A 57,671-nucleotide genomic window follows, 5' to 3' on the forward strand; every position below is an offset into this window, starting at 1 on the left:
CCCCGGTGAGCGGCTCGGATGGTGGGTCGTGTAGGATTCGAACCTACGACCAATTGGTTAAAAGCCAACTGCTCTACCAACTGAGCTAACGACCCGTCCGAACGGGTGCAGATAGTACTGATCCACCCCCTTGAAGGCAAGCGCTTTTTTACCCTCGTGCCGCACTCGCCCTGTCAACGAGTGCGCGTGTCCCGCGACTTGCGCATTACCTGAACCGGCTTGCGCTTGTGCTTGTCGCGACTCCAGCGGTTCTTCTCGTCAGGGGTCAGGTCCGGCACCTTGCGCTTGGGCAGGCCCGCGGTTTCGGCAAGGTCGTCGACCTCGGCCTGGGTAAGCTCCACCCACTCACCGGCCTTGGCCCGCTTGTCGAGGAAAATATTGCCGTAGCGCACCCGCTTGAGGCGGCTGACGGTGAGCCCCTGGGATTCCCAGAGCCGTCGCACTTCACGGTTGCGCCCTTCCGTGATCACGACATGGAACCAAGTATTGATGCCCTCGCCACCGAACTCCTGAACGTCGGTGAAGCGCGCCGGTCCATCTTCAAGCATCACGCCCTCGACCATGGCGACGATCTGCGCCTTGCTTACCGCGCCCATGACGCGCACCGCGTACTCGCGCTCGACCTGGGTGGACGGATGCATCAGCTTGTTGGCCAGCTCGCCATCGGTGGTGAAGAGCAGCAGGCCGCTGGTATTGATGTCCAGGCGGCCGATGGCGACCCAACGCTCGCCCTTGAGGCGCGGCAGGCGGTCGAAGACCGTGCGTCGTCCTTCCGGGTCCTTGCGGGTGCACAGCTCGCCCTCGGGCTTGTTGTACATGATCACCCGTCTCGGCACGTCATCGGCGCCACGCAGGGTCACCGGGCGATCGTCGAAGGCCACCCTGTCGCGCATCTCGATGCGATCACCCAGTGTCGCCACCTGGCCGTTGACCTTGACGCGGCCATTGGCGATGGCAGTTTCCATCTCGCGGCGCGAGCCCAGCCCGGCACGGGCGAGGACTTTCTGCAGTTTTTCCGTGGTAGTACTCATCAGTCATCGGTCTCACTGGAGGAGGTTGTCGCATCCGTGGCAGCGTCATCGTCGACGCGGCCATGCGCACGTTCGGACAGGCGAGCCTCGAGATCGGCGAAGCTCAACCGGGTCCGTCCTGACGCCATCCCGGCGTGGTTGCCGTCGGCCATCCCGGCCGTCGGTTCGACGGCCTCGAAGACGCTACTGGCCGTCTCGAGGTCGTCTTGGGTCTCGTCACCGCCGTTCTCCTGCCCGGCCGCTTGATCGAGGGGCGCATCGGCCTGCGCCAGCAGCTCGGTCTGAGGTGGCGGCGCCTGTTCATCGCTCGACACCTCGAAGGGATCCTCGAAGGTCTTGAGCTCATGCATCGGCGGCAACTCGTCGAGGGTCTGGAGGCCGAAGTCGTCCAGAAAGCTGCGCGTGGTGGCATAGACCGCCGGACGCCCCGGCACATCGCGATGGCCCACCACGCGGACCCAGCCACGATCGAGCAGGGTGCGCATGATCGAACCGCTCACCGTGACCCCGCGCACTCCTTCGATGTCGCCCCGCGTCACCGGCTGGCGATAGGCGACCAGCGCCAGCGTCTCGAGCAGCGCCCGGGAATAGCGCTGGGGCCGCTCATCCCAGAGCCGTGACACCCAGGTGGAGAGCCGCGGGCGAATACGCAGCTGAAAGCCCGATGCGGTTTCGAGCAGCTCCATGGCGCCGCGTTCGTGACGCGTACCCACCCGCTCCAGGGCCTCCTTGAGGGCGCGCCGGGGCGGGCGCTCGTGATCATCGAAGAGTGCCTCGAGACGCTCGAGCCCCAGGGGTTCCCCGGCGGCCAGCAGCGCCGCCTCGAGAATCTCGTCCAGCGCCTCGGGAAAGGCCATGGCGGTCATGGGCGACTCTCCTCGTCCGCATCGGCGAAGGGGCTTTCGCCTTCGTCCTGCGCGTCCAGCGCCTCGTTATCGGCCTCATCATCCCTGGCCATTCGCACCCGCACGTGAATCGGCGAGAGCGGGGCATTCTGCACGATCTCGATCATCGCCTCCTTGGCGAGCTCGAGGATCGCCATGAAGGTGACGACCACCCCCGCCCGGCCCTCTTCCAGGGTGAACAGCGCCTCGAAGGGCGTGAAGTGATCGTGCGTCAGTCGCTCCATGATCTTCAGCATGCGCTCCCGGGTCGATAACGCCTCGCGGCTGATCTGGTGCACCTGATTCAGCTCGGCGCGCTTGAGTATCCCCGCCATGGCCCCCAGCAGCTCATCCAGCCCCACGTTCGGATGGATCACCCGCGACTCCAGCGGCGGCAGCGAGGCACGCGCCGGAAACCAATCGCGCCCCAGCCGCGGCAGCTCGGCGAGGGCTTCGGCGGCGTTCTTGAGCTGTTCGTATTCCTGCAGGCGGCGTATCAGCTCAGCGCGCGGGTCTTCCTCCTCATCGTCACCGCCCTCCTTCGGCGGGCGCGGCAACAGGGTACGCGACTTGATCTCGGCGAGCATCGCCGCCATCAACAGGTACTCGCCGGCCAGTTCGATCTCCAGCGCCTTCATCAACTCCACGTATTCGATGTACTGGTGCGTGATGGCCGCCACATCGATGGTCAGGATGTCCAGGTTCTGGCGCCGGATCAGGTAGAGCAGCAGGTCCAGCGGCCCCTCGAAGGCCTCGAGAAACACCCGCAGCGCCTCCGGGGGAATATACAGGTCCTCCGGCAGTTCGGTGATCGGCTGGTCGAACAGTCGCCCGAGCGCCACCAAGGTGTGCGTCGCGTCGTTCTCAGGCGCTTGTGTCTGGGGGGTGGCACTCACGCGGGGTCTGGCCTCCCGGTATCTCAACGGCTGGACAATCGGGCAGTTTATCAATTCCGGCGCATCGGGGTAACTCAGCTTGCCGCGGCGGCGAGGCGGTAGCGCCCGGTATAGTCGAAGAGCTTCTCGCGCACCTGCCAGTGCCGCCCTACCTTTCTACCCACCACGAAGTCAGGGTGGCGCAGGCGACGCTGCTCAGCGATCACCTCGTCCGGCGTGCGCGGCGACCAGCGGCTGCCGGGGGCACGCAGGTGATCACGCAGGAACACCGCGGCGAAGGCGCCCCGCTGGGCCGGGGTTTCCAGGGCGAACCACTCGCTGAGACTCGCCCCGTCCTCGTCGTGATAGCTGACCTTGAGCCGCGGCAAGCCACGGCCGTTGAGCGTCGCCTCGAGCTGCATGCCGCTGACTCGCAGCACCCGGGCATCCTTGAGCCGCAAGGCCTCCTTGAGCTTGTCGTCGGCGTCCACCAACAGGGTCTGGCAGCCATGACAGCGACGCGCGGCGATATCGTTCTCGGCCCCGCATTGGTCGCAGACCTTGAAGCGAAAGCGGAACGAACATTGCTCCGTTGCCGGCTTTGATTCTGTGTTGTTCGCGCGGGGCCGGGCGCGATGGCCGGAGCTTGAATTTACGCTTTTCGCGCAGGGTCGGGCGCGATGAGAAGGAACAAGCCCTTGGCAGCGTCGACCGAAATGCTCGATGACGATATCGCCATCGCGCTTGCCCCAGAACAGGTTGGCATGGCCGCAGGCCGGGCACTCGACCTGCACCGGCTCGGCGTCGGAAACGGGCCGGGGGGTGCCGACCTCGGGCGCGTAGAGATCCCAGGGGTTGCCGGCGTAATCGAGGATCAGGCAGTCGGTCTTGCCGGGCGAGAGCCTCAGGCCACGGCCGACGACCTGCTGGTAGAGGCTCACCGACTCGGTGGGCCGCAGGATCGCGATCAGATCGACATGCGGCGCGTCGAAGCCGGTGGTGAGCACCGCCACGTTGACCAGGTACTTGAGCTTTCGCGCCTTGAAGGCAGCGATCAGCGCCTCACGCTCGCGGCCAGGCGTCGCCCCGGTGATCAGCGCCGCCTGCCCCGCCGGCAGATAGCCAAGGATCTCCTCGGCGTGGGCGACACTTGCCGCGAAGAGCATCACGCCCAGGCGGTCGTGGGCGCGTGCCACCACCTCGGCGATGATGCCCGGCGTGGCGCGGTTGCCCGCCACCACCCGATTGAGCTCGTGCTCCTGGAACAGGCCGCTGGCGGCCGGGCCTGACGTGGAGACCGGGCCTGAGGTGGAGAATAGTGCCGAGAAGTCATAGCGTTCGACCGCGGCGTCGATCCGCCGCGGCGGCGCCAGATAGCCCTGCTTGACCATCAGGCGCAGCGGCTGCTCGAAGACACAGTCGCGAAAGAAGCAATTCTCATCGCCACGCACCATGCCGTGATGATGGCGATGGTAGATGAAGCCCTCGCCCAGGCGATGGGGTGTGGCCGTCAGGCCCAGCACCTTGAGGCGCGGGTTGCGCTGGCGCAGCACGTCGATGACCTGCCGATAGCTCGATTTCTCGTCCATCGAGACGCGATGACACTCGTCGATCACCAGCAGCGTGAAGGAGCCATCCGCAAAGTCGTGAAGGCTGCGCACCACCGACTGCACCGAACCGAACACCACCTGACGCCCCGACTCCTTGCGGCCCAGCCCGGCGCTGTAGATATCCGCCTCAAGGTCATAGGCCAGGTACTTGGCATGGTTCTGTTCGACCAGTTCGCGCACGTGCGCCAGCAACAGCACCCGACCGCGGGCGAGCCGCGCCAGCTCGGCGATCACCAGCGACTTGCCGCTGCCGGTGGGCAGTACCACCACCGCCGGCTCACTGCTGCCGCGAAAGTATTCGACCACCCGCGTTACCGCCTCCCGCTGGTAGGGGCGCAAGGTGGGGCGGGGCGCAGTCGACGCATGGGCAGGCAAGGAAGGCGACCCTGAGGTCGCCTTCCGATCATACTGCGGCTCTGGCACAGGTACAGTTATAGGTAGCGCCGGTCCCGACATCGGCTCAGCCCAGCCAGACGCGCGCGTTGCGAAACAGCCGCGCCCAGGCGCCGTCGCGCGTCCATTCGGCGGGCCGCCAGGAGTTGGTGACCGCCCGCACTACCCGTTCCGGGTGCGGCATCATGACCGTGACGCGCCCATCCGGCGTGGTCAGGCCGGTGATGCCGGAGGGCGAGCCGTTGGGGTTGGCCGGGTAGCGGGTGGTCACCTGGCCGTAATGGTCGACGAAGCGCAACGCGATCTGACCGCTGCCCTGCATCCGGCGCAGGTGAGCGCTGTCACTGAACTCGGCGCGCCCTTCGCCGTGTGCCACAGCGATCGGCAGGCGCGAGCCCTCCATGCCGGCGAGCAGGACCGACGGGGTCTTTTCCACCTGCACCATCGCGACGCGTGCCTCGAACTGCTCGGATTCGTTGCGCACAAAGCGCGGCCAGGCCTCGGCGCCGGGAATCAGCTCGCGCAGCTGGGCGAGCATCTGGCAGCCGTTGCACACGCCGAGCGAAAAGCTGTCGTCGCGCTGGAAGAAGTCGGCGAACTGCTCGCGGGCGCGGGCATTGAACAGCACCGACTTGGCCCAGCCGCCCCCGGCACCCAGTACATCGCCGTAGGAGAAACCACCACAGGCGACCAGCCCCTTGAACCGTGCGAGATCCACGCGTCCGGCGAGGATATCGCTCATGTGCACGTCGACGGCCTCGAAGCCGGCATGATCGAAAGCCCAGGCCATTTCCAGATGGCCGTTGACGCCCTGCTCGCGCAACACCGCCACCGCCGGGCGGGTCGAATTGACGAACGGCGCGCTGATGTCGTCGTCGACCTCGAAGCTCGGGCTCGCCGAGAGGCCCGGGTCGCGATCGTCGAGCAGCGCGTCGAATTCGCTCTTGGCGCAGTCAGGATTGTCGCGCAGCGCCTGCAAGCGATAGCTGGTCTCGGACCAGGTGCGTTGGGTGAGCAGTCGCGTGGTCTCGAGCAGCGGCTCCTCGAAGAGCGTCACCCGCACCTGGTCATCAAAGCGCGGACGCGCGATGACCCCGCAGGTCTCGATGCCCGCAGCAGCGAACTGCGCGAATACCGCCTCGGTGTGCTTGCGATTGACTTGGATCACCGCGCCGAGTTCTTCGGCGAACAGCGCATCCACCGCCTCGACCGGCTCGTCGACCAGCCAGTCGAGCTTGATCTCGAGACCCGAGTGGGCGGCGAAGGCCATCTCCAGCAGGGTGACCAGCAGGCCACCGTCGCTGCGATCGTGATAGGCCAGCAACTTGCCCTCGGCATTGAGGCCCTGGATGACCGCGAAGAAGGCCTTGAGATCCTCGGGATCGTCGAGGTCCGGGCAGTCGTCGCCGATCTGGCCGTAGACCTGTGCCAGCGCCGAGCCGCCCAGCCGGTTACGGCCGCCGCCGAGGTCGATCAGGATCAGGTCGGATTCGTCCTGTTCCAGGTTGATCTGCGGGGTCAGAGTGCGCATGGCGTCGACCACCGGCGCGAAGCCCGTGACCGTCAACGACAGCGGCGAGGTCACGCTCTTTTCCTCGCTCGTCTCGCCATCGCCGTCTTGCCAGGCGGTACGCATCGACATCGAGTCCTTGCCGACCGGAATGGCGATACCGAGCGCCGGGCAGAGCTCCATGCCCACCGCATGGACGGCGTCGTACAAGGCCTGGTTCTCGCCGGGGTGGTTGGCTGCACTCATCCAGTTGGCGGAGAGCTTGATGTCTTCGATCTTTTCGATGGGGGCGGCGGCGAGATTGGTGATCGCCTCCGCCACCGCCAGGCGGGCACTGGCCGCGGGGTCGATCAGCGCCACCGGTGGCCGCTCGCCCAGGGCCATGGCTTCGCCGGCGTGGGTATCGAAGCTGGCCGTGGTCACGGCGACATCCGCCACCGGCACCTGCCAGGGGCCGACCATCTGGTCGCGGGCCACCTGTCCGGTGATGGAACGATCGCCGATGGTGATCAGGAAACTCTTGGACGCCACGGCGGGCAGGCGCAACACGCGGTCCATGGCCTCGCGCAGGTCGAGATTATCGAGCATCACCCCCGGCATGTCGTGGGGCTGGCGCTCAAACTCGCGCTGCATTTTTGGCGGCTTGCCGAACAGCACGCTCATCGGCAGATCCACCGGCGGGGTGGCGTCCTGGGCGGCGAAGTGACCGTCGCGGACTTCCAGGTGGTGCGCCTGGGTCGCCTCGCCGACCACCGCGTAAGGGCAGCGCTCGCGCTGGCAGAGCGCCTCGAAGGTCTCGAGATCCGCTGGGGCCACCGCCAGCACGTAGCGCTCCTGCGCCTCATTGCACCAGATTTCCAGCGGGCTCATGCCCGGCTCAGCGTTGGGCACGGCGCGCAGCTCGAAAAGCCCGCCGCAGCCGCCATCCTTGACCAGTTCCGGCAGAGCGTTGGAGAGCCCGCCGGCGCCGACGTCGTGAATGAAGCGGATCGGATTGGCCTCGCCCATCGCCCAGCAGCGGTCGATCACTTCCTGGGCGCGCCGCTCCATCTCGGGGTTGTCGCGCTGCACCGAGGCGAAATCCAGATCTGCGCTCGACACGCCGGAGGCCATCGACGACGCCGCGCCACCGCCCAGGCCGATCAGCATCGCCGGCCCACCCATCACGATCAGCTTGCCGCCGACCGGGATCTCGCCCTTCTGCACGTGGCCGTCGCGAATATTGCCGTAGCCGCCGGCGAGCATGATCGGCTTGTGGTAGCCGCGCCGCTCGATGCCCTCGGCGCCCAGCGAATCCTGTTCATAGGTGCGAAACACGCCGGCGAGATTGGGGCGCCCGAACTCATTGTTGAACGCGGCACCGCCGATGGGGCCTTCGAGCATGATGTCCAGGGCGCTGGTGATGCGCTCGGGCTTGCCGTAATCGAAGGCTTCCCAGGGCTGCACGAACTCGGGAATACGCAGGTTGGAGACGGTGAAGCCGGTCAGGCCGGCCTTGGGCTTGCCGCCGATCCCGGTGGCCCCTTCGTCGCGGATCTCGCCGCCGGCGCCGGTGGCCGCCCCTGGGTGGGGCGCGATGGCCGTGGGGTGATTGTGGGTTTCCACCTTCATCAGGATATGAATGGGCTCCTGATGGGTGCCGTAGACGGCCTCTTCGCCCGCCTGACCGGTGAGCGGCGCGGCGAAGAAGCGGCCAGCCTCGCTTCCGCGAATCACCGCCGCGTTGTCGCTATAGGCGGAGAGGATATTCTCCGGCGAGACCTCATGGGTATTCTTGATCATCCCGAACAGCGAGTGGCTCTGGGGCTCGCCGTCGATGACCCAGTCGGCATTGAAGATCTTATGGCGGCAGTGCTCGGAGTTCGCCTGGGCGAACATCATCAGTTCGACATCGGTCGGATTGCGATTAAGCCCGCGGAAGGCCTCGAGCAGGTAGTCGATCTCGTCGTCGGCCAGCGCCAGCCCCAGGTTGAGATTGGCGGCTTCCAGCGCCGCGCGGCCGCCCTCGAGGATGTCGACCCGACCCAACGGCGCCGGCTCGTGATGGGCAAACAGCGTCGCGGCATCCGAGGCATCGGTCAGTACGGTCTCGGTCATGCGGTCGTGAAGGCTGGCGACGATGGCCTCGAAGGCGGCCTCTGAGAGCATGCCCTTGAGCCTGACGCGATAGGCGATGCCCCGCTCGATGCGCCGCACGCCTTCCAGGCCGCAATTATGGGCGATATCGGTGGCCTTGGAGGACCAGGGCGACTGGGTGCCGATACGCGGCACGACAAGAAACAGCTGCCCCTCGGCGCGGCCACCGGCGTCACGGTCCTCGTGCTTGCCGCCCCCTCTCGTTACCTCTCCCGTCACGCCATCGCCCAGCAACTGCTGAAGCACGCTCAGCGCCTCGTCCGATGGCTCGCCAGCGTAGTCGACGAAGTGCACGTAATCGGCGTGAAGGGACTCGACGTCGGCAACGGTATCTTGCAGGGCGGCCAGCAGCTTGGCATGACGGAAAGCAGATAGGGCGGGCGCGCCTCGCAGTTCGAGCATATCCAGGAGCCTCTGAAGCAATAGAAGTCGGTGGCCGCGGGCTGCGGCATTGAGCGCCTATGATACGGGAAAGGTCGGAGTGCGAGAAATTTCAGCGATGACAACCTTTGTTTCGCTGGTTAAGGTGGAAGCCCTCATCGTTGACCAGCCACCGCATGACCGTACCCCTGTTCGATCACCTCCCCGGTTCCTGGCGCGGGGCAGCGCTGCTGGGAAGCGCCATACTGCTCACCCTGTGGCCGGGGGACTCGGGCGCGCCTCGCGATTCGCACCTGCAGGCCGTGCTGGCGCGCGACTTTATCAGCGTGCATACCCGCAATACCCCCACCACATATTACGAGGGCCGCCGTGGCCCGACCGGTTTCGAATACGAGCTGATGAAGCGCTTCGCCGATTCGCTGGGTGTCAGCCTGACGCTGGAGGCCGATCACAACATCGAAAGCGTCCTGCACGCCGTACGGGAAGAAGGCGATCTGGGGGCAGCCGCCCTGCCGTTGGACCCGACGATGGAAGGCCTGCTGTTCAGTCGGCCGATTCTCGAATTGACCCCTCTGCTGGTCTATCGCCGCGACCTGCCACCGCCAACCACCCTCGAGGATCTGGAGGGGCTGGAGATCGGCACCCTGAGCGGGTCCGGCACCGATCGCGTGCTGCGCGAACTCCAGTCCGAACATCCCTTCTTGAGCTGGAAGGAGTCGGATGACATCGAAGTCGCCGACCTGCTCGCCCGAATCGAGCGAGGTCATCTGGACGCGGCAGTGGTCTTCGAACACCAGTTTCGCCTCAACCGGCTGTTTTTCCCCGAGGTCGAGGACGGTTTCACCCTGGGCAAGCCCCTGTCGATGGCCTGGGCCTTTCCTGCAGGTCGGGGTCTTGGTCTGCTTGAGGCCGCCAACCGCTTTCTCGACGGGCTACACCGGGACGGCCGACTCGACGAACTGGTGGCCAGCTATTTCGGACACGACGATTATCTCGAGTACGTGGGCGCGCGCACCTTCATTGCGCAAGCTCTGGAGCGCCTGCCGACCTATACCGAGCTTTTCCGCGCCGCCGCCCGCGACACTGGCTTCGACTGGAAGCTGCTGGCCGCAGTGGGCTATCAGGAGTCGCATTGGCAGCCCGAGGCGACATCGCCCACCGGGGTGCGGGGCCTGATGATGCTGACACTGCCGACCGCCGGCGAAATGGAGGTCGATAACCGCCTCGACCCGGCGCAGAGCATCGACGGTGGCGCCCGCTACCTGCGCGAGATGGAACAGCGCCTTCCCGAATCGATCACCGGGAACGACCGGCTATTCATGGCCATGGCCGCCTACAACGTCGGGCTTGGCCATCTCTACGATGCCCGCCGGATCGCCGAGATGCAGGGCGGCGACCCAGACCGCTGGGAAGATGTCCGGGAAGCGCTGCCACTGCTGCAGGAGCAGGAGTGGCATAGCCAGACCCGCCACGGGTATGCGCGTGGCGGCGAGCCGGTGATCTATGTACGCAACATTCGCCGCTACTACGAGATCCTCGATTACCTGGACCGCAGTCAACAGCGTTACCCCCTGCTTAACGCTCAACTATTCGACGAGGAAGACGGCGATGTCTTCCGGCTCGTTCCCCCGCTTCCGTAAGGTTTCAAGCATGCCTCGCCAGCCATCACCGCCGGGCCGTCAGGCTGTTCCCGGCGGGCCGCGCCGAGCGGCGAAGAAGTCGCGCATCAACCGAGCTGCCCGGGTGGCCAGCACGCCGCCCAGCACCTCGACTCGGTGGTGATGCCAGGGCTGGGCGAAGAGATTGGCCTTCGATTCCACCATGCCGCTGCGAGGCTCGGCGGCGCCATAGACCATACGTGACAGGCGGGCCTGGATGATCGCTCCGGTGCACATCAGGCAGGGTTCCAGGGTCACGTACAGGGTGCAACCATCCAGTCGATAGTTGCCCAGGCGCTCACCAGCATCGCGCAGTGCCCGAATCTCGGCATGGGCGCTGGGATCATGCCGTGCCACCGGGGCATTGAAGCCTCGCCCCACGATCTCTCCCGCCGCATCCACCACCACCGCGCCCACCGGCACTTCGCCGGCGTCAAACCCTTGGTGGGCCTGATCCAGCGCCCGATGCATGTAGAATTCGTCACTGCGCATCGCCGAGGACTCCGGTAGACTGCGGTAAAACGATCGTATGACATTGCCGGCAAGCCGCCTTGTCGGCCTACGGAGGAAAGCGAGAATGTCTGACGCCCTGAACGACCTGGTGGCTCTGCTGGGCCTGGAGGCGCTGGAGGAAAACCTCTTTCGCGGACACAGCCAGGACCTCGGCCTTCCCCAACTGTTCGGTGGCCAGGTACTGGGCCAGGCCTTGTCAGCGGCTTGCCAGACCGTCGACCCCGCTCGCGCTGTGCATTCGATGCATGGCTATTTCCTGCGTCCGGGTGACCCTCATCGCCCGGTAGTCTATCAGGTCGATGCCGTACGTGACGGCGGCAGCTTCAGCACTCGGCGTGTCACCGCCATCCAGAAGGGCCGGCCCATCTTCTTCTGCAGTGCGTCCTTCCATGGCCACGAAGCGAGTTTCGACCATCAGCCCACCATGCCGGACGTACCGATGCCGGAAACCTTGAATGCCCCCGAGGCACGCATGGAACGCTTCCCCGGCCACCCCATCGAGTTCCTGCACTTGGGCGATACAAGCGAAACCGGCCAGCCGGCGCGCAAGCGGCTGTGGTTTCGCCTGGCCGGCGAACTGTCCGACGATCCGGTGTTGAACCGCTGCTTGCTGGCCTACAGCTCGGACTTCAATCTGCTGACCAGTGCGCTGGTACCTCACGGCATCACCTACGGCGATCCGAGACTGCAGATCGCCAGCCTCGACCACGCGCTATGGTTTCACCGCGACGTCAAGGTCAACGACTGGCTGCTCTATGACATGGACAGCCCCTGGGCCGGTGGGAGCCGCGGTTTCGCGCGCGGCAGCATCTTCGACCGCCATGGCCGGCTGGTCGCCTCCGCGGCGCAGGAAGGCCTCACCCGGCTGCGCACCTGACGCTTGGCATCGCGCCACCACCGGCGATATCATGCGATCGCTGCCGCAATAGCTCAGTTGGTAGAGCAACGCATTCGTAATGCGTAGGTCGGAGGTTCGACTCCTCTTTGCGGCACCATAAACGCCAAGGAAAACGGCTACTTAGCGAATTTTCGCGGTGGCCGTTTTACGTTTCTTGGCTTCTAGGTAGCAAATAGGTAGCAGCCAGCAGAATTAGGCCGAGCCAGGTAGCAGGCTGCAATCAGTCGGCAGTCGGACATGTCCTGCTCGCGTCGCCCTCTTTTCTGCCGGGCTTCAGCGGCTCATCTTTATTCGCGGACCACTACAAGCTGCGCTGCCTAGGTGCAGAGTGCGGCTGTGCATGATAGTGCTGGCGCCTTCACGCACCATCGTCACGCGGTCAAGTGCGTACCTATCGTGCGAACCAGTGCGAACCTCGAAAGGCGCCCAGCGTGGGGCGCCCTTTGATTGCCGTTGACTGTTTTTCAAGCGTCCCTCATTTAAGTGCTCTCAGATACCTCTCGCGCTACACACCCCGTAATGGCTGGATCAGTCCCTCCGAAAGACACCTGACACGCCAGCCACGGGCAAGGCGATGAGGATCGAGACTGTCACCGCCCCGCTATGTCGGCCAACGCACAGAAGTCGTCTACCTGGCGACATATCATCAAATCAATGCCTGACGCACAGCGATCAGCCAGATATCACCTCGCACAGGACAAAAGGATAGTGTATGAACAATATTGTGTGGATCATCGGCGCGATCGTGATTGTCATCGTGGTGCTGTCCGTTCTCGGGCTGCGTTAATTAAAACCCATTGGATGCCGTGGCGAACAATAAGTCTCGATCCACTATACGGAGCGATTGGAGGATACCGGCATTGAGCCCCCTGTCGGAAGCGTGGGCGATTCGTACGACAAAGCGTTGGCCGAGACGGTAATTGGGTTGTCCACGGCCGACGTGATCCGCCGACGCGGGCCATGGCCAAGCCTAGAAGCCGTTGAGTTCGTCGCCCTGGAAAGGGTCAACTGGGTCACAACTAACAGCGAATCCTAAAGTCAATCGGCAACATGCTACTCGCAGAGCGAGAAGCGCTTTATAGCGCTGTATTATGAGCAACGGGTCAGTCTAAAAAGTTAGCCTGTCAAACCAAAGGAACACCGAGAATACCAGCACGGCTCAAGCATCATGTTTGGCCAGATAGTGGGCGCCCGTTCTAGGGCGCTTGCCACACTGGCATGTCATTATTTGTCAATATGCCGAGACTCTGTCGGGTTCCTACATGGCGTGATGGGAAGCGGACAATGTATGCGCGCGTAATTGGTCGGAAAATCATCGGCTTTACAGACAAGCGAAGGCGCCCAGCATGGACGCCATTGCATTGATCCCGTCGATGACCTAGCGCACCCGCTGGGGCGGCGGTAGGCTCGGGGCACGGGCCGAAGAGCGAGATACTCTCGAAAAAACGGCCTACGAAGAGGAAGTGGCGCTACGTTCCCTGTAGCGCAGAGCGCAACGTCCTTGTTTAGGCATATCCTTTGCCACGCTCGAGCCGAGGATGAACCTTGCGGCGCGCACTCACTGTGCGCTGGCGTACACAGCGTTGCAAAATCGCCAGAAATGCAGGCTGCGGCAGGGCGCTCAAGACCCTTCGGCTTGTGCATGTAAAGATTGATTGTTTTTCAAAAGCCCCTTTTTAAGGGTCAAGAAATCATCAGACTGGCAGCGGGCCAGCTCTTTCTATAGCCTGACGTAGGAACTCGGCACGGTTGCGGTGGCCATGACGTTGGCTCCTCTCCGGTATCGTGGGACAAGTCCACCTCAAGCGGCCCAGGTTTAGAGACGGGGATTTATCCAGCGTTTCCCTAATGTACATAGACATTGCGTGTTCCCGCGCTAAAGTAAATAAAGTGTGCTTCGTTTATTGGGCTGTTTAGGCGCTCCTACCTCGGGCGAGGAGCTTGCCCGCTATTAAGGAGCGTTGTCAGTCATGGACCCACAATCTGATCCTCGTCAGAATGACATGCTGGCAGCCCTGCCGCTGGATGAATACCAGCGCCTGGCCCCCCTTCTCGAGCCGGTCGAGTTGAAGCTTGGGGATTCGCTAGCTGAGTCGGGAGAGTTGATGCGCTATGTCTATTTTCCGACGGATTCCATCGTATCGCTGCTGTGCGTCATGGACGATGGTGATTCGACGGAAATCGCCGTCGTCGGTGCCGAGGGTGTCGTCGGCATCTCGCTGTTCATGGGCGGCGAAACCACACCGAGCCGTGCCATTGTGCAAAGTGCCGGCAGCGCCTATCGCCTCAAGGGGCCGCTTCTGAAGTCCGAGTTCTATCGTGCGGGCCCCCTGCAGGACCTGCTGCTGCGTTACACTCAGGCACTGATCACCCAGATGGCGCAGACCGCGGTTTGCAACCGGCATCACAGCCTGGATCAACAGCTTTGTCGCTGGCTGTTGCTGAGCCTGGATCGCTTGCCGACCAACGAGCTACTCATGACCCAGGAGCTGATCGCCAACATGCTTGGCGTGCGTCGAGAGGGCGTCACCTCGTCGGCCGGCAAGCTGCAGAGCGCCGGCCTGATTTCCTACCATCGCGGGCGAATCACTGTTCTGGACAGACCCGGCCTGGAAGAGCGGGTCTGTGAGTGTTACGAGGTCGTCAAGAAGGAGTACGACCGCTTGATGACCTATCGTCGCCCCCCCCGGGACAGAGGGATCGGATAGCTCTGCCCTCAGGTCATCATCGAAGCAGGCGCACCCTGACATCGGCTGGCGCGCCCTGGATATGGGCTACAGCTTCTGAGGAAGGCGTTCGGATAACGAGGCCCCGCGCGCCCAGTGAGAGTAGGTTGGTTCAATTGCGCGCGTACTTGGGCGAGTTACTCAGCGCTTCCCTAGCTGGGGCGGGCTGCCCAGGTCGATGGCCGGCAGTGCCTTCAGATCGCAGGCGCCCTTTTCTAGTCGGGAAAAACATCATCGCCGGTAAGTCTCCTGGGCGGCCTTGCTGGGATGGGCCTTGTTATGTCGCCTTATGGTGTCGCACCTCTCAGCATCGCGTTGTCGCCTGGCTGCCTGCATTGCGACGGGAACCAGCGTCAGCTGCTCATGCCACGAGGAAGGATTCAACCACTGCATAACTGTGTTGATCCAGATACCTGGTACAAGATCTTCCTTCAGATACTTGAACACCTGCCAGCCGAAGCTGGCCACGCCCGGCGTTGTTGCGATAATCAGCGCCCCTATCTCTACACCAGTCACTTGCTTGCCCTTTATTGCAGTGGCTTTACCACCATCAGGCGACGCCTAATAAAGGTAAAACTGTCTCGCGAAAGGTCTTTCTGGCAGAAGGGCTGATAGCCTCAAAAGTATCATGTTCGCTGACGCACAGAGGTGTCCCCATCGGTCGAGTAACATGACGTTCAAAGTGTGGTGTAGGAACAGCCTATTAATGGGAGTCGCACCATACGTCAGGAGAGTTGATGATAAATCTTATGGATCCCAATACGTATATGGGCGAAAGCGACAGCCAGAATAACAGTCTGGCAGGCCTTAAAGAATTTGGGTCAAAACTAGGCGCCTTGTATACGGGTAGGAGCAACAGTCAGAATGACCGATTGGCAGACTTGAACGAATTCGGATCAAACCCTGGCGCCTTGAATGCCAAGATCTATATACCGGAGGATTTGCCCGCCGATGCTCCGCTCGTCGTCGTACTGCATGGTAGCGATCAAACAGCAGCTGAGTATGACGTGGGTGCCGGCTGGTCTGATATTGCCGACTTATACCGCGTTGCCTTGCTTTTCCCCGAGCAGCAGCGCGTGAACAATTTGACGCTCGGTTTCAATTGGTTCGAGCCCGACGACGGCTATCGCGGCGCTGGCGAGCCACTCTCCATTCTGAATATGGTTGAACAAGTGGTCAGCGATCATGGCATCGACCGCCAGCGTGTCTTCATCACAGGGTTGTCAGCTGGCGGTGCCATGACGTCGGTCATGCTTGCTACCTACCCGGAAATCTTTGCTGGCGGCGCCATCATCGCCGGTTTGCCGTACGGCAGTGCCGATACACTTCCGTCGGCCCTACTCCGAATGAAGGGTCTCGGTTCCCCGACAGCGCAACAGCTTGAAACACGGCTGCGGAATGCCTCGGCGCATGAGGGGCCTTGGCCAATACTGTCGGTCTGGCATGGAAGCGGTGACCGTACGGTTGATGCCTCGAACGCCAATGCGATCCTCGAACAGTGGCGAGCGCTTCATGATCTTGAGGAAAGTCCATCTAGCACGCACACCGTTAATGGCTATCCTCGACGAGTCTGGAGTGATGCCGAGGGTCGAGAACTCATTGAAGAATACAGCATTACCGGGATGGACCACGGCACACCGCTGAAGACGCATGGTAAAGACAGTTACGGCTCGAGCGGCGACTACATGCTTGAAGTGAATATCTCTTCTACGCACCACATTGCTGACTTCTGGGGGTTAACTGCGACATGAGTCCAGCGTTGGGCTGGGTAAGTGCGGAAGCAATGTCCACCTCAACCGGAGGTTTTAGAGCCTTTTCATTCTGACTGGCCATAGCCGCAGTGCAGGATACAGCGCTCGCATTCGCTGGCGGTAAACCGATCGAGTTGGCAGCCAACCGCCAACCACAGCGTGTCAACGGTATGGGCGGCGGTCTTGCGCAGCAATGTTTTCAGCTTCGCAAAGACCTGCTCGATCGGGTTGTCATCGGGACTGTAGGGCGGCAGGTAGCGCAGCTCGGCACCCCGCGCGTCGATCGCTTCGCGCACGCCAGCGACATTATGCGCGCTCAGGTTATCCATCACGACGATGTCGCCGACGCCCAGCGTAGGGGCGAGCGCCTGTTCTACCCAGGCACGAAAGGCGCGTCCATTGATGGGCCCATCGAGCACCAGCGGCTCATCGTTATTCGCGGGTCGCTACTGGAGGCAGGGTGAGGCTTTGCGGGCTAGTCCTGGCAGTGTCATGCTCCCTCGTCACGCGGGAAAGCGCATACCTAAAATGGAAAAACCGCTCTCCACGTGCCAATCAATAAGTCAGTTAGCCTCATGCTGAGGCTCTTGCCATCCCTAACCCTGGTGCTGGGCACCGATGCCCTGGAAAATCTGACGAAGATCGACACTCGAACGCTCGCCGATGGCTGCAAAATTCTCATCCAGCCAGCGTGAGACGGTGTCACGGCCGAGATCACGCAGCTTGGTGAGAAACTTCCATTCGGTATTCATCTTCGATGAAGCGCCCAGCGGTATCAGCTCCGCCTGGTTTTCCACGACATGCACCCGAACCTGACGGTATTCATCGGCCGAGAGCTTGCCCTGGCGGATCAGCCGGTCGACGAAGTCGATCCCGCGCAGCTCCTTAAGCAGGCTACTGTTAAAGCTAATCTCGCTCATCCTGTTCTGTATGTCCTGGGGGGTCTTCGGCGCGCCCTTGCGTTCGATCGGATTGATCTGAATCACCACGATATCGTTGGTACCAGTCTCGCCGTGAAAGGGGAACAGCGCCGGATTACCCATGTAGCCGCCATCCCAATATGGCACGCCGTCGATCTCGACTGCCTTATAGATATGCGGAAGACAGGCCGAGGCCATCAACATGTCCAACGTTATTTCCTCGCGAGGGAAGACCTTGACATTGCCGCTCTCCACGTTGGTGGCCGAAATGTACAGTTTGAACGCAGTGCATCTACGCACCATGTCGAAATCGATGCTCTTTTCCACCAGATCGCGCAACGGATTGATATTCATGGGATTAAGCTGATAAGGTGACGCCACCCGGGAGAGCGCATCCATGGCGTGATACATGGGATTGTTCTCCAGCCCCCAGCGACCCGTCAGAACGTCGTAAGGCGTGCGTTTCAGCGGGCTGTTCTTCGCGCCCTCGCCCATGCGTCGCCAAAAGTGTTCAAGAGCAGCACGACCGCCCTCAGGACCGTCGCGGGTGAAGCCGTCGGCCAGCGCCACCGCGTTCATCGCCCCCGCCGACGTGCCCGAGATCCCGGCGATCTGCAACCGCCCGTCCTCGAGAATCCGATCCAGAACCCCCCAGGTGAAAGCGCCATGCGCACCTCCGCCCTGAAGGGCGAGGTTAATGAGTTTGGGTTTCTGCGCCATGTGCGGACCTATCGGGTGGTGGATGAACGGTGCATCGAGGCCGACAAGAAGGTCATGGAAATGGCCAGACGCGTGAGCTGCCCGCAGCGTAAAGACAAGACAGGAAGATTGTCTGTTTGGTGGCGTACATAGACGCCCGACGCTGGAGAAAAAGGGAGGCTTAGGAAGTCAGCACACAATGGGATCCTGGACATCATCAGCGCCTCGATCGACTGAGGGTACCCTTGCGGCTAGAACGCGTGAGCGTGAGCCAAAAACGTCAGGGTTTTGTTGATTACCTCTACGTTGCCCAGTTTTGCGCCAGTTACGATTCTAGTTCTGCTAAAGCCGTGGTGATGGCTTCGGCATACTGGCCTTCCGTCAGCCCCAGTGGCTAAGCACGTTTGGATTGGGGGTTTCATTTGTTGCGGCGCGTAGCTCTTTGGCAGTTTTTTCCTCAAAGCAATGCTTGGCATACGCCTTCGCCTGGGGTCGCTCAGCTGATCGATGAGTTGCATGTTGGTTCCTCATTTTCCGTCCGCCCCAGCTCACCTACGGGCGATAGCGGAACTCGCCCTGCTCGGATTTGCTCGGCTTACGGTGCAAGGATGCTTTCGGCTCGCCTCGAGCAGTCGCCGGGATCAGCGCCACCGCGTATAACGCCAGGCCCACGGAAGCAAGGATGATTCGCGTGCTGGGAGAACCCTGAGCGGTGATAGCCAAGAGCAAGGCTATTGATCCAAGAACTAGGGCAAAGATGGCTTTCACTATTGCTTCCTCATCGGGGTCGATTAGGTGTTGTGTCTGCATATGGTTGAAGAGAATTAGGCGACGCCACTTCTCCCAGACCTCTCGTTCGGCCCTCTGCTCGTCAATACCCTTCACGGCACTCTAGACACGGTTCCAATCTCCGTTCCTCGCCATGAGTAAAGATAGGTGATGGGCCATGATGTCGGCATCTGTCAGGCCGAGGGGCAGAGGTACTCGGCACGCACAGCGCCTGGTGGCGCTCCCCGAAGCCAAGGTCAATGTCGAAGCACGAGCCGAAGAACGAGATACTGTCGAACAAGCGGCCTGCGAAGAGAAGGTGGCGCTACGTTCCCTGCAGCGCATAGGGCAACGTCCTGTTTCGGCATATCCATTGCCACACTCGGGCTGAGGATGAACCTTATGGCACGTACTCACTGTGCGCTGGCGAACGCAGCGTTACGGGATCCTCAGTAGTGCAGACGGGGCTGGGTGATCAACGCCCTCCGGCAGGAGCATGTCAAAGATTGCTTTGAACCGTGCCGGGATCCCCGAGACCCTCCAAAGACCGCCACTTACGGGTCATACCGGGTGGCGGTTTTGCGTTGTCTATATTTTTGTCCGCCACACACCGATGACGAATCAAGCGCTTACCGCGTCGCCGAGGTTATTAAAGTAATAAGACATATTGTATGCAACATACACCAAAGGTCTATCATTACAGGGTGGCAGAACTCACCTAGGCTATAGATTGCATACAACAATCAGGTTTCGACCGTGAGCAAGGTCAGTCAACTCGATGCCTCGCCTGTCGTGAGAACGGCCACCGCACAGGTTCATGAGGCCATCAAGCAGGGCATTCTCGACGGGCATTACCGGCCGAACGACTACATTCGCGAGACCAGCGTGGCTCGCGAGCTCGAGGTAAGCCGCACGCCGGTTCGCGAGGCGCTTCGCGAGTTGGTATCGGAGGGCTGGCTCGAGGCCATTCCCCATCACGGCGCCCGCGTGGTGGTCTGGACCGAGCGTGATGCCCGCGAGGTATTCGAGCTGCGTTTGGTGCTGGAACCCATGGCGGCGGGCATGGCATGCCGCCACATGGAACCGTCGCGGCTCGCTCGCCTCGAGGCGCTGGCATCGCGGATGGAGATATTGGCCGAACCGATGGAGCCCACTGCGGAGGCCCGTAATGAAATCGCGTTGCTCAATCATGAGTTTCACCGCGAACTGATACGCGCCAGCAATAACCAGCGTCTTTACACCGTGCTCGACATGGTGGTCCGCACCTCGATCATCCGTCGCAACTTTGACCTCTACGACCGCCAGGCCATGCAGCGCAGCATGCGCCATCACCGCGAGATTCTTCAGGCCATCCAGGCGCAGAGCCCCGGCTGGGCCGAAAGCATCATGCACGCTCACCTGCTCTCGGCAAGAAAGCTGCATGAAAGCGTTGCCGACGCTGTACCCCGCGACCGGCAAGAGCCATTGACCTGACCCTTGACGACGCTCATCGACACTGCGAGGAAAGATAACAACAATGACCGACCTGACCTCTCTCACCGACCTTCCCCTCGAGGATCTCAAGGTCCTCGAGCTCGGCCAGCTGATCGCTGGCCCCTACTGCGGACAGGTGTTCGCCGATTTCGGGGCCAACGTCATCAAGGTCGAGCCCCCGGGCCGGGGCGATGCCATGCGCCAATGGGGCGAGGCTGACCTCGAGACTGGCGAGCCGCTGTGGTGGAACGTCATCGCCCGCAACAAGCAATCGCTGACGCTGGACCTGCGTCAACCCCGGGGCCAGGACATCCTGCGCAAGCTCGCCGAACAGGCGGACGTGATCATCGAGAACTTCCGCCCCGGCACCATGGAGCGCTGGGACCTGGGCTACGAGACGCTGTCACGCTATAACCCACGGCTGGTCATGGTGCGGGTCACCGGCTTCGGCCAGGATGGTCCCTATGCTTCCCGTGCGGGATTCGCCTCAGTCTGTGAAGCGATGGGGGGCTTGCGCTATCTCAGCGGCTATCCGGATCGCCCGCCGGTTCGCGTGGGCATCTCCATCGGCGACACCCTAGCCGGGCTACACGGCGCCATGGGTGCGCTGGTGGCCCTGCATCAGCGCGAACGCACTGGTCTTGGCCAGGTGGTCGACAGTGCCATCTTCGAATCGGTGCTGGCGATGATGGAGAGCCTGGTGCCCGAGTACGCGCGGGCCGGCAAGATCCGCGAGCGCAGCGGCAGCTTCCTGCCCAAGATTGCGCCGTCGAATGCCTATCCCGCCCGCGACGGACGCGACGTCATCATCGGCGCCAATCAGGATTCGGTGTTTCGACGGCTATGCACGGCCATGGGCCAGCCGACCCTGGCCGACCATCCCGATTATGCCACCCACCGCGCCCGCGGCGAGCATCAGCAGGCCATCGACGACCTGGTGGCCGCCTGGACACGCCAGCACAACGCCCAGCAGGTGGTCGATATCCTCGCCGAGGCCGGCGTGCCGGCGGGGCTGGTGTTTCGTGCTCCCGACATGCTCGACGACCCCCACTTCCAGGCCCGCGACGCGATCGTCGAGGTCCCGGACCGCCATGGCAAGCCGCTGCCGATGCAGAACGTCTTCCCACGGCTGACCGACACCCCGGGACGTGTGCGCCATGTCGGACCCGAACTGGGCGAGCACACCGAGACGATTCTCGCGGACTGGCTTGGCTTGGCTCCCGACACCCTCGACGCCTTGCGCGCCGATCACGTGATCTGAGCGGAGCGTCCTCATGGATCCAGTCATTGTCGTCGTTCTGCTGATCGGGCTGATTGCCTTCGGCGTCCCGATCTTTCTGGCCCTCGGGCTGTCGGGACTGCTCGGCCTGTACATGGCGCGCGGGTCGCTGGCGTTTTTCTTCGCGCCATCGTCGCTGTTCGGCCAGCTCAATGCCTTCGAACTGATTGCCCTGCCACTGTTCATCCTGATGGGTAACTTCCTGGGCGCCACCCCGGTGGGCTCGAGTCTCTTCACTGCCGCGGTGCGCTGGCTCAACTGGCTGCGCGGCAGCCTGGCCATCTCGTCGGTAGGCGCCTCGGCGATGTTCGGTGCGGTCTCCGGTGTCAGCCTGGCGGGGGTGGCGGCGGTCGGCTCGATCGCCGTCCCGCAGATGCTCGAGCGTGGCTACAGCCGTTCGCTGGCAGCAGGCTCGGTCGTCACGGCCGGCGCCCTGGCGATGCTGATTCCGCCCAGCGTGCCGTTCATCATCTATGGCGCCGTCTCCAACGTCTCGGTCGCCGATCTGTTCATCGGCGGCATCGTGCCGGGTATCGTCCTGGCGCTGGCACTCTCGGTTTACATCTATATCCGGGTGTCGCTGCGTCCCGAAGAGGCACCGGCCAGCAACGAGCAGTTCACCTGGAAGCAGCGCTGGGCGAGCCTGGCCGGCATCTGGCATGCCGCGCTGCTGGTGGTGGCCGTGCTCGGCTCGATCTATTCCGGAGTGGCAACGCCCAGCGAGGCCGCCGGCATCGGCGCCCTGGGCGCCTTCTTGATCGCCACACTGATCTTTCGCAGCCTCAGCTGGCGCAAGTTTCTCGAGATCCTCGGCTCCACCGCACGGATCAGCGGCGCCATCCTGCTGATCATCGGCTGCGCCAAGATCTTCGGCGACTATCTCAACATGGTCCGCGTTCCCCAGCTGCTCACCGAGGCGCTGACCGCCAGCGGCCTGCCCGCCTGGGCCATCCTGCTGGCGGTCATGCTGCTGCTGATCCTGCTGGGGATGATCGTCGATGCGGTGTCGCTGATCGTGGTGACCACGCCAGTGCTGCTGCCGCTGATCGAAGCGCTGGGCTACGACCCGTTGTGGTTCGGCATCATCATGGTGCTGAATCTGGAGATCGCCGTGGTAACGCCACCGGTGGGGCTCAACCTCTATGCGTTGCGCGGAGTGTGCCCCGAACTTTCGGTCGAAGAGATCATCCAAAGCGCCCTGCCCTTCGTCGCGGTCCAATTCCTCGTGCTGATGCTGTTCGTGTTCTTCCCCGGCATCAGCCTGTGGTTACCGGGGCTCATGTAGCGCCGGTGTAGCGTGGCCCGTGGCCGGACGCGCGGGTCGCAATGGAAGTAAAAATAATTGTGCAAGCACAACAACAAACCGGAGACACACCATGACCCTAACTCGTCGCCAAGTGCTCAAATACGGTACCTTCGCCACCGCGGGGGCCACCCTATTCGGCGGGCAGAGCCTGTTCTCGCCTCGGGCGATGGCCGCCACCACCATGACCGGCGTGACCTATCTGCCGCCGTCCTACAAGGCCTTGACCTACGGCTCCAACCGTTTCGTCGAACTCCTCAAGGAAAATGGCGGAGACGTCCTCAATGTCGAGTTCTATGATTCCGGTCAGCTGCTCAAGGCCGACGAACAGCTGCCGGCGCTGCGCTCTCGCAGCATCGACTTCATGTTCCACACCACCTCCTACATCACCCGTTCGGTCCCGATTCTCGGCATCACCGGCCTGCCCGGCGTGGTCGACGAACTCTATCGCCACCCTGAGCGTCTGGCGCAGGGGAGCCCGCTGCTGGAACTGATCAACGAGGTGCTGGCCGAGGAAAACCTCTACATGCTCACCGCCGGCGGCGGCGTACTCGAGCCCGAATACATCTGGAGTACCGAGGCCAGTCCGATCCGCAGCCTTGATGAAGTCCGCGGCAAGAAGATCCGCATCGTCGGCTTCGAGGCCACCCAGGCCCTCGAGGACTACGACATCGGCGCCACCCGCATCCCTTCGTCCGAGACCTACATGGCGCTGCAGCGCGGCACCGTGGATGCCGGCGTGTTCAACATCTCCACGGTGATCGGGCGTAGCCTTCAGGAGCAACTGCAGGTCTGCTACAAGCTGCCGATGACCGCCTTCACCGTGGCACCCTTCATGCTGCGCGACACCTGGGACAACCTGGACGACGAGGTGCGGGGCGTGCTCGAGAACGCCGCCGGCTGGTACGACGAGAACTTCATCGACCACTGCAACAACGACATCTACCCCAACGAGTACTGGCCGCAGATCGAGGAAGAAGGCATCGAGGTCGTCGAACCCTCCGACGAGGATATCGAGACCTTCAACAACGGCGCCGAAGCGGTCTGGAACCACTGGAAGGGAGAAGTCGGGGAAGACGTCGGTATTCGCGCCATCGCCCTGGCACTGGGCGAGGCCTGAGGAGAACCCCATGACCTCGATTGTCATGCGCAGCTGGGACGGCCTGCTGGCCGTCCTGCGCTGGACCTCGATGGCCGTGCTGATGTTCATGATGGTGTCCATCGGTTACGACGCCATCATGCGCTACGCCTTTGCCGCTCCCACCAGCTGGAGCCTGGAGATCAACTCCTTCCTGCTGGTGTACCTGGCCGTGGTAGGGGCGGCCGAGGCACAGCGCGCCGATGCTCATATTCGGATCACCTACTTCAAGGACAAGCTGCCGGTAACGGTACGCGCCACGATCAACCTGCTTACCGGGCTGCTGGGCGCGGTGTTCTGCTTCGTGCTGGTCTGGCGCGGCGGGATCATGGCCATGCAGGCATTTGAGTTCGGTGAGCGCGTTTCCAGCTCGCTGGGCACGCCGATGGTCTACCCCTATGGGCTGCTGCCGGTGGGGTTTGCCGCACTGGGGCTGCAATTCCTGATCGACGCCGTGGCTGCCGGCCACCGCCTGATTCATCCCGGCGCCCACGCCGACGAGGAGACCTCCGCCAATGGCTGACACCTTGAGCCACCAGCTGATCGCCACTCACCGGATCAGCGGCGACATGACCCCGGGCAGCGAGATCGCCCTGACCATCCAGCAAGCCCTGCTGCAGGACATCCTCGGCACGCTGGTGATGCTCGAACTCGATGCCATGGGGCTCGACCGCGTGCACACCTCGCCGAGCGTGCAATACATCGACCACACCCTGATCCAGCAGGACAACATCAACGCCGATGCCCACCTGTTCTTGAAGAGCGCCTGTGAGCGGCTGGGCGTCTGGTACAGCGGCCCCGGCAACGGCATCAGCCATCCGGTACACATGGAGCGCTTCGGCATCCCCGGCCAGAGCATGGTCGGCTGCGACAGCCACACCACCGCGGCCGGCGCCCTGGGCATGCTGGCCATCGGCGCCGGCGGCATCGAGGTCGCCATGGCCATGGCCGGCCAGCCGCTCTACCTGACCATGCCCGAGATCGTCGGTGTCCGCCTGGAAGGCGAGCTGCCCGACTGGGTCAGCGCCAAGGATATCGTCCTCGAACTGCTGCGCCGCCACGGCGTGGCCGGGGCCAAGAACTGCATCCTCGAGTACTACGGTCCCGGTCTGGCCGGACTCGACGCCATGGACCGCCATGTGCTGGCCAACATGGGCACCGAGATGGGCGCCACCACCAGCGTCTTTCCCAGCGACGAAGTGACGCGCGACTTCCTGCGCTCGCGTGGCCGTGAGGCCGACTGGCGGGCGCTTGCCGCCGAACCCGGCTGCCGCTACGACCGCGACGAGGTGATCGATTTGTCGACGCTGGTGCCGCTGATCGCTCTGCCCTCCAGCCCCGACAAGGTGGTGCCGGTCAGCGAAGCCGCGGGGCAGCCCCTCCATCAGGCGTATATCGGCTCCTCCGGCAACCCGGGCTATCGCGACATCGCGGTGGTCGCCGAGATCGTCAAGGGCAAGAGCGTCGCCGGTAACGTCTCGCTGGACATCAACCCCTCGACCCGGCGCATCCTCGCCGCGCTGATCGACGAAGGCCACCTGGGCGCGCTGGTCGCGGCCGGCGCGCGGCTCCACCAGCCCGGCTGCAACGGCTGTATCGGCATGGGCCAGGCCCCCGCGGCGGGACGCAACAGCCTGCGTACCGTCCCGCGCAACTTCCCCGGTCGCTCCGGCACTCGCGAGGATAGCGTCTTCCTGTGCAGCCCGGAAACCGCGGCAGCCTCCGCGCTCGCCGGCGTGATCACCGATCCACGCACCCTCGACATGCCCTACCCGCGACCGCGCGAGCCGCAGCAGATGCAGGTCGATGACGCCTGGTTCGTGCCGCCACTGCCCGCCGAGCAGGCCCGTCAGGTCGACCTGTTGGCGACCGACAACACCCCGCCGCTGCCGCTGCTCAAGCCCTTGCCGGAGACGCTGGAGGTGCCCGTGCTGCTCGAGGTCGGCGACAACATCTCCACCGACGACATCATGCCCGCCGGTGCGCGCGTGCTGCCGCTTTGGAGCAACGTGTATGCCTCGGCCGAGCATGTCTTCGAGGCCGTGGATCCCGCTTATGTCGCACGGGCCCGCGAGCAGGGCGAGGCCGGCCACGCGATCGTCGGCGGCGCCAACTACGGACAGGGTTCGAGCCGCGAAAACGCCGCCCTGGTGCCGCGCCTGCTGGGACTGCAGCTGGTGGTCGCCGAGAGCATCGCCCGCATCCACTGGCAGAACCTGCCCTGTTTCGGTGTGCTGCCGCTGACCTTCGCCGACCCCGCCGATCGTGCGCGTCTCGGCCAGGGCCGACGCCTGCGGATCGAAGGCTGGCGCGAGGCGCTTGCCGCCGGACGCGACGTCACCGCGACCCTGGATAACGGCGAGACGCTCACCCTGCGCCACGAGCTCAGCGCCCGCCAGCGCGAGATCCTGTCCGCCGGCGGCGTCATCAACTACCTCTCCCGATCCAGCGATGCCTCCTTTACCTCATGACACTCAACTCAACGACTCACGAGGCCGCGATATGAACCTACTCTCGCCTCCCGCCATGGTCGATATCGTCGAGGTCGCCCCTCGCGACGGCTTCCAGTCGATCCGCGACCCCCTGCCCACCGCCGAGAAGATCCGCTGCATTCAGGCGTTGATCGATGCCGGCGTCACTCGCCTGGAAATCGGCTCCTTCGTCAGTCCCAAGGCGATTCCGCAGATGGCCGATACCGGCGAGCTGGTGGCCGCCTTCGCCGACCGAGCTGCCATGCGCTTCTCGGCCCTGGTGCCCAATCTACGCGGTGCCGAGCTGGCGCTGGACCACGGCGTTCGCGAGCTGGTGTTCGTGGTTTCGGTTTCCGAGTCGCACAATCAAAGCAATGTGCGGCGCAGCGTGGACGACTCGCTGGCCGATCTCGCGCGCATCGTCAGCCTGATGCAGCAGGAGGGTAATACCTACCTGCGACTTGACCTGGGCACCAGCTTCGACTGCCCTTTTGAGGGCACCATCGACTGGCGCCAGGTCGATAGCGTGCTCGCGCACGCCATGGCGATCTGCGACGAGCTGCCGATGGAAGTCGCGCTGTGCGATACCACCGGCCGCGCCACGCCCTATCAGGTGGCGGAGCACTTTTCCCGGCTGATCGACCATCACGGCCGTGCCGGCGTGAAGTGGGCATTCCATGGCCACGACACCTTCGGAATGGGAGTCACCAATGCGCTGTTCGCGCTTCACCACGGCGCCACCGCCATCGATACCGCCTGTGCCGGCCTCGGTGGCTGCCCCTTCGCCCCCGGCGCTACGGGCAATACCGCCACCGAGGACGTCCTGCACGCTCTCGACGGCGGCAAGGTCTATACCGGCATCGACATGGCACGCCTGCTGCTGGCCGCCGATGCCATCGCCGCCCTGCCCGGCGGGCAGACCGCCAGCCACCTTCGCCAGGTGCCTCGCGAACGGGCGGCGTGAACTTCACTCACCATGAAGAGGTTACCCTTGGTAGCCTCATTATCGGTCATGCCACCAGCGACATCATGCTGTCGGAGCTAGACGATGAGCCATCTAGCCAGCTCATCCATTCCGCCATCAACCCACAGCCATCCCAGCTCAGCGCAGGGAAGTCAACTTCACTGCTATGTACGCTTAAGATAATGCACGCTAAACAAGCTATTGGCATCGGTCCAACAGCGCTGCGCTTCGAATCCCGCACGACCCGACAGTGCCTGAAAATTTCCGATTGTATATTTATACGAATTTTCAGTATGGATCGTTTCCCCTTCTAGAAAGCGGAAACGCTCCCCCTCAATAGTGACGACTTGAGGCAACTGGCTGACCAGATGCATTTCAATGCGGGATTGCTCTTCGTTGAAGAACGCCTGATGGCGAAAGTTTTCAGGCTCGATCTCGGCGTTCAGCTCATGACGAAGCCGTTCCAGTAGGTTCAGGTTGAATGCTGCCGTCACCCCAGCAGCATCATTGTAGGCGGCTTCCAGAGTCGACTTGTCCTTGAGCAGGTCGATACCTACCAATAGTCCACTGCCCGTGGGCAGCAAAGGATGCAAACCGCGCAGGAAATCCTCGGCGTCTTGTGGGTCAAAGTTTCCGATACTCGAACCAGGAAAGAAACCAACCGGTCGTTCGCAGCATAGCCCGTCAGGCAAGGCCATGTTGCAAGAGAAGTCAGCACAAGCAGCATGAACCTCAAGCCATGGGTAATCGGCAGCCAAACGCCGCGTACTTTCAAGAAGGAAGTCTCGGGAAATGTCGATGCCCAAATAGCTTGAAGGACGCATGGCTTCCAACAATAGCCGTACCTTGCGGCTTGCCCCGCTGCCAAGTTCGATCAGAGTCGCCTCATGCCCTGCTATTCTCGCTATGTCTTCGGCGGCATTAGCAAGGATCTCCTCTTCGATTCGTGTCGGGTAGTACTCGGGCTGATGACAAATCTGATTGAATAACTCGGAACCACGCTGATCATAGAAAAACTTTGGCGAGGCGAACTTTTGCTCGGCTCTGAAGCCCATCAGTATCTCAACACGAAGCGATGTTATAGCCGGGGTCGGATGCAAATCGTGGAATTTTACGGCCAGGTTCATGGTCAGCTCTCCTTGGCAAGACGGAAGCCGGAAAATGCCCAGCGGGCATGAGGAGGGAAAAAATTACGATAGGTAGCGCGCATGTGATCTTTCGGCGTAGCACAGCAGCCGCCTCGCAATACCATCTGGCCGGACATGAACTTGCCATTGTACTCACCTAGGCTGCCTGGCAACTTGCGGAACCCGGGATAGGGCCGATACGCGCTGCCGGTCCACTCCCAGACGTCACCGAACATCTGTCTCGGGGCTTCCGCGGACGGCACAGCCGCGATCGGCTGCAGATGATCCTGCTCGGCAAAATTGCCCTGCATGAGTAAGTCGCGGGCTACCGTCTCCCACTCGGCTTCGGTAGGCAGGCGCTCCCCGGCCCATTGGGCATAGGCATCTGCCTCGTAGAAGCTGACATGGCATACCGGCGCGTTCATGTCGACCGGCACCAGGCCGCCTAAGGTATAGTGATGCCACACCCCGTCCCGCTTGACCCAGTAGAGAGGGGAGTTCCACCCTTCGGCCTTGACTGTGGCCCAACCATCCGATAGCCAGTAGTCGGGCTTGTCGTACCCCCCCGCCTGTATGAACTCCATGAATTCGCCATTCGTCACCGGACGGTCAGCAAGCTGGAAAGCCTCGACGAACTGGAGATGGCGCCCCATTTCATTGTCGTAGACGAAGCCCTTGTCAGCCTCATCATGACCAATATGCCGGACCCCGGCAGGATAGGCATGCCAGCCGAGCTCGCCCACTCCATGCACGGGCCTCGGCGCCAGATCGTCCCGGTAGGCCGGACACAGTGGATTCTGGGCCAGGATGTGCTTGATATCCATGAAAAGAAGTTCCTGATGCTGCTGCTCATGATGCAGCCCCAACTCCATACGACGAAGGATCTCCTGAACGTGCTCTTGTGGTAGGTCGTTGAGCAACTCTTCTATGGCGCGATCGATATGGGCACGAAAGCGATAGACTTCGTCCACGGTCGGCCGCGAAATCATGCCGCGATCGGGGCGCGCAAACGGGGTACCGTGGGTCACGTAATAAGAATTGAACAGATAATCGTACGCGGGATCGAGGATCTGATAGGAGGGATGAAAAAGTTTTAGGATAAATGCTTCGAAGAACCAGCTGACATGGGCGATGTGCCATTTTGGGGGGCTGACGTCCGGCATGCTCTGCACCATGTAGTCTTCCTTGTGCAGAGGCGCACAAATTGTCTCTGTGGCGGCCCGGACCCGCTGATAGGCACGTAGCCACTCTTTAGCATGCGTGCTATCTAGTGAGTCGATAGGCAAATCTTGTATTAGTGACATAAACGATCCCCTCCTAACTATCATTCCATCAAAGCGGGTCTGGCAGGCCAGACCTGCCAGTACCTACAGGGCAAAGCGTATCGAGTCTGTGAGTATCATGAGCGTTTCTGCGCCGAGCCCGCCGATAATCAGCAGCAGGCCGACGATCATCAGCGTAGTCCGGGTCCATTGACCCGGCAGCACATGAACTACCGAGTCGGAGGCACCGAACATCATCGCAGCGGCGACACGCAGGTAATAGAACAGCGAAATGACCGTATTCACCGCGGCGACGAAGGCCAGCCAGGCGTAGCCGCCGGCAATGGAGACCTCGAAAAGCAGTAGCTTGCCGAAGAAGCCGACCAATGGCGGGATGCCGACCAGTGACAGCAGCGCAGTGATCAGTATCGCGGCGACGGTAGGCGCCTTGCCGGCCAGGCCGTGGTAATCCACCAGCGCGGTGCGCCCCCGCAGGTGCGTCACCGCGGCAAAGGCGGCGAGATTGGCGATGGCGTAACTGGCGAGAAACACCAGTAGCGCCGGCAGCGCCCGCTCGCTGGCCCCCACCACCACGATGGCCATCAGGGCATAACCGGATTGCGACACTGAGGACCAGCCCAGCAGTCGCCGGACATCGCTTTGTCTCAACGCGGCCAGATTGCCCAGCGTCATGGTGACGACCGACAGGAAGGCGACGATAGCGCGCCAGGCGATATCCGCGGGCAGCAGCGACACGAAGCGGGCCAGGGCGACGGCCGCGCCGATCTTGGGGATCACGGTCAGGAAGGCGGCGGCGGGCAATGGAGAACCCTGAGCGACGTCGGGCATCCAGGCATGTGCCGGGAAGGCCGCCAGCTTGAAGGCCAGGCCCAGCACGATACAGGCCGTGGCGACGATGAGCGCCAGGGAGTCACGCCCTTCGGCGAGCCTCTCGGCCGTTTCGGTATAACCCGTAGTGCCCACCAGGCCGAACAGCACCACCACACCGACTACCAGTAGCGTGTTGGTGAGGGCACCGATCAGGAAGTATTTCATGCCCGCTTCCAGCGATGGCGTCCAGGCGCGATGAAAGGCCGCTAACGGATAGCCGGCCACCGAGGAGAGCAGCACGCCCACCACCAGCTCCATGCTGTCACTGGCCGACGCCATCATGATCACGCCCAACAGGGCAAACAATAGCAGGGCGTAATATTCACCATGACGACGATCGGTCCACAGCCACGCGGGGGATAGCGCAATGGCGACGGCGCCAGCCAGCAGGATGAGTAGCTTGGCCGAAATCGCCACACCATCCAGCGCCCAGACGCCGGAAAATGTCAGACGTGGTGCCTCGTTCCACTGCGCAAAGGTCAGCCCAACGGCGATGGCGACCGCCAACAGGGCCAGTACCGCCATCCAGTGCTGCTGGTGCTGCCGGATAAACGATGCGAGCAGCACGATGGACACGGCGCCCAGCAGCAGGCTGACTTCCGGCAGTACATCACCGACGGGCATCAGCGGCCTCCCACGAGGATCTGGGAGGACGCCTCGATCAACGTGAGCAGAAAGCGTGGATAGACCCCGATGGTCACGATACCCAGCGCCAATATGCCCAGCACGCCCCACTCGGCACGCCCCAGATCGGGGAAGTCCGTCAGGTGCGACGGCAGGCGCCCGAAGAATAGCTGACGTAACAGATCCAGAAACAGCGCCGCGGTGATCAGAATCCCGATGATGCCGATCACCGCCAGCCAAGGGTATACGGCAAAGGTACCGGTGAAGATCTGAAACTCGGCGACAAAGCCGGCCAGCCCCGGCATGCCCAGACTGGCGAACGCCGCCAACACGGTGAAAGCAGTCAGCAGCGGCGCCTTGCGAGCCAGCCCACCGTAACGATCCAGCGCATATTCCCCGGTGCGCTGCCAGAAGGAGCCACAGATCAGGAACAGCGCGCCGGTGATCAGACCGTGCGCGACCATCTCCACCGTCGCCCCGACCAGGGCGAGCTGACGGGCGGCAATAGCCTCGTCAAAGAACGCGGCGGCCGCGGCGATTCCCAGTACCGTGTACCCCATATGGTTGATCGAGGTGTAGGCGATGCGCCGCTTGAGATTACGCTGCGCGAGCGCGACCAGGGCGCCGTAGACAATCGACACGACGGCAATTACGGCGATGACGGGTGCATACCGCGTGAAGGTGTCGCTCATCATGGCGTAGGGAAGGCGAATCATCCCGTAGGTGCCCATCTTGAGCAGCACGCCGGCGAGGATGGCTGACGCCGGCCCCGGCGCATCGACGTGCGCCTGGGGCAGCCAGGTGTGCAGCGGCACTAACGGCGTCTTGATCGCCAAGCCCAGCATCAGCGCCAGGAATACCAGCCCGGCATAGAGCCCGGTGCCGGTCAGCGGCTGCTGCTCGATCAGCACGCGCATGTCGAAGGTGTAGGGATCGACCGACAGATAGAGTCCGATGATTGCCAGCAGCAGCATCAGCGAGCCGGCGAACGTGTAGAGGAAGAATTTGAGCGCCGAGATCTGTGGCTGTCCGTGCCCCCAACGGCCGATCAGGAAGTACATCCCTACCAGGCTCAGGTCGAAGAAGACGTAGAAAAGCAGCAGATCCAGCGCCAGGAAAACGCCCAGCGATACGGATTGCAGGAAGAGCAGCCACGCATAGTACTGGCGTGGCTGGCCTAGGGTATCCACGGGGTAGGCGATACTGGCAGCGAAGAGCAGCGCGCTCATCGTCGCTATTGCCAGGGCAATACCATCCACCCCCACCCGGTACCCCATGCCCAGGCTGGGTACCCAGGGGATCTCCTCGACGAGCTGGAAAAGGGCGCCATCGGGATCGAATCGCAGCCAGGCCCATATCAGGCATACCAGCGACAGCAATGACACCAGGACGGCGAATCGGCGAGCAGCGTGCTCCGTCCAGCGGCGTGAACCGGCGAGTGCGAGGGCGCCTAGCATCGGCAGGCCCAAGGCGGCTGTGAGTATCAAAGGAAGACTCCTATGCCCAAAAGAACCATGATGGCGGCGAGACCCATCGCAATGCCGGCGTAGTAGTGGTGCATCTGGCCGCTCTGGACCTGACGCGCATACCGTCCGCCCCAGTCGGTCAGCCGCGACAGCGACCCTGGCACGCCCTCGGCAAGCACCTCGCCTCTGGTCGCGTTGCACCGCGCCAACCATTGGCCGAGGCGGGCCGCACGGTGCAGCCCGGCATCGACGACGCCATCGTCGAAGCGCGCCAGGCGGCCGCTGGCGCTTCGGACACGCATGACGGCAGCATGGACGAAAGCATCCAGCCCATGGTCGTCGAAGCGCGCCAGGCGGGCGCTGGTACCGACTACAAGCGTCGCCAGGCCCTCGATCAGCGTGGGCAGGCCGAACCAGCCCGTCGCGACACTTTTCCAGCGGCTCGAAGCCGACGACCGTTCACGACGGGTGAGCGCGATGCCCAGGACGATCCCCGTCAGCACCAGGACCAGCGAGACGACCAGTTCCCAGGGATGGCTTTCCGGCAGGCGCAGGCCCAGGGCCTCGACCATCCAGTGTTGCGCCTCGGGCCACCACCACAGCGAAAGCAGCAAGGTCATACCGACCAGCGAATAGAGCGCCCAGGCTTCAGAAGGTGAGGGAGACGGCGCAGCAAACCGGTCGGAGCGCACCTCTCGGGTAGAGCGGGACATGCGACCAAAGGCCAGCAGCTGAAAACGCGTGGCATACAGCGCACTCAAGCCACCGGCCAGCATGACAAGCAGCGCCAGCCACAGCGCCTGATGATTGGCCGTGGCGACGATCTGCTCCTTGCTCCAGGCTGCGCCCAGCGGCGCCAAGCCGGCTAATGCCAGACTCGCCACGCCGGTGGCCAGCGCGATGCCCGGCAGTTGCCGGCCCAGACGCATGTCTTCCAGTCGATAACTGCCGACCTGGCTTTCGGCCAGCCCCGCCGAGAGAAACAGCCCGGCCTTCATGAACGCATGCGCGACGAAATGCAGCAGGGCCACGCCGGGAAAGCCCGCGCCGACTGCCAGCCACATCAAGCCATACTGCGCCGAGCTCGAGGCCGCCAGCAGCTTCTTGGCGTGTCCCTGGGCGGCGCCGACTACGCCGCCGGCCAGCGCGGTCACTAAGCCGATACCCATGGCGAGCGGCGCAAACCAGCCGACATCCGAGAGTGTCGGTTGTAAGCGGATGATCAGGTAGAGACCGGCGGCGACCATGGTCGCCGAGTGCAGCAGCGACGACACCGGCACCGGCCCCGACATGGCCGCGAATAGCCATGGGGAAAACGGCACCTGCGCCGACTTGGCCGCCGCCGCGAGAACGATCCCTCCCGCCGCGACATGCAGGAGGCCACCTTCGAGCGCGGCCAGGTCGGTATAGCCAAACCCGCCGCTACCGGCGAAGACTGCCGCCGCCGCGATATACAGCCCCAAATCGCCGAAGCGAGTGACCAGAAATGCCTGCGCCGCATCACGTGGAATCTCGGCTTTGCCCCAGCGGTGTGAGATCAGCGCCCAGGAGCAGGCGCCGACCAGTTCCCAGGCGATCAGTAGCGTCAACAGGTCGCCCGCCAGCACCAGCCACTGCATGGCGCCAACGAAAGCGACCAGCAGCGCCATCAGCCGCGCGCTGGACTCGTGATAGCCGGCGTAGACGATTACCGGCAGGGCGACCAGTGGTACCACCAGCGCGAAGACCGCGCTCGCCGTGGACAAGTCCAAGGTCAGCGCCAGCGTATCGCTCCAGCGGTAGCCGCCGCTCCAGTCGTTTGCCACCGCCAAGCCGGCCAGGGCCAGGGTCGCGAGCGTGATCAGTGCCGTTCCCAGCGTCAGTCCGGCACGCCCGACCCGCCGGCCCGCCAGATAGACCAGCGGCGCGAGCAACAGGGGCAATAGCGCGACCGACCACAGCATCAGTGCTTCAACTCGCTCAGCGCTTCGGTCATGTCGGCCTGCTTGGCGCGAAAGACCGCCACCACCAGCGCGAAACCCATGGCCATCTCGATGGCCATCACCGCCATGACAATGATGGTCAATAATTGGCCTTCCGGCGTACCCGCCCCACTGAAGGCCCAGAACGCTACGGCGGCGAGCATGACGCCATTGAGCATCAGCTCGAGGCCCATCATCAGCATCACGAACGATTGCTGCGACAGCGCGCCATATAGCCCGATACCGATTAGCGCCGCCGCCAGCAGCAATAGCGTCATCAATGTCATGTCGGCCTCCTTGCCGTGTCGGGTCACTTAATGGTGATGCGCGTGTCCACCGCCTTCGTCATCGTCCTCGTCTTCGTTCTGGGGCTGCCCCGCCGGCTCGCCGTCCGGTGCCAGCCCCGGTGGCATCGAGCCGACATCGGCCGCGCCGTAACGCCCGCGATGGCTCGACAGCACCACCACACCGATCATCGTCGCCAATAGGACAATGGCCGCCGATTCGAAGATCAGCATCGAGTCGCCGAGCATTTCCAGGCCCAGCGAGACCACCGGGGCGTGCTTCGCCGGAAGCGGGGCATCGGGAAAGCCACTGAACACGGCCACCGCAGAGAGCACGGTGAAGGCGATGACCCCGGCCACGATGGCGGCGCGCTCCTGATGCACCATCTTCATCGGATTGAGGCCGGCCGGGTTCATCATGAACATGACCATAAACAGCGCCATGACCATCATCTCGACGGCCATCATGAAGAACATCGCCACCCCCAGGTATTCGGCGGTCAGCAGGATCATGATCGCGCCAACGGCAATGAACGACAGCAGCAGGAAGAACGACGCCCGCACCATCGAGTCGGTGCAGAACACACGCCAGCCGGTGTAGACCGCAAGCGCGGCCAGCAAGAAGAAGCTGATATCGACGCCGATGCCATGGCTCATCGCTGTGCCTCCCTTCTTCACAACATCCTTTCCCACCGCTTATTTACCACGACTGACTTACTACAATGCCGCTGCGCCGGCCCAGACCAGATCGACGAACGCGAGCGGCAACAGCACCACCCACATCAGGATCACGCAGCGCTCCGGCGGCAGGCGCGGCAGCAGACGGCCCAGCAGCAACAGCATGGCCAAGACAGCGAGCATCTTCAGCACCAGCCACAGCGGGCCTGGTAGCCACGGTCCCAGCCAGCCGCCGAGAAAGGCGCTTGCCGCCACGCCACTGAACGCCACCAGCATCGCCGCCCGGGCAAGGTCCCAGACCAACCGCGGCGGTCCGGAGACCTCGGACGCCGTGCCACCGGCCAGGTCGGCCGAGTCGGCGAGGTTCAGCGGCCCCCAGAAGGTCATTCCCAACCCGACGATCAGCAACAGCGGTAAACCCAGCGGCTGGCGGATAACATTCCACAGCTCCGCCTGTGAGACCACCACCTGGGTGAATTGCAGCGACTCGGCCGGCAGCGCCACGCCGATCAGCACGAACATGCTGACCAGGATGTAGGAAAGCCCCAGTGCCACATACCGATAGGCCCCGATCAGGGCGAACAGCGCATTGGCCGACCAGCCATGCAGGAAGATCACCACCGTGGCCAGCGCCTCCACGCTGCCCCACAGCACCACGCTGGTCGCCAGGTCGGTGGCGACCAGCGTCTCCGACCATGGCACGACGGCAAGCCCAGTCGCTGCCAGCGCTAGATACAACGCCGGTGCCAGCCGCCAGGCCCGCCAGTCCGGCGCCTCGGTGGCATTGGCCGTTTGGGTCAACAGCCAGGCGCCACGCGCCAGCGGCGCCTGCCAAGCGCTGCCGGTCTGAGGCATGCCGAGCGTACCGGCAATCAGTCGATCCAGCACCGCGACCACATAGGCGCCGATGCCCAGCGCCGCCAGCACCACGATGACCGGCAAGATGAGTTCGCGCCAGATCATGCCCGTCGCGCCTCGTGCGATGCCACGCGCGGCGCGGCGGCCCACGCCTCCAAGGGCCACTCGGAGACGGCCGCCAGATCGAGGCTGGCGATGGTCGCCAGCGCCTCGCCCCATTCCAGACCCGGCAGCAGGTCGCCGAGCAAGCGGCTGGCATCCTCTGGGCGCCGATCGGTCCAGGGACCGTGCGGTGTCTCGACGCTGCCGGTCTCGCTGGTGTGAAGGTCTTGCCCGACGGCCTGCTTCGCCAGCACCAGTGACTGTTCGATCTCCGCCAAGGTCTGTTGCCAGCGAGCACGCGTATCGCCAGCCGCCTGAGTTACCGGCGTGAAACCCAGCCGGCGATAATGGGCATCTTCGCTGCGCAGGTCGTCATCGAGCCCCGTAGCGCGCGCGGCAAATCCGCCGATCTTGCGGGCCTGCTCCTCGGTGAGCCGGCCCCGGCCCGACAACGACAGCCTAAAGAAGCCGCAGCGCACCAGGCGGCGGCGTAACCCATCGACCCTGCTATCGAGCGTGAGCGTGTTCGCCAGCTGCAATGCCTGACGTCCGAGGCGTTCCAATCCGGCGAGCCGCAGGCCGTGAAACAGACGATGCAAATGCTCGCGAGCCCGCGCCAGCTCGAGCTCGGCGATGGGCACCGGGCGCTGCAGGGCATCGAGGAACACTGCATCGAGACTCACGGGATAGGGCACGAGCTGCGTGGACCATGTCTGGATGAGATCGCCTTGAAGCGTGATCTCCGCCTTCATGCCAGGCGGCAAGGCGGGAAAAAATGGTCCGAGCCGGAACGTCAGCGAATCGAGCGTCAGGCCGTCGCGAATATCGTCATGCATGTTCATGGCCATGGGACGACCGTAGGGAGTGCCGCCCATCATGCCCTCGCCGCCCTGGCCAAAGTCCCCTAGCCCCTCCCAGGGGTTGGGTGGTTGGTCGGGCAAGAGCCGTGGCGAGCTGCCGCGGCGGCCACTCATCAGCTCGCGATGCAGCACGATCAGTGCTCGGGGCAAGTCGTCGAGCTCGTCGATCCGAGTAGCGCTTTCAAGGCCCAGCAGGGGCTCGCTGCGAAACCATAGCGTGGCGCAAGGTTGGGGCAGCTGATCGTGTACGCGGCGCAACTCCTCATGGAGATAGGGCGGTATGCCGCCCGCCACCAGCAGCACGCTGGCATGACGTGGCGAATCGACCCGCTCGATACCCGGCGCCAACGCCAACTGGCGCAACACCGCTTCGCCATGCATGCCTAGTGCAGGAAACACTGGTACCGGTGCATGTGCCGCCAAATGGCGTAGCCAGCTCACTGCCAATGGAATACCCCCTCGCGCCAGGCGTAGACAATGCCCACCGACAGGATGGCCAGGAACATGCCCATCTCCATCACCGCCATCATGCCTTTTTCAACGTAGACTACCGCCCAGGGGTACATGAACATCATCTCCATTTCGAAGGCGATGAGCAGCAGGGTCATGGGGTAGTAACGGACGTGATAGCGACTCCAGGCGTGGGTATCGGGGAGTCCACCCCCCAGAAACGGTGCGCGCTGGGGATAGCTCGGCAGGGGTTGACGGCGCATCGGCCACCACTGCACCGCGAGGCCGGCGCCCAGGCTGAGAAGTAAGATGACAAGAAGAGTGAGCAGCTCCATGCGTATCCTCTCGCGTCATTGGCTCTTATGAGACAAGACCACTTCCGACATCGTGGCGAAGGTAAAACCTCATGGGTAGAACCTCATGCCATGACGAAGCATCTCTTTTATAAGCTAGACTACCTTCCTGAACGCACGCTGAACGGATGGGGCTTTTCCCTGAATAGAAACTCAGGGCCAGAATTTCTTGACCCTGAGCATCAGGGTTAGCTTATTTATTCCGTAACAGCTTCATGCCGTAACAGCTTCATGCCATGCCAGCGCATTCTTCTGCACAGCGCTGACATGCCTTGGCGCATTCCTGGCAGTGAGCGGCATCGTGCTTGGCACACTTTTCACCACAGTTTCTACATATTTCAGCGCAGATTCTGCTTATATCACGGGCGTGTTCGCTGCCCTGGGCCATGAAGGAAGCGGCCAGACGGCAGATTTGCGCACATTGCATATCCAGGCGGATGCATTCGGCATCATCTTGACATTGTCTTCTTTCAGGCAGGCAACGGCACAGGAATCGCAATAAGCCGCACAAACATTGCAGACTTCAATGCAGGATTTTAATTTTTCGAATTCCATTTCGAATTTCCTTGATAAACTAATCCGTAGCTAACATACCGGGCCTGACATTATTTGATCCAGAATCACAGCGATCACGATAATTCACAGATAAGGTGTAGCCACCTCATGAAGGAAGCGCAAGAAAAGGCCAACTTTCTTGACATTCTCTTTCTTAAATAACTGATATTAATGCCCACAGGTTTATGTCGTCTTGGCGTTGATGAGGCCGGTATATAGCGGCTTATCTTCTCGCCAGATGTTGGCTTTAAAGACTTTATTAGTCGGCAGAAATTTAGGCTGAATCAGGTTACTAAAATGATAGAACTTGCCATCGACCCTGAGGAACGGCCGGGGGACCGTTATCATCGCGAGGTCGAACGGCACAATTAATATTAGACATTAAGAAAAAACATCAGTCTCGGAGCTCGTCGAGCGTGAAGCACGAGACCAACGCTCCGCAGGCAGATGCCCTCAGCCGGTCCTGACCGTCATCAGTTCGTCCCAGCGCGTGGTGTAGCGCGGCGAACGCCGCTCGCAACGCAATGCCCAGGCGTTATGGTGGCGCGGCAAGCCGAAGCGCACGGTATCGCGGCCCATCTCGCGATTGAGCTTGTCCACCGCAGCCATCAAGCGCTGGCTGCGCCCCTTCGCCGACTCGCTCTGCCTGGCGTCGTACAAGGTCAGCTGGTGATGCCGGGCATCGACCAGATCGAGCAGCATGACCCCGCATTTCTGGTAGCGGTAGCCCTCACGAAAAAGCGCCCCGAGGGCCTGGCGCGCCGCCGCGAGCAGCGTGCGGCTGTCGTCGGAGGGCCGCGCCAGTGGCACGACCACATTGTTGTTGTGCTGAGCCTCGCCGGCCAGGAAGCGATTGGTACGCACCATGACCATCACCGCGCGGGCCAGATACCGTTGACGGCGCAGCTTCTCCGCCGCGCGGGCGGCGTGCTGGCGCACTGCGGCTTCCAGCTCATGGCGCTCGCCGGTCAGCCGCCCGAAGGAGCGCGACACCATGATGCGCTGACGTGGCTCGCTCATGTCCTCGAGGACGATGGCGGCATGGCCACGCAGCTCCCAGACGATGCGCTCCAGCACCACAGAGAAGGTGCGGCGTATGAGCTTGGGGTCGGCCTCGCGCAGCTGCCAGGCGGTCTCGATCCCCATCAGCGCCAGCCGCTCGGCGGTGCGCCGGGCCACGCCCCATAGTGCCCCGACGGGCAGCCTCTGCAGCAACGCCCGGGTGGCCGGATCGTCAGCGCCCAGCCGGCACACGCCTTCGTAGGCGGCGATCGTCTTGGCGGCCCGATTGGCGACCTTGGCCAGCACGCGAGTCGGCGCCAGGCCCACGCACACCGGGAGACCGGTATCGCGACCGACCGTCTCGCGTAGCCGCTGACCGCGCACTTCCAGCGTCGAGGCATCGAAGCCGGCGAAGCTCAAGAAACTCTCGTCGATCGAATACACCTCCACGTCAGGAGAGAACTCGGCCAGTATCGCGTTGACGCGCCGACTCATGTCGCCGTATAGCGCATAGTTGCTGGAAAGCAGCACCGCCTGGCGGCGTATCGCCGGCGGCAGCAGATGTCGAGGCGCGCCCATGGCGACCCCCAACGCCTTGAGCTCCCGCGAGCGGGCCACCACGCAGCCGTCGTTGTTGGACAACACGCCGACCGGCAGGCCTTCCAGGCGCGGCGCAAAGACACGCTCACACGAGACATAGAAGTTGTTGCAATCGACCAGGGCGATCACGAGGCGATCCCCGGCAACTCATGCACGACATGGGTGACCACCCCCCATACCTGGCATTCGCGCCCCTCCAGCGGAATCGGGGCGAAGCGCGGATTGCTGGCCACCAGGCAGGTCCGATCGTGGCGGCACTCGAGACGCTTGACGGTGGGCTCGCCATCCACGGCGATGACGATCACCCGCCCGGGCAGTGCTTCGAGGCTGCGGTCCACCACCAGCAGGTCGCCGTGGTGGATGCCGTCACCGAGCATGGAGTCGCCCTCGGCGCGCACGAAATACGTGGACGCTGGCCGGCGGACCACGTGAGCATGCAGATCGATCTCCACGTCAAGGTGATCGTCTGCAGGGCTGGGAAAACCGGCCCGTACCCGACAACCCATCAGCGGCTGAGTCACGCTCGGGCAGGCGGCCACGGCCCGGCCGAGAATGCTGAGTGCCGACGACGGAACATGCGACATGAGGGTCTCCCGATAACCTGCCGGTAAATACTGTATATAAAGCGCTATGTTGGTATCTGTTGTTGGTCTGCGCCTATCGCCTTGCGAAACCACGCCTCCTCTGCTGGCTTAGCGGTTTCAAACAACCGTCGCCATGCCAGGTAATTCGGTAAGTACGCTGTCCCCACCCCATGAAAGCGCGCCATCCAGCCCTTCAATCGGCTCATATAGCTGTTGACGTTCTGAATGTGGTATTCCTTGCCAAGCACTCGCTGATTGTCGAGTGTGATTAGCCGATGATGAGCAATGTCATGATCGGCAGAGAAGGTTTTATACCAGCTGTGCCCGTCCGAACATAAAATCGAGTCACGATCGATGATCGGTGCCAGGAATTCATGAACAGTGGATTTCTTGAGTGCCGGATCGACCAAGTCACTGATCTTTCCGTTACGGTCTCGCGCAATAAGAACCTGAATCTTTTGCTCTTTTTTCTTCATATTGCCTTGCCCACAGCGCTTTCGAGGTTTGCGGTGAGTGATATTACGTTTTCCTTTGCAGGATTCCAGGAAGACGGTTTCGTCTACCTCGATGATGCCGGATAGGGGATTGGCGTTGTCTTGAGCGCTCGTTGTCAGGAAGCGATGTCGCCAGCGGAAGGCCGTCTTCAAATCGATGCCCACTCGGGCCGCCGAGACGCGTAACGTCAGGCTGTCTCGCATGCAACGCAGGTAGTCGAACCACTTGTCGCGGTGCTGCAGCTTGGCCAGAGGCGTGCCTGTGAGGGCATTGAACGTCTTGTGACAATCGGGATTCCGACACCGATACCGCGGCAAGCCACCGGCACGCCCCCATTTGACAGGATGCTCATGGCCGCAGTGGGGACATGGACAGTGAGATCTTGCCGTCGCGATCAGGGTGTCCGCTTGGGCGTTGATTTGACCAAGCAGCTGATTGGATAAGTATTTTTTGAGATCGACAGGGAGGCGAGCCAGTGTCTGCTCGAGCGCGTTGAGGTCTGAGCGCTTCATGGTGTACTCCAGAGGAAACTGGATATACAGTAGTTTATACAGTAGCTTTAGAGTACGCCAACAGCAGATGCCAACACAGCCATATAAAGCCAGTATTCGACAAATTACCCTGCCTGGCAAGCCCTGCCGCTAAACGTTCCGCGCGAGCGTCAATGATGCCGCCTCGCTCTTGAGAGGCGGCATCATAGCCGCACCATAAGGCGTGCCGTTCAGGTCGAGTGACTCGATCGCGGCCGGCCGACCGAACAGGTAGCCCTGAAACGTCAGGCAGCCATGCTCGATCAGCCAGTCGCGCTGGGCCACCCCTTCGACGCCCTCGGCAATGATGTCCAGCTGCAGGCTGTCCGAGAGCGCGATCGTGCTGGCGACGATGGCAGCGCTGGTGTCGTCCTCGAGCAGGTCATGCACGAAAGTCCGATCGATCTTGAGCTGCGTCAGCGGCAGCCGCTTGAGGTAGGAGAGCGAGGAGTAGCCGGTACCGAAGTCGTCGAGCGAGAAGATCACGCCACGCTCCTTGAGCCGCAGCATCTTGTCGCGCGCGTCGTCACGGGCTTCCAGAAGAAGGCTCTCGGTGGCTTCGAGCTCGAGACGATCCGCCGGCGCCCCGGTACGTTCGAGCACCTTCATGACGTGCTCAACGAAGTCCGCCTCGCGAAACTGCCGAGGGCTGACATTGACCGAAACCGTCAGTGCCGCCGTCGACGGATCACCGGCCCAGGCGGCAAGTTGCGCACAGGCGGTTTTCAGCACCCAGTCGCCGATGGGAAGGATCAGCCGAGTCTCCTCGGCCATGGGTATGAAGGTACCGGGCAGCACTTCGCCTCGCTCGGGATGCTGCCAGCGCAACAGCGCCTCGGCACCCACCGTTTCACCTGCGGCATTCACCTGGACCTGGTAGTGGAGACGGAATTCATCTCGCGGCAGGGCCTGGCGCAGGTCGGCCTCGAGGCGCGCTCGGGCTTGCAGACGCGACTGCAGGGCAGGGTCGAAGAAGCTCAGGGTATTGCGCCCGGCTTCCTTGGCCTGATACTGCGCCATGTCGGCCTGCTGCAAGACCTCGTCGATGGTAATGCCCTGATTGCGGAACAGCGTGATGCCGATACTCCCCGACACCCTCGGGGTCTCGTCACCCATTGGAAACGCCGCTTCCAGGGCGCCCTGGAGCTTGTAGGCGACCAGCTCCGACACCTGAGCCGCCGACTCCTCATCGCGCCCGATGCCTTGTAGCAGGACCGCGAACTCGTCGCCCCCCAGGCGCGCCAGCGAATCGGTGTCACGCAGCACCGCATCGAGCGTATCGGCAGTCTGGCGCAGCAGCTGGTCGCCATGGAAATGGCCGCGGGCGTCGTTGACCTGCTTGAAGTTGTCGAGATCAATGATCAGCAAGGCGCCGAACTGGCCGCTGCGATAGCCGTCCTTGAGCGCGGCCCCCAGGCGGTCGAGCAGCAGGCGTCGATTGGGCAACCCGGTCAAAGGGTCGAAGAACGCCAGCTGGTGAATCTCGTCCTCCGTGGCTTTCCGCTCGGCCATGGCATTGAGCGCTGTTCTATATTGCTGTTGCAGTATCTGCCGGGCCTGCTCCAGCTCCTGTATATGCTGGCGCAGGTCCCCCTCCAGACGCAGGCGATTGAGGTAATGGCGCAGCACCAGGCCCCCAAGCAACACGCTCCCCAGCGCCATGCCGGCGAGGCTCCAGAGCCGCGGGGACCCTACCGCCAGTAACGTGATCAGTAACAGCAACACCAGAAAATAGGTACCGATCGTACGCCGGCGAACCCATCGATGCTCGACGCCTTTCCCCATGCCCATCGATGCCTGCCCTCTCGTAACCCGGTTTATTGTTATGCTGAATCGGCGCGAGCAGTTTACCTAATCACCCGAGTAAATACTGTTCACGAGTTCTGGACGACGTCAAAAACCGTCGCCACCGCGCTGTTCTTACACGATTAAGGAAGAATACCGTGATTGCCGTCATCTTCGAGGTCGAACCCAAGCCGGATTGTCGTCAGCGCTACTTCGATATCGCCGCCGAGCTGAAACCCTTGTTGAGGCAGATCGATGGTTTTCTGTCTATCGAGCGCTTTGAGAGCCTGGCCCAGCCTGGCAAGCTGCTTTCACTCTCTTTCTGGCGCGATGAAGCCGCCATTGAGGAGTGGCGCAGGCTCGAACGTCACCGTGCCGCCCAGCATCAGGGCCGAAACTCGCTATTCGACGACTACCGACTGCGTGTCGCTACCGTGCACCGCGATTACGGCATGCATGAACGCGACCAGGCGCCCGCCGACAGTCGCGCCCGCCTTGACACCCCTTGAACAGGCGCTGACCAGCCTATTAACTGAGGGGCAATTGAGCCATGAGAATGACGCAGACCTTGCTAAGGTGAAACCGGCGCGTCGCCCCTCGGATAGCCAAGCGTGAGGCGACACACGGCGCACCGACAACGCAGCAGGTAACCCAAGCCAGGGCCGCGAGGCACCGTCACGGTAATTGTCATAGTCCAGGACGACTCAGATGAACAGACGCGACTTCTTGAAGACCACGAGCATTCTGGGCAGCGCCCTGCTGCCCTTCTCTTCACTGCTTGCCGCGGTGGAAAATGCCAACCGCACGCTTGGCAGCCGCGAGGCGTTCAGTTATGCCTGGCTCAAGGGTCTCGCCAGGGACCTCGCATCTCAGACGCATGAGAGCACCGCGGCCGAGTTGCCGGCCCCCCTGCAAGACATGAGCTGGGACGACTATCAGGCCATTCGCTTCGATCCGGACCACGCGCTCTGGTCCGATGAGGAAGCCTCGCACTTTCGCGCTCAGTTGTTTCATCTCGGGCTCTATTTCAAGAAGCCGGTCAGGATTCATGAAATTGTCGAGGGTGTCGCCCGCGAGATCGCCTATGACCCGGCGCTGTTCGATTACGGCACCTCCGGTATCGAAGGCGAGGCCCTGCCGGAAGACTTGGGGTTCGCCGGTTTTCGGCTTCATCACCGTGACGACTGGCAGCGCGATGTCGCCGCCTTCCTCGGCGCCAGCTATTTTCGTGCGGTCGGCAAGTCGTTGCAGTACGGCATGTCCGCCCGCGGCCTGGCCATCGATACGGCCATGGACAGACCCGAGGAATTCCCCGACTTCACCCGGTTCTGGCTCGAGCGTCCGGCGGCGGACAGCGAGGTCGTCCATGTCTACGCGCTGCTCGAATCGCCGAGCATTACCGGCGCCTATCGCTTTGCGATCACCAACACCGACGGCGTGGTCATGGACGTGGACGCGGCTCTCTATCCCCGCAGCGCCATCGAACGGCTCGGCATCGCCCCGCTGACCAGCATGTACATGGTGGGCGAGAACGACCGTGACGCGAACTGGGACTGGCGGCCCGAGATTCACGATTCCGACGGTCTTTCGCTGCACACGGGCAATGGCGAATGGCTATGGCGCCCGCTGGTCAATCCCCCGGCGCTGCGCTTCAACGCCTACGCCGATCACAGCCCACGCGGCTTCGGCCTGATTCAGCGCGACCGGAATTTCGATCATTATCAGGACGACAGCGTCTTCTACAACCGCCGACCGAGCGTCTGGGTCGAGCCCAAGGGCGACTGGGGAGCCGGCTCGATCCAACTGGTGGAGATTCCCACGCTCGACGAAACCTTCGATAACATCGTCGCCTTCTGGCATCCGGGGGAAGCCGTCGAACCGGGCAGTGAAATGCTGTTCGGCTACCGCCTCTACTGGCGGGCCCGCCCGCCTGCCGAGCCTTCGCTGGCGCGCTGCGTCGCTACCCGAACCGGCCTGGGCGGTGTCGTCGGCCAGCGTCGCGAATACTTCAGTTGGCGGTTCGCCGTCGACTTCCAGGGTGGACCTTTCCCTTTCGCGGACGACGCGGATATCACCGTGGAGCCCGTCATCGAGACGTCCGCCGGTCGCATCGAGATCACCTCGGCAAGGCCGCTGGCCTCGATCCAGGGCTACCGGGCGATGTTCGATGTCGTACCGCCGGATGAGGGCACCGAGCCCATCAATCTGCGGCTCTACCTCAAGGCCGACGGCGAGCCCCTGACCGAAACCTGGGTCTATCAGTGGACGCCGCCGCCCGCCGAAGACCGCGACCTGCGCAACCCGACGCATCTTGGATGACAGGCCGAGCGAGGGCTGCGGACGGGAACCTCTCCCCGAGCACCACTGTCGCAGCTTGATTGATGCCATAAGGAGATGACATGACCGATTATGTCAACGATCCCACCCTGCCAGCGCCGCCGTTTCCCGGTAGCCACATGGTGCTCGACGATTGCTATGTGTTCGTGTCGGGGCTGACGGCCTCGGACATCCAGGAAGGGGAAAACGCCATCGGTGACATCAAGGAAGAGACGCGCCGGGTGATGCGGGAGTTGGAGCGCATGCTCGCCTTGGTGGAGACCAGTTTCGCCGATGTGCTGCGGGTGGATATCCACCTGGCCGATCTTGGCGATATCGGCGAGATGGACAGCGTGTATGCCGAGTTCTTCGAGAATGACCGCTATCCCGCGCGCACCTGTACCGAATCGCCCCGGCTAAGCGGCGGCTCTGGTGTGGAAATCACCCTGATGGCGACACGGCCCGACCGCTCACGCTGAGACGCGACCAAACCCTGACAGGCGCAGGGCTTCGCGGGCCCTACGTGACGAGGCGGCGCGGTTCAAAACGACAGGCAGATCTTGCCGAAATGGCGGCCCGACTCCTGATGGCGGAAGGCCTCGACGATCTCCTCGAGGGCAAAGCTGCGATCGATGATCGGCTCGAGCCCGCCCGCCTCGATGGCTCGAATCATCTCCTGTTGGTGGCGCCGGCTGCCAACGATCAATCCTTGCAGTCGCGCCTGCTTGGCCATCAGCTTGGCGGTGGGTATTTCACCCTCACGGCCGGTGAGCACGCCGATCAGCGAGATATGCCCGCCGATGCGCACCGCATCGATGGATTGCGGCAAGGTACCAGGCCCGCCGACCTCGACCACGTGATCGACCCCCTGACCATCGGTCAGGGCCTTCACCTTGCGACCCCAGTCGGGCTCGGTCTGGTAGTTGATGGTGGACTCGGCGCCCATCACGGCGAGCCGCTCGAGCTTGGCGTCCGAAGAGGACGTGGCAATGACTCGCGCGCCCATCAATCGGGCGAACTGCAGGGCGAAGATCGAGACACCTCCCGTCCCCAACACCAGCACCGTATCACCGGCCTTGAGGCCGCCGTCGACAACCAGGGCCCGCCAGGCGGTCAGCCCCGCGGTGGTGAGAGTAGCCGCCTGTTCATGCGAGTATCCCCGCGGTTGATGAGTAAACCAGGTCGCCGGTCGAATTACCTGTTCGCGGGCATAGCCATCGACGCCGTCGCCGGGCGTGGTGGCGAAGTTGCCCAGCCGCGCAGGACCTTCCAGCCACGGCGGGAAGAAAGTGGAGACTACGGCATCACCCACGGCGAACTCGCTGACCTCCTCGCCCACCGCCTCGACCACACCGGCGCCATCCGACATGGGAATGCGGCCATCCTCGGTGGGCATCATGCCGGCGACTACGCCGTAGTCATGAAAGTTGAGCGAGCTCGCATGCAGGCGCACGCGCATTTCGCCGGCTCTCGGCTCACCCGGCGCGTCTGCGTCTTCAAGCATGAGGTTGTCGAGCCCGCCGGGCTGATTAAGGGTGACGACTTTCATAGGGGGTTCCTGACATTGGGCTGCTTTTTATGGACCTGCTTCGGGGTTCGCCTTGAGCCTAGAAAATCAACATGAGCAGCCCGATGACCACCAATAAACCGATGAGAAAGATAATACCGACGGTACTGGCCAGAAATTTCAACATATCAACAACTCCTTGTAGGTCATTCATGCCGCGCTTCCCGGTAACGGGCGAACCCTCCTCAAAATAGGAGCCAAGGCCGGTTTGCACAAGCGAGGCGTTTGACGGTTGCCGCCTTCGGCGATACATCGTCATGCTCACGTCGGGGTCTGCGCCGCTTGGCGTCGATAGCGCTTGGCAAAGGGCGCCGCGGTCACACCATGAAGGATGATCGAGACGGCCACAACCAGGCTGCCGGCCACCCAGGCCGTGTCGTTGTCGGTTCGTCTGGCAATCATTACGGCGTAGAAGAGCGCCGACACACCGATCGGGCCGAACCAGCCCATCACCAATGCAATGCGCTTCTCCCTCACTGGCGGAAGCCAGGGCCGCAATGCCCAGATGACCGGCAAGCGACGCAACAGCATGACGAGCAGTGCCAGCGCGATGCCACCCCAGCCAAGCGCCATCCACTCGGACCAGGGCGCGATCAGCCCGAACAGCACGAACACCGGGAGAGTGAAGAACAGATTGACCGCCTCCTGAACGTTGTCCTCCTCGCCGCGCTCTTTGCCGCCCACCACCTGGTCGAACGCCAGGCCGGCCACAAACACCGCCAGGATGCTGTCGGTACCCAGCAACTTGCCCACGCCCAGCACGAGGACCGTCAGCGCCAGGGTAATGCTGAGAAACGAGGGCTGGTCGAGGTACTCCTTGGCCTCCGCCCACACCAAGGTGCGTCCGCTGGCCCAGCCAAGCAGCATGCCGACGACGACCGCCATGCCCACTTCCCATAGCCATACCTTGACGAACCAGTCCATCCAGGCGGATTCCATGGGCGCGGTCAGCAGCAGGATAGGCAACAACACCAGCGGGTACGCCAGACCATCGTTGGCGCCGGACTCACCGGAAAGCAGGTGCCTGAACGACTCGGGCAGACTGTCCTTGGCCAGACTGCCCGTAACGATCGACGAGGCCAGCACCGGGTCGGTGGCACATACGCTGGCGCCCACCAGCATCGCGATCAGCCAGGGCAGCCCGAGGGTCCAGTGGGCCAGCAGCGAGCTGATCAGGAACATCGCCGGCATACCGATCGCCAACAACAGCAACAGCGATCGCCAATGCCGACGCGGGTAGAACGGTGGCAAGCGCAAGGCGATCCCCATCAGGCTGATACCAAGCGTCAGACGGGTGGTCTCCTCGAGCAGCGTATCGACATTGCCCCAGGCGGCGGGATTGAGCCACCCGAGTCCATGGGGACTGAGCAGGATGCCTAACAGAAAAGCCACCAGCGGAGGAGACAGCCAGGAGCGATCGACCGGTCGCGACAGCAGGCCGAGCACGAGGACCAAGGACCCGACCGCGGCGAGAGCGACGTTGAGTTCGTGCATGTCCGATCCTCCTGCCACCGTGGCCTATACCGGCGTGATCGGCAGATTGCGCTTGTTCGTGGTATTGGAATAGGTGGAAACGATAATCCGGTAGGCCCGTTCACTGACCGGTTTGCCTTCGAGGAAATCATCGATTTCCGCGTAGCTGACCCCAAAGGCCTCTTCATCGGTCTTCATGGGCGAGAGTGACTCCAGGTCGGCCGTGGGCACCTTGTCGACCAGTTCTCCAGGGGCACCCAGCGCCGCGCCGACCGCACGTACCTGGCGTTTGCTCAGGCCGGTCAGGGGCGCGACGTCGCAGGCACCGTCACCGTACTTGGTGAAGAATCCCATCAACGCCTCGGCCGCCTGGTCGGTGCCGACCACCAATCCCCGCCGTGCTCCCGCGACGGCATACTGGGCGATCATGCGCTGGCGGGCCTTGATATTGCCGAGCACAAAATCCCGATGGGCGGCATCGCGAAACATCAGCCCTCCCGCCTCCAATGCGTCCAGCATGGCGTCGCTGGCGGGTTTGATGTCGGTGCTCAACGCCTCGTCGGGCTCGATGAACTGCAGCGCGCGCTGGGCATCAGCCTCGTCCTTCTGTTCGCCATAGGGCAGGCGCATGGCCACGAACGTGGCTTGATGCCCTTTCTGGCGCGCCTTCTCCACCGCGAGCTGCGCCAGCCGGCCCGCCACGGTGGAGTCCACACCGCCACTGATACCAAGCACCAGCGCCTGCTGGCCTGACGCCTTCAGCTGTGCGCAGAGAAAATCCCGGCACCGCTCGGCCGCCTGCTGGGGATCGATTCGCGCCTGCACCTGCAGGGTGGCACCGATGTCGCGCTGTTGCTCGGTAGGGGCAAGCTTGTCCATCTCGTTCGGCTCCTTGAATGAGAAGGCTGTCACTCGATGACCGGGCTGACCTTGAAAGCGACCCAGGCAACGCCGGGGCGGCCGATCAGGCCGCCGAATGATTACCGCAGGCCAGGCGATGATAGTGGGGTATGCGCTCCAGAGCGTAGTGCGCCGCAGCCAGGCGAACCTCGTTGCGCTCCCCGTCGAAGCGCCGTGTTTCACAGAAATCATGCACGTGGCCCTGATGGCGAAAGGCCCAGGCAAAACAGACCGTGCCGATCGGCGTGTCATCGTCACCCGGGTTGGGGCCGGCAACGCCGGTGTTGGCGAGTGCCACATCAGCCTTGTTATTGTCCAGCGCCCCGAGTGCCATTTCTCTGGCCACGGCTTCGCTGGTCAGGCCATGCGCATCGATGGTGTCGAAACTGACGCTTAGATAACGGTTCTTCGCTTCGGGAGAGTAGACCGCCAGGCCACAGTCGATCGATTGGCCGCTCCCGGGCACGCGGGCCAGCTCGGAGACGATCAATCCCGCCGTGCATGACTCGGCCGTGGCCAGGGTCAGTTCTTCTTCAATGAGGTAACGAGTGATGTTGTCCAGCAGGTCCATTGCCGTATCTCCGCATCCTGACGAAGGCTGCACTTTAGCGAATGCGACGAGCACTCCGCCTTAACCTAGACTATTCAGGCCATTCTTGCCCCGCCCGCCGTCTCGTATAGCTGCCAGTCATTGTCGGTCAGCGGCTCGCCGCCTTGTGGCGTCACCCGCACGGTGTCGCTAAGTCCGATGCCCCACTGCCCCGGCACGCGCAGGCAAAGGGGCAGATGGAAGACCATGTCGGCCTCGAAGGCGCGATGCTGTCCACGAGCAATATAGCCGGTTCCCTCGACCCAGCTGGGCGGGAACTGCGCGCCTACCGCGTAACCGAACACGCCGGAGAAGAACACCCGGTCGGCATGTGGCGCCAGCGCTCCTTCGGCCGCGCGAGCGGCGTCATCGAAGGAGTTACCCGGTCGCATGGCCTGGGTCAGCGCCTCGAACATCGCGCGGCAGACATCGCGCAGCGCCTGCATCTCCGCGCTGGCGCGTCCCGCCACGGCGGTGCGCATCATCGGCGCGGTATAGCGCTGATAAGCCGAGCCGAACTCCAGGAATACCGGCTCGCCCTCGCCGATGACGTGGCGCTTGTGATTGACATGAATGATGCTGATCCGCCGCCCGGTGGTGACGATCGGCTGCAGGCTCATGAACTCGCTGCCCGCCGCGATCAATGCCCGGCTGCCTTCCGCCGCGACCTCGTTGTCGGAAATGCCCGGCGCGATGATCGCCATGGCCGCCCGCAGCCCTTGCGAGGTGATCCGCGCGCTCTCGCGCAGGCAGTCGAGCTCGGCCGGTGTCTTGACGATGCGAATGCGGTCGAGCAGGTCGCCGCCATCGTCGCGGAAGCGCCCGGCGCCCAGGCGGGCCTGCAACTCGCGGATCACCCCATAGCGCAGGCCGGCGCCGTAGGTATCCAGGCCGATCGAGCGGAAGGGCGCCAGGACCTCGGTCAACGGCTCGATCACCTCCTCGATGCCCTCCCAGCGATAGCCGAGGATCTCGTCCACCGTGGCGGTCACCACCGCCGGGCCGGTCTCGATCGACGGGACTTGCAGCACCAGGCGCTCGGCCGAGACCACCAGGCAGATGTAAACCGACACCTCGAAAGTGTGATACCCCGTCAGGTAGAAGATGTCGGCGGGGTCGGTGAGCAGCAATGCCTCCAGCCCCTCGCCTTGCATGGCCTGGCGCACCCGCGCGCGGCGCGCGGCGAATTCATCGGCGGCGAAGGGCAGCTCGCTTTCGGCGAGATGCTCGGCCAGGGCATGGCGGTAGGCGTGGTAATCCATGGTGTGACACTCCGATCAGTGAAGCCTATCGGCTTCTGGGGGCAAGCGGGCCGGTTCGTCATGGCAGTGTAGCCGTGAAATAAGGCTGTTCGCTGCCGGTCCGGTTTCGTAGAATCCCGAACCATATTGATGGCTGACAGGATGACGAAATGGGCAGGGCCTTCCAGAACCGCAAGGAATCCATGGCCAAGACGGCCGACGCCAAGACCAAGGTGTACAGCAAGTACGGGCGCGAGATCTACGTTTGCGCCAAACAGGGGGGCACCGACCCCGCCGGCAACCTCTCGCTGCGTGGCCTCATCGATCGGGCCAAGAAGGATCAGGTGCCCAGCCACGTGATCGACAAGGCGCTGGACAAGGCCAGCGGCGTGGGCGGCGAGGACTTCTCCCCGTCCCGCTATGAAGGCTTCGGTCCGGGCAATGCGATGGTCATCGTCGAGTGCCTGACCGACAACCCCAACCGTACCTTCGGCGATGTGCGCGGCTGCTTCACCAAGACCAAGAGCAAGCTTGGCACCCCCGGCAGCGTCAGCCACATGTTCGACCACTGCGCCATCCTCGCCTACGCCGGTGACGACGAGGAAGCCGCCCTGGAAGCGCTGATGGAAGCCGACGTCGACGTCACCGATATCGAGAACGAGGCCGGCCGCATCACCGTCTTCGCCCCGCACACCGAGTATGCCAAGGCCAAGCAGGCGCTGCTCGACGCCTTCGGCGAGCTCGATTTCGAGGTCGATGAAATCCAGTTCGTGCCCCAGACCACCACCCCGGTCGAGGGCGAGGACGCGGTGATGTTCGAGAAACTGCTCGACACCCTGAACAACCTCGACGACGTCCAGAACGTCTATCACAACGCCGAAGTCACCGAGTAGTCTCACGCGCTGAAGGCTATCCCGGAGATGAGCGGTCGGTTTACGGCCGCTCCAGCCCCGCCTCCTTGCTCAGGAAAGCATCGATCCCCGCCGAGTAGTCCGGCTCGCTGTCGAGAAACCCCGTGTTGTGGCCGCCGTGGATCTCCAGCAACCGCTTGGGCTCGCCGGCCGCCGCGAACACCGCTCGGCCCTCCCCGAAGGGAATGATCTCGTCCTCGCGACTATGGATCACCAGCAGCGGCGCCTCGATACGCGCGACGTAGGCTTCGGTGTCGTAGTCGAAGCGCACCAGCCAGCGCGCCGGCAAGAAGGGGTATAGCCGCTGGGCGAGCTTGGGCACCGAGCGAAACGGCGATTCGAGGATCACCGCCGCCGGCGATGTCTCGTCGGCCAGGGTGCTGGCCAGCTCGGCTGTCACCGCCGCCCCCAGCGAGCGGCCGAACAGCACGACGTCGCCGGGGTCATGGCCGGCCTCCATCAGCCAGCGCCAGCCGGCGCGGGCATCCAGCGCCGTGCCGGCCTCCGAAGGGCTGCCCTCGCTGCGCCCGTAGCCGCGGTAGTCGAGGATCAGCACCGAGAGCCCCAGCCGGTGGAACTGCCGGATCGACGCCAGCCGGTGGGAGATATTGCCGGCATTGCCATGCAAGAACAGCAGGCTACCGCGGGGCTCGTCCGCTGGCACCCACCAGGCGTCCAGGCTCACGCCATCCTCGGTCGCCAGTGCTACCGACTCCCAGGCCAGGCCCAGGTCGGCCGGGGTACCGACATGCTCGCGCCCCATGTGTGGCAGGTAGAGCAAGCGGTTCTGGAAGCCCCAGGCCAGCGACACCACCAGCACATAGACCAGCACCAGTCCGACCAGAAAACGCACCAGCATGGATCACCTCACAGGGTCGGCTGCCCGCGCATCGAACAGTCCGTGACCACAACGCCGAGATCGCGATCTTATCTGAACATACCCGACAGGCTGGCTCATGCCTTGTGGCCGAGCTTGCCGCCCAGCACCAGCATGCAAGGCGTCAGCAGCAGCGTCAGGCCCGTCGCGAACACCAGGCCGCCGGCAATGGCGCTGGAGAGCTGCGTCCACCACTGGGTGGATGGCGCCCCGATCCCCAGGCTGGGCTCGAGCAGGTTGACATTAATCCCCAGCACCATCGGCATCAGCCCCAGCACGGTGGTGATCGCGGTCAAGAGCACCGGGCGCAGGCGCAGACCGCCGGCTTCCAACGCGGCCTCGAATGGCGCGAGGCCTTCGCCACGCAGCTGGTTGTAGGCATCGATCAGCACGATGTTGTTGTTCACCACAATCCCCGCCAGGGCAATGATGCCCATCCCCACCATGACGATCCCGAATGGCTGGCCATTGACCAGCAACCCCATGAGCACGCCCGCCGTCGAGAAGACGATGGCCGAGAGTACCAGCGACGCCTGATAGAGGCTGTTGAACTGCGTTACCAAGATCAAGGCCATCAGCGCGATGGCGATCAAAAATGCCGTGGAAAGAAAGCGCATGGTCTCCTGCTGGTCTTCCTGCTCGCCGGCCACCCCGACCAGTACGTCATCGGGCGGCGTTCCCATCGCCTCGAGCAAGGCGTTCAGGCGCTCTTCGGGCTGGAAACCCTCGGCAATATCAGCCTCCAGGGAGATGGCCCGCCGGCCGTCGATGCGATGCAGGGTACCCACCTTGGGCGCCGGCACAAGTTCGGTAAAATGCGCGACCGGCACCTGCCCCCGCGAGGTATTGAGCGACAACCGCCCGAGCTGGCCCAGCGAGCGCCACTGCTCGGGCAGGCGTACGCGGATGTCCACTTCATCGCGGGCACCGGCGGGGCGATAGGTGGCGACCTGCAGCCCGGTGGTCACCAGTTGCACAGCACTGCCCACCGCCGTGACATCGGCACCCATCCGCGCAGCCGCTTCACGGTCGACATTCAATCGCCACTCGATGCCGGGCAGGCTACGGTTATCCTCGATGTCCACGAACCCGCCCAGGCGCTGCATCTCGGCCCGAATGCGATCCACCGTCGCCTTGATCTGTGCGTCGGTGGCGGCACTGATCTCGAGCTGTATCGGCTTGCCGCCCCCCGGCCCCATGTCCTGCTCGCGGAATTCCAGCTGCACGCCGGGCAGGTCACGGGTTCGCTCTGCCATCTCGTCCATGATCCGGCTGGCTGGACGGCGCGCCTGCCAGTCGATCAGCTGGAACTGCACGGTGCCGATCACGTCGTTACCGAGCTGCTCGTTGGCGACGGCATAGGAGCGCGCATACAGCGACTGTACCTCGCGCATGCCGGCCAGTCGCGCCTCGACGCGCCGCACAATGGCATCCTTCTCTTCGACCGAGAAATCACCACGCGCACGCACCATCACCTGGGCACTGTCGGGGTCGACCTCGGGGAAGAACTCCACGCCGTGGTTGAAGCGCCCGTAACCGACAAAGATCAGCCCCATCACCAGGATGGTCATCAGCAGCGTCAGGCCCGGGCGGGCCAGCAGGCGCGCCAGCAGCCGGCGGTAGAGCCGCCCGCCGGGCGTGATCCAGTCGCCCCGGCCGCCGCTGGTAACCAGGCGCCGGGTCACCAGCGCCCCCAGGGTCGGCAGGAAGATCAGCGCCATGGCAAGCGACGCCAACAGACACAGAATGACCGTGGCCGGCAGATACTTCATGAATTCGCCCACCACGCCGGGCCAGAACAGCAGCGGCACAAAGACCGCCAGGGTGGTGGCGGTGGAAGCAATGACCGGCCAGCTCATTCGATGGGCCGCATTGAGCCAGGCATCGTGCGGCGCCTGTCCTTCGTGCAGGTTGCGGTCGGCCAGTTCGCTGACCACGATAGCCCCGTCGACCAGCATGCCGGCGACCAGAATCAGCGCAAACAGCACCACGATATTCAGCGTGTAGCCGACCATCCAGATCAGCAGGATGCCGGTCAGGAAGGCCCCTGGAATGGTCAGCCCCACCATCAACGCGGCGCGCCCGCCCATTACCGCGAGGATCACCACCAGCACCAGCACCACCGCGGTAATCACATTGTTGAGCAGCTCCGAGAGCATGTCCTCGACCATCTCGGACTGGTCCATGATGGTAGTTACCGAAAGTGTTTCGGGCAGGCGCGAGGCAGCCTCCTCCAGCACGCCGCGCACCCCCTGAATGGTGGCGATCAGGTTGGCCCCGGCGCGCTTGGAAATCTCCAGCACCATCGCCGATTCGCCGTCGATGCGCGCGAAGCCCTGCGGATCCTTGAAGGTCGGGCGGATCCAGGCCACGTCACCGAAGGTCACCACGCGATCGCCGTCCACCTTGACCGGCATCGCGAGGACATCGTCCAGCGTCTCGATCACCCCGGGAACCTTGACCGCCGTTCGGCCGGCGCCGGTGTCCAGGCTGCCCGCCGCCACCAGGCGATTATTGCGGGTGACCAGGTTGAAGAGCGTATCGAAGTCCACGCCGTAGCTTTCCAGCACCAGCGGGTCGACCACCACTTCCAGCAGCGCCTCGCGCTCGCCGCCGATATCGACCTCGAGCACCTGGGGTATGCCTTCGATGGCCTCCTGAAGACGGCGCGCCACGGCCAGACGCTCGGCCTCCTCCAGGTTGCCCGAGAGCCCGAGCGAGAGTACCGGGAACAGGCCCACGTTGACCTCGATCACCCGAGGCTCCTCGGCCTCGTCGGGCAGCGAGGCATTGGCGATGTCGACCCGCTCGCGCACGTCGGCCATGGCGCGGCGCGGGTCGAAGCCGGCGTCGAACTCAAGCGTCACCGACGCGTGCCCCTCGCTGGACTGCGAGGTCATCTTGCGCACCCCTTCGATGGCCCGCAGTTCCTGCTCCATGGGTCGCACCAGCAAGCGTTCGCCGTCCTCGGGGCTCACCCCCTCCAGCGCCAGCGCCACGTAGATCATCGGGATGGCGATATCGGGGTTGGCTTCCTTGGGTACCGCCTGCCAGGCCGCCAGACCGGCGATCAGCAGCGCCGCCAGCAACAACAGGGTGGTGCGGGTACGGTTCAGCGCCGCCTCGATCAAGGTGCGCATGCTCAGCGAGCCTCCGCCGGCCGCTCGCCGGCCTCGGCCATGACCGCGGTGACTCGCTCGCCTTCCTCGACGAGCCCCCCGCCCAGGGTGATCAGGCGCACGCGTTCGGGCAACCCGGCCACGCGCGCCGCATCGGCATCGGCCTGCACCAGACTGACATTCGAGACCGTCACGCGATCCTGCTCATCGAGGTGCTTCACGCTCAGTTGCCCCTCGTCATCGAGTACCAGCAACGCCGGCGACAACCGATGCACGGCGCGCTCGTCGAGCAGGATCATCAGCGTGGCGCTGGCACCGGCCAGCCGGCGGCGCTCAGGATTGTCGAGGGTGGCCTCGACGTAGAAGGTGCGGGTCGAGGGATCGGCACGGCTGGCGATGTGGGTGAGCTCGCCCGTCAACTGCGAGCCATCGAGCAGCTCCACCTCGACGGGCAGGCCGGTAGACAGTGCCGCCACCTCACCCTGAGCGATCCAGGCACTGGCGACCAGGCGTCGGTCATCCACCAGGCGACCAAAGGTCTCGCCGACCTGAATCACATCGCCGATGTCCACGTCCCGCCGGTCGAACACCCCGTCAAAGGGCGCGACGGGTGCCAGCTCGTCCTGCGCGGTACGCAGCTCGGCGACTTCGGCGGCCGCGGTGCTGACACTCGCCTGCCGTCGCAGGTACTCGGGACGCGACATCAGCTGGCGCTGGCGAAGCGATTCGGCGCCCTCGAGTTCGGCACGCGCCAGGGTCAGGTCGGCCTCGGCGCGGTCCAGCTGCGCCTGGAGATCATCGGCCGCGAGTCGCACCAGCACCTCGCCGGC

Annotated in this window: 45 protein-coding genes, 2 tRNA genes and 3 pseudogenes (1 of these 50 running past the window's edge); 17 read left to right on the top strand and 33 right to left on the bottom strand. The window is 63.2% G+C overall.

The window, feature by feature from the left end; genetic code table 11:
• Positions 1–19: 19 nt before the first annotated feature.
• The 6 genes from BM341_RS06705 to purL all read right to left on the bottom strand — a co-directional run bounded on the left by BM341_RS06705 (position 20) and on the right by purL (position 8,841).
• Positions 20–95: transfer RNA gene (locus tag BM341_RS06705), tRNA-Lys, on the bottom strand.
• A 78-nt stretch (positions 96–173) separates the two neighbouring features.
• On the bottom strand, positions 174–1,031 hold the full coding sequence (rluB, locus tag BM341_RS06710; RefSeq protein ID WP_089794235.1) for a 23S rRNA pseudouridine(2605) synthase RluB: 858 nt from the start codon (positions 1,029–1,031) through the stop codon (positions 174–176).
• Complete coding sequence (gene scpB, locus BM341_RS06715) at positions 1,031–1,897, bottom strand: SMC-Scp complex subunit ScpB (RefSeq protein ID WP_089794237.1); 867 nt, start codon at positions 1,895–1,897, stop codon at positions 1,031–1,033. Before scpB ends, rluB begins: the two co-directional genes overlap by 1 nt.
• Complete coding sequence (locus BM341_RS06720; protein WP_089794239.1) at positions 1,894–2,811, bottom strand: segregation and condensation protein A; 918 nt, start codon at positions 2,809–2,811, stop codon at positions 1,894–1,896. The genes scpB and BM341_RS06720 overlap by 4 nt, the downstream gene beginning before the upstream one ends.
• Before the next feature lie 74 nt (positions 2,812–2,885).
• Complete coding sequence (locus tag BM341_RS06725; RefSeq protein WP_089794241.1) at positions 2,886–4,856, bottom strand: DEAD/DEAH box helicase; 1,971 nt, start codon at positions 4,854–4,856, stop codon at positions 2,886–2,888.
• A gap of 4 nt (positions 4,857–4,860) precedes the next feature.
• A complete protein-coding gene (purL, locus tag BM341_RS06730; RefSeq protein WP_089794243.1) occupies positions 4,861–8,841 on the bottom strand; it encodes a phosphoribosylformylglycinamidine synthase in 3,981 nt (1,326 codons plus the stop codon).
• 155 nt (positions 8,842–8,996) lie between these two features.
• On the opposite strand from purL, the gene mltF reads away from it, so the two are divergent.
• Positions 8,997–10,460: a membrane-bound lytic murein transglycosylase MltF gene (gene mltF, locus BM341_RS06735; RefSeq protein WP_089794245.1), complete on the top strand. Its 1,464-nt coding sequence runs from the start codon at positions 8,997–8,999 to the stop codon at positions 10,458–10,460.
• A gap of 39 nt (positions 10,461–10,499) precedes the next feature.
• On the opposite strand, the gene tadA is transcribed toward mltF, so the two are convergent.
• Entirely contained in the window at positions 10,500–10,970 is a 471-nt protein-coding gene (gene tadA / locus BM341_RS06740; protein ID WP_089794247.1) for a tRNA adenosine(34) deaminase TadA, read from the bottom strand.
• 85 nt (positions 10,971–11,055) lie between these two features.
• Between tadA and BM341_RS06745 the strand changes: the two genes are divergently transcribed.
• The 5 genes and pseudogenes from BM341_RS06745 (at position 11,056) to BM341_RS06770 (ending at position 16,366) form a co-directional block, all read left to right on the top strand.
• Complete coding sequence (locus BM341_RS06745; protein ID WP_089794249.1) at positions 11,056–11,868, top strand: acyl-CoA thioesterase; 813 nt, start codon at positions 11,056–11,058, stop codon at positions 11,866–11,868.
• A 42-nt stretch (positions 11,869–11,910) separates the two neighbouring features.
• Positions 11,911–11,986, top strand: a tRNA-Thr gene (locus tag BM341_RS06750).
• Positions 11,987–12,709: 723 nt separating this feature from the next.
• Positions 12,710–12,984 (top strand): annotated as a pseudogene (locus tag BM341_RS06755) (IS3 family transposase); the annotation flags it as partial.
• An 875-nt stretch (positions 12,985–13,859) separates the two neighbouring features.
• The gene (locus tag BM341_RS06760) at positions 13,860–14,597 is read left to right on the top strand and encodes a Crp/Fnr family transcriptional regulator (RefSeq protein ID WP_089794251.1); all 738 of its coding nucleotides are present in this window, start codon (positions 13,860–13,862) and stop codon (positions 14,595–14,597) included.
• Between the two features lie 755 nt (positions 14,598–15,352).
• Complete coding sequence (locus BM341_RS06770) at positions 15,353–16,366, top strand: extracellular catalytic domain type 1 short-chain-length polyhydroxyalkanoate depolymerase (RefSeq protein ID WP_245784199.1); 1,014 nt, start codon at positions 15,353–15,355, stop codon at positions 16,364–16,366.
• Positions 16,367–16,431: 65 nt separating this feature from the next.
• Here the strand turns inward: BM341_RS06770 and BM341_RS06775 are convergent.
• Together BM341_RS06775 and BM341_RS06780 are read right to left on the bottom strand one after the other, a co-directional pair.
• Positions 16,432–16,791 (bottom strand): annotated as a pseudogene (locus BM341_RS06775) (transposase); the annotation flags it as partial.
• Positions 16,792–16,962: 171 nt separating this feature from the next.
• Positions 16,963–18,006 (bottom strand): patatin-like phospholipase family protein, encoded by a 1,044-nt coding sequence (locus tag BM341_RS06780; protein WP_089794257.1) that lies wholly within the window; start codon positions 18,004–18,006, stop codon positions 16,963–16,965.
• 1,503 nt (positions 18,007–19,509) lie between these two features.
• Between BM341_RS06780 and BM341_RS06790 the strand changes: the two genes are divergently transcribed.
• From BM341_RS06790 to BM341_RS06820, 7 genes are all read left to right on the top strand, one after another.
• Positions 19,510–20,226 carry a GntR family transcriptional regulator gene (locus BM341_RS06790; protein ID WP_089794259.1) on the top strand — a complete coding sequence of 239 codons (717 nt, stop codon included), beginning with the start codon at positions 19,510–19,512 and terminating at the stop codon, positions 20,224–20,226.
• Between the two features lie 43 nt (positions 20,227–20,269).
• Entirely contained in the window at positions 20,270–21,487 is a 1,218-nt protein-coding gene (locus BM341_RS06795; protein WP_089794262.1) for a CaiB/BaiF CoA transferase family protein, read from the top strand.
• Positions 21,488–21,500: 13 nt separating this feature from the next.
• The gene (locus BM341_RS06800; RefSeq protein WP_089794264.1) at positions 21,501–22,790 is read left to right on the top strand and encodes a TRAP transporter large permease; all 1,290 of its coding nucleotides are present in this window, start codon (positions 21,501–21,503) and stop codon (positions 22,788–22,790) included.
• Between the two features lie 91 nt (positions 22,791–22,881).
• Entirely contained in the window at positions 22,882–23,928 is a 1,047-nt protein-coding gene (locus tag BM341_RS06805; RefSeq protein ID WP_089794266.1) for a TRAP transporter substrate-binding protein, read from the top strand.
• 10 nt (positions 23,929–23,938) lie between these two features.
• Complete coding sequence (locus BM341_RS06810; RefSeq protein WP_089794268.1) at positions 23,939–24,469, top strand: TRAP transporter small permease; 531 nt, start codon at positions 23,939–23,941, stop codon at positions 24,467–24,469.
• A complete protein-coding gene (locus BM341_RS06815; RefSeq protein ID WP_089794270.1) occupies positions 24,462–26,417 on the top strand; it encodes an aconitate hydratase in 1,956 nt (651 codons plus the stop codon). Before BM341_RS06810 ends, BM341_RS06815 begins: the two co-directional genes overlap by 8 nt.
• A 31-nt stretch (positions 26,418–26,448) precedes the next feature.
• Positions 26,449–27,381 carry a hydroxymethylglutaryl-CoA lyase gene (locus BM341_RS06820; protein ID WP_089794272.1) on the top strand — a complete coding sequence of 311 codons (933 nt, stop codon included), beginning with the start codon at positions 26,449–26,451 and terminating at the stop codon, positions 27,379–27,381.
• 164 nt (positions 27,382–27,545) lie between these two features.
• Here the strand turns inward: BM341_RS06820 and egtD are convergent, their stop codons facing one another.
• From egtD to BM341_RS06895, 15 genes and pseudogenes are all read right to left on the bottom strand, one after another.
• Positions 27,546–28,508: an L-histidine N(alpha)-methyltransferase gene (egtD, locus tag BM341_RS06825; protein ID WP_089794274.1), complete on the bottom strand. Its 963-nt coding sequence runs from the start codon at positions 28,506–28,508 to the stop codon at positions 27,546–27,548.
• A 2-nt stretch (positions 28,509–28,510) separates the two neighbouring features.
• Positions 28,511–29,836, bottom strand: coding sequence for an ergothioneine biosynthesis protein EgtB (gene egtB, locus BM341_RS06830; RefSeq protein WP_342713876.1), 1,326 nt, complete (start codon positions 29,834–29,836; stop codon positions 28,511–28,513).
• A 39-nt stretch (positions 29,837–29,875) separates the two neighbouring features.
• On the bottom strand, positions 29,876–31,285 hold the full coding sequence (locus tag BM341_RS06835; protein WP_089794277.1) for an NADH-quinone oxidoreductase subunit N: 1,410 nt from the start codon (positions 31,283–31,285) through the stop codon (positions 29,876–29,878).
• Positions 31,285–32,772, bottom strand: coding sequence for a complex I subunit 4 family protein (locus BM341_RS06840; RefSeq protein ID WP_089794279.1), 1,488 nt, complete (start codon positions 32,770–32,772; stop codon positions 31,285–31,287). Before BM341_RS06840 ends, BM341_RS06835 begins: the two co-directional genes overlap by 1 nt.
• A complete protein-coding gene (locus BM341_RS06845; protein ID WP_089794282.1) occupies positions 32,769–34,694 on the bottom strand; it encodes an NADH-quinone oxidoreductase subunit 5 family protein in 1,926 nt (641 codons plus the stop codon). The genes BM341_RS06840 and BM341_RS06845 overlap by 4 nt, the downstream gene beginning before the upstream one ends.
• Complete coding sequence (nuoK, locus tag BM341_RS06850; RefSeq protein WP_089794284.1) at positions 34,694–34,999, bottom strand: NADH-quinone oxidoreductase subunit NuoK; 306 nt, start codon at positions 34,997–34,999, stop codon at positions 34,694–34,696. Before nuoK ends, BM341_RS06845 begins: the two co-directional genes overlap by 1 nt.
• A 27-nt stretch (positions 35,000–35,026) precedes the next feature.
• The gene (locus tag BM341_RS06855; protein ID WP_089794286.1) at positions 35,027–35,653 is read right to left on the bottom strand and encodes an NADH-quinone oxidoreductase subunit J family protein; all 627 of its coding nucleotides are present in this window, start codon (positions 35,651–35,653) and stop codon (positions 35,027–35,029) included.
• 60 nt (positions 35,654–35,713) lie between these two features.
• On the bottom strand, positions 35,714–36,637 hold the full coding sequence (locus BM341_RS06860; RefSeq protein WP_089794288.1) for an NADH-quinone oxidoreductase subunit H: 924 nt from the start codon (positions 36,635–36,637) through the stop codon (positions 35,714–35,716).
• Complete coding sequence (locus BM341_RS06865; protein WP_139232984.1) at positions 36,634–37,893, bottom strand: NADH-quinone oxidoreductase subunit D-related protein; 1,260 nt, start codon at positions 37,891–37,893, stop codon at positions 36,634–36,636. Before BM341_RS06865 ends, BM341_RS06860 begins: the two co-directional genes overlap by 4 nt.
• Before the next feature lie 38 nt (positions 37,894–37,931).
• Complete coding sequence (locus BM341_RS06870) at positions 37,932–38,279, bottom strand: NADH-quinone oxidoreductase subunit A (protein WP_089794292.1); 348 nt, start codon at positions 38,277–38,279, stop codon at positions 37,932–37,934.
• 247 nt (positions 38,280–38,526) lie between these two features.
• Positions 38,527–38,852 (bottom strand): annotated as a pseudogene (locus tag BM341_RS19830) (four-helix bundle copper-binding protein).
• 453 nt (positions 38,853–39,305) lie between these two features.
• The gene (locus tag BM341_RS06880) at positions 39,306–40,583 is read right to left on the bottom strand and encodes a Y-family DNA polymerase (RefSeq protein WP_089794294.1); all 1,278 of its coding nucleotides are present in this window, start codon (positions 40,581–40,583) and stop codon (positions 39,306–39,308) included.
• Positions 40,580–41,038, bottom strand: a complete 459-nt coding sequence (locus tag BM341_RS06885) for a LexA family protein (protein WP_089794296.1) — start codon at positions 41,036–41,038, stop codon at positions 40,580–40,582. Before BM341_RS06885 ends, BM341_RS06880 begins: the two co-directional genes overlap by 4 nt.
• 44 nt (positions 41,039–41,082) lie before the next feature.
• On the bottom strand, positions 41,083–42,045 hold the full coding sequence (locus BM341_RS06890; protein WP_089794298.1) for an IS1595 family transposase: 963 nt from the start codon (positions 42,043–42,045) through the stop codon (positions 41,083–41,085).
• Positions 42,046–42,174: 129 nt separating this feature from the next.
• The gene (locus BM341_RS06895) at positions 42,175–43,854 is read right to left on the bottom strand and encodes a putative bifunctional diguanylate cyclase/phosphodiesterase (protein WP_089794300.1); all 1,680 of its coding nucleotides are present in this window, start codon (positions 43,852–43,854) and stop codon (positions 42,175–42,177) included.
• A gap of 152 nt (positions 43,855–44,006) precedes the next feature.
• Between BM341_RS06895 and BM341_RS06900 the strand changes: the two genes are divergently transcribed.
• The 3 genes from BM341_RS06900 to BM341_RS06910 all read left to right on the top strand — a co-directional run bounded on the left by BM341_RS06900 (position 44,007) and on the right by BM341_RS06910 (position 46,643).
• Positions 44,007–44,357, top strand: coding sequence for an antibiotic biosynthesis monooxygenase family protein (locus BM341_RS06900; RefSeq protein WP_089794302.1), 351 nt, complete (start codon positions 44,007–44,009; stop codon positions 44,355–44,357).
• 199 nt (positions 44,358–44,556) lie between these two features.
• Entirely contained in the window at positions 44,557–46,167 is a 1,611-nt protein-coding gene (locus BM341_RS06905) for an OpgD/OpgG family glucan biosynthesis protein (RefSeq protein ID WP_089794304.1), read from the top strand.
• A gap of 80 nt (positions 46,168–46,247) precedes the next feature.
• Complete coding sequence (locus BM341_RS06910) at positions 46,248–46,643, top strand: RidA family protein (RefSeq protein ID WP_089794306.1); 396 nt, start codon at positions 46,248–46,250, stop codon at positions 46,641–46,643.
• Positions 46,644–46,705: 62 nt separating this feature from the next.
• On the opposite strand, the gene BM341_RS06915 is transcribed toward BM341_RS06910, so the two are convergent.
• From BM341_RS06915 to BM341_RS06935, 6 genes are all read right to left on the bottom strand, one after another.
• Positions 46,706–47,713: a zinc-dependent alcohol dehydrogenase family protein gene (locus BM341_RS06915; protein WP_089794308.1), complete on the bottom strand. Its 1,008-nt coding sequence runs from the start codon at positions 47,711–47,713 to the stop codon at positions 46,706–46,708.
• 58 nt (positions 47,714–47,771) lie between these two features.
• The gene (locus BM341_RS19225) at positions 47,772–47,990 is read right to left on the bottom strand and encodes a small membrane protein YohP (RefSeq protein ID WP_175507818.1); all 219 of its coding nucleotides are present in this window, start codon (positions 47,988–47,990) and stop codon (positions 47,772–47,774) included.
• 2 nt (positions 47,991–47,992) lie between these two features.
• Positions 47,993–49,225, bottom strand: a complete 1,233-nt coding sequence (locus BM341_RS06920) for a cation:proton antiporter domain-containing protein (RefSeq protein ID WP_089794310.1) — start codon at positions 49,223–49,225, stop codon at positions 47,993–47,995.
• A gap of 24 nt (positions 49,226–49,249) precedes the next feature.
• Positions 49,250–50,083 carry an ammonia-dependent NAD(+) synthetase gene (gene nadE / locus BM341_RS06925; protein ID WP_089794312.1) on the bottom strand — a complete coding sequence of 278 codons (834 nt, stop codon included), beginning with the start codon at positions 50,081–50,083 and terminating at the stop codon, positions 49,250–49,252.
• A gap of 85 nt (positions 50,084–50,168) precedes the next feature.
• Positions 50,169–50,675 (bottom strand): CinA family protein, encoded by a 507-nt coding sequence (locus BM341_RS06930; RefSeq protein WP_089794314.1) that lies wholly within the window; start codon positions 50,673–50,675, stop codon positions 50,169–50,171.
• Positions 50,676–50,749: 74 nt separating this feature from the next.
• Entirely contained in the window at positions 50,750–51,955 is a 1,206-nt protein-coding gene (locus BM341_RS06935; RefSeq protein WP_089794315.1) for a M24 family metallopeptidase, read from the bottom strand.
• Positions 51,956–52,104: 149 nt separating this feature from the next.
• Between BM341_RS06935 and BM341_RS06940 the strand changes: the two genes are divergently transcribed.
• Positions 52,105–52,827, top strand: coding sequence for a YebC/PmpR family DNA-binding transcriptional regulator (locus BM341_RS06940; protein ID WP_089794317.1), 723 nt, complete (start codon positions 52,105–52,107; stop codon positions 52,825–52,827).
• Between the two features lie 40 nt (positions 52,828–52,867).
• Here BM341_RS06940 and BM341_RS06945 read toward each other — a convergent pair whose 3' ends face one another.
• From BM341_RS06945 to BM341_RS06955, 3 genes are all read right to left on the bottom strand, one after another.
• The gene (locus BM341_RS06945) at positions 52,868–53,704 is read right to left on the bottom strand and encodes an alpha/beta hydrolase (RefSeq protein ID WP_089794319.1); all 837 of its coding nucleotides are present in this window, start codon (positions 53,702–53,704) and stop codon (positions 52,868–52,870) included.
• Positions 53,705–53,799: 95 nt separating this feature from the next.
• Positions 53,800–56,862 (bottom strand): efflux RND transporter permease subunit, encoded by a 3,063-nt coding sequence (locus BM341_RS06950; RefSeq protein WP_089794321.1) that lies wholly within the window; start codon positions 56,860–56,862, stop codon positions 53,800–53,802.
• Positions 56,863–56,864: 2 nt separating this feature from the next.
• A protein-coding gene (locus tag BM341_RS06955; RefSeq protein WP_089794323.1) for an efflux RND transporter periplasmic adaptor subunit crosses the window boundary here: on the bottom strand, positions 56,865–57,671 show its 3' portion. It continues 291 nt past the right edge of the window; 807 of the gene's 1,098 nt are visible here — the last part of the coding sequence; its start codon lies beyond the right edge, outside the window; its stop codon occupies positions 56,865–56,867.

The organism is Halomonas korlensis, assembly GCF_900116705.1.
Lineage (GTDB): Bacteria > Pseudomonadota > Gammaproteobacteria > Pseudomonadales > Halomonadaceae > Halomonas > Halomonas korlensis.

What these genes read in the sequence shown, in the direction of transcription:
- rluB (WP_089794235.1), bottom strand. Translation starts at nt 1,031, where the DNA reads ATGAGTACTACCACGGAAAAACTGCAGAAAGTCCTCGCCCGTGCCGGG.
- scpB (WP_089794237.1), bottom strand. Translation starts at nt 1,897, where the DNA reads ATGACCGCCATGGCCTTTCCCGAGGCGCTGGACGAGATTCTCGAGGCG.
- BM341_RS06725 (WP_089794241.1), bottom strand. Translation starts at nt 4,856, where the DNA reads ATGTCGGGACCGGCGCTACCTATAACTGTACCTGTGCCAGAGCCGCAG.
- purL (WP_089794243.1), bottom strand. Translation starts at nt 8,841, where the DNA reads ATGCTCGAACTGCGAGGCGCGCCCGCCCTATCTGCTTTCCGTCATGCC.
- mltF (WP_089794245.1), top strand. Translation starts at nt 8,997, where the DNA reads ATGACCGTACCCCTGTTCGATCACCTCCCCGGTTCCTGGCGCGGGGCA.
- tadA (WP_089794247.1), bottom strand. Translation starts at nt 10,970, where the DNA reads ATGCGCAGTGACGAATTCTACATGCATCGGGCGCTGGATCAGGCCCAC.
- BM341_RS06745 (WP_089794249.1), top strand. Translation starts at nt 11,056, where the DNA reads ATGTCTGACGCCCTGAACGACCTGGTGGCTCTGCTGGGCCTGGAGGCG.
- BM341_RS06760 (WP_089794251.1), top strand. Translation starts at nt 13,860, where the DNA reads ATGGACCCACAATCTGATCCTCGTCAGAATGACATGCTGGCAGCCCTG.
- BM341_RS06770 (WP_245784199.1), top strand. Translation starts at nt 15,353, where the DNA reads ATGATAAATCTTATGGATCCCAATACGTATATGGGCGAAAGCGACAGC.
- BM341_RS06780 (WP_089794257.1), bottom strand. Translation starts at nt 18,006, where the DNA reads ATGGCGCAGAAACCCAAACTCATTAACCTCGCCCTTCAGGGCGGAGGT.
- BM341_RS06795 (WP_089794262.1), top strand. Translation starts at nt 20,270, where the DNA reads ATGACCGACCTGACCTCTCTCACCGACCTTCCCCTCGAGGATCTCAAG.
- BM341_RS06800 (WP_089794264.1), top strand. Translation starts at nt 21,501, where the DNA reads ATGGATCCAGTCATTGTCGTCGTTCTGCTGATCGGGCTGATTGCCTTC.
- BM341_RS06805 (WP_089794266.1), top strand. Translation starts at nt 22,882, where the DNA reads ATGACCCTAACTCGTCGCCAAGTGCTCAAATACGGTACCTTCGCCACC.
- BM341_RS06810 (WP_089794268.1), top strand. Translation starts at nt 23,939, where the DNA reads ATGACCTCGATTGTCATGCGCAGCTGGGACGGCCTGCTGGCCGTCCTG.
- BM341_RS06815 (WP_089794270.1), top strand. Translation starts at nt 24,462, where the DNA reads ATGGCTGACACCTTGAGCCACCAGCTGATCGCCACTCACCGGATCAGC.
- BM341_RS06820 (WP_089794272.1), top strand. Translation starts at nt 26,449, where the DNA reads ATGAACCTACTCTCGCCTCCCGCCATGGTCGATATCGTCGAGGTCGCC.
- egtD (WP_089794274.1), bottom strand. Translation starts at nt 28,508, where the DNA reads ATGAACCTGGCCGTAAAATTCCACGATTTGCATCCGACCCCGGCTATA.
- egtB (WP_342713876.1), bottom strand. Translation starts at nt 29,836, where the DNA reads ATGATAGTTAGGAGGGGATCGTTTATGTCACTAATACAAGATTTGCCT.
- BM341_RS06835 (WP_089794277.1), bottom strand. Translation starts at nt 31,285, where the DNA reads ATGCCCGTCGGTGATGTACTGCCGGAAGTCAGCCTGCTGCTGGGCGCC.
- BM341_RS06845 (WP_089794282.1), bottom strand. Translation starts at nt 34,694, where the DNA reads ATGCTGTGGTCGGTCGCGCTATTGCCCCTGTTGCTCGCGCCGCTGGTC.
- nuoK (WP_089794284.1), bottom strand. Translation starts at nt 34,999, where the DNA reads ATGACATTGATGACGCTATTGCTGCTGGCGGCGGCGCTAATCGGTATC.
- BM341_RS06855 (WP_089794286.1), bottom strand. Translation starts at nt 35,653, where the DNA reads ATGAGCCATGGCATCGGCGTCGATATCAGCTTCTTCTTGCTGGCCGCG.
- BM341_RS06860 (WP_089794288.1), bottom strand. Translation starts at nt 36,637, where the DNA reads ATGATCTGGCGCGAACTCATCTTGCCGGTCATCGTGGTGCTGGCGGCG.
- BM341_RS06870 (WP_089794292.1), bottom strand. Translation starts at nt 38,279, where the DNA reads ATGGAGCTGCTCACTCTTCTTGTCATCTTACTTCTCAGCCTGGGCGCC.
- BM341_RS06885 (WP_089794296.1), bottom strand. Translation starts at nt 41,038, where the DNA reads ATGTCGCATGTTCCGTCGTCGGCACTCAGCATTCTCGGCCGGGCCGTG.
- BM341_RS06890 (WP_089794298.1), bottom strand. Translation starts at nt 42,045, where the DNA reads ATGAAGCGCTCAGACCTCAACGCGCTCGAGCAGACACTGGCTCGCCTC.
- BM341_RS06895 (WP_089794300.1), bottom strand. Translation starts at nt 43,854, where the DNA reads ATGGGCATGGGGAAAGGCGTCGAGCATCGATGGGTTCGCCGGCGTACG.
- BM341_RS06905 (WP_089794304.1), top strand. Translation starts at nt 44,557, where the DNA reads ATGAACAGACGCGACTTCTTGAAGACCACGAGCATTCTGGGCAGCGCC.
- BM341_RS06910 (WP_089794306.1), top strand. Translation starts at nt 46,248, where the DNA reads ATGACCGATTATGTCAACGATCCCACCCTGCCAGCGCCGCCGTTTCCC.
- BM341_RS06915 (WP_089794308.1), bottom strand. Translation starts at nt 47,713, where the DNA reads ATGAAAGTCGTCACCCTTAATCAGCCCGGCGGGCTCGACAACCTCATG.
- BM341_RS19225 (WP_175507818.1), bottom strand. Translation starts at nt 47,990, where the DNA reads ATGACGATGTATCGCCGAAGGCGGCAACCGTCAAACGCCTCGCTTGTG.
- BM341_RS06920 (WP_089794310.1), bottom strand. Translation starts at nt 49,225, where the DNA reads ATGCACGAACTCAACGTCGCTCTCGCCGCGGTCGGGTCCTTGGTCCTC.
- nadE (WP_089794312.1), bottom strand. Translation starts at nt 50,083, where the DNA reads ATGGACAAGCTTGCCCCTACCGAGCAACAGCGCGACATCGGTGCCACC.
- BM341_RS06930 (WP_089794314.1), bottom strand. Translation starts at nt 50,675, where the DNA reads ATGGACCTGCTGGACAACATCACTCGTTACCTCATTGAAGAAGAACTG.
- BM341_RS06935 (WP_089794315.1), bottom strand. Translation starts at nt 51,955, where the DNA reads ATGGATTACCACGCCTACCGCCATGCCCTGGCCGAGCATCTCGCCGAA.
- BM341_RS06940 (WP_089794317.1), top strand. Translation starts at nt 52,105, where the DNA reads ATGGGCAGGGCCTTCCAGAACCGCAAGGAATCCATGGCCAAGACGGCC.
- BM341_RS06945 (WP_089794319.1), bottom strand. Translation starts at nt 53,704, where the DNA reads ATGCTGGTGCGTTTTCTGGTCGGACTGGTGCTGGTCTATGTGCTGGTG.
- BM341_RS06950 (WP_089794321.1), bottom strand. Translation starts at nt 56,862, where the DNA reads ATGCGCACCTTGATCGAGGCGGCGCTGAACCGTACCCGCACCACCCTG.